Source organism: Rhodococcus sp. 14-2496-1d, assembly GCF_002259365.1.
Classification (GTDB): Bacteria; Actinomycetota; Actinomycetes; order Mycobacteriales; family Mycobacteriaceae; genus Rhodococcoides.
Window position 1 is genome coordinate 57,672 of record NZ_NPFV01000012.1, and the last position, 55,600, is coordinate 113,271.

A 55,600-nucleotide genomic window follows, 5' to 3' on the forward strand; every position below is an offset into this window, starting at 1 on the left:
CCACCGTGATCGACGGCGACTTCACCCGACTCGCCGGCACTGTCAAACGCCTGGGAATCGTTGCCCCACAGATGGGTTCGGATGCCGAAGTCGGTGCGATCCTACAGTCGGTCTTCGCTCCGATGCTCTCGGCAACCCTCGCGCACTTCAGCCTGGCGGACTTCATTCGAGCGCTGGTCGGCATGGGCAAGCAGTACAAGACGTCGAGCCCGGAGGAGTTGATCCTGGTGGCCAAGCAGCTCGGCTACTTCGAGCGGTACGCAATCGAACTCGCGCCCGACTGGGCTCTGGGAACCGATCCGTTCGTGTTCAAGAACGTCTTCCCTGCGGAGATCGCAGCCCTGGCCGAGGCAAGAGGCGTCGAGCTGCCGGAGTGAACCGGCAGCCCGACCGCGACTCAGCGCGTGAAATCGAGCACCACTTTGCCTGCGGCAGTGCGGTTCTCCAGTGACGCGATAGCGGCGGCAGCGTCGGCGGCCGGGAACACCGACGGCTCGGGTGCGCTGAGCGATCCATCGGCGAGCAGCGGTTCGATCTCGGCCCACTGCGTGGCGAGGTAGCCCGGGCGCGTCATCCACCATGCACCCCAACCGACTCCGACGACGTCGACGTTGTTGAGCAGCAATCGGTTGACCTTGACCGTGGGGATCTCGCCACCGGTGAAGCCCAGCACCAAGATTCGGCCCGACGGTGCGAGCGAGCGAATGCTGTCGGTGAACCGGTCACCGCCGACCGGGTCGACGACGACGTCGACGCCACGGCCGCCGGTCAGTTCCTTGACCGCGTCCTTCCACCCGTCGACGAGCACCACGTCGGTGGCTCCGGCGGAACGGGCGATGTCGGCCTTGGCCTGCGAGCTCACGACGGCGATGACGCGAGATGCCCCGAGTACCGGAGCCATTCGCAGTGCGGAGGTTCCGATTCCCCCTGCTGCGCCGTGCACCAGGACCGTCTCGCCCGCAGCCAGACGGCCGCGTTCACGAAGCGCGAAGTGCACCGTCAGGTCGTTGAACAACAATCCTGCCCCCGCGGACAGGGACACCGACTCGGGTAGCGCGAAGACGGTGTCGGGTGAGACCACGGCGACCTCCGCCATACCGTCGCTCAGTCCCGTCAGCGCCGCGACGCGATCCCCGGCCGAGAAGCCGGACTCCGGTGGTGCCGACCGAACGATGCCGGCGATCTCGCTGCCGGGGACGAACGGCAACTCGGGCTTGTACTGGTAGAGGCCGCGGGTGAGCAACGCGTCGGGAAAGGCGACGCCGGCGGCATGAACCTCGATGACCACCGATCCGTCGCGCGCGGCAGGCTCGTCGACGTCCACCACGGTCACCGAATCGGGTCCGTCGAGGCTGGAGATCTGTACCGCACGCATGAGTTGTCCTCTCGGTCGGGATCGTTCCCTGCACGCCACCGTACAAAACAGCGAGTCCGACCGACGCTACCGGCATGTACTACGTGCTGGCCGAATGGGTCGTTCCGCAGGCTCCACTCCTGCTGTGCTCCAATCGAGGGATGAACACCACTCCCCTCACCGTCGTTCGGCCCGATGGTGATGCCCGCGGCGGCGTCATCGTCATCCAGGAGGCCTTCGGGGTCACCGACCACATCGTCGACGTCTGCAATCGCGTCGCGGCCGCAGGGTGGGTCGCGGTCGCTCCGCACCTGTTCCACCGGCAGGACGGCGTCACCGTGCTCGACTACTCGGACATGGATTCTGCCATGGCGGCCATCGGAGAACTCGAGGCGGACGAGGTGGACGCCGACGTGGACGCAGCGGCGACCGCACTGGCCGAACTCGGCTTCGAGCCCTCGTCCATCGCGATCGTCGGCTTCTGCATGGGTGGCAGTGTGGCGTTCCAGACCGCTGTTCGACGCCCCCTCGGTGCGGCCGCGACGTTCTACGGCGGCGGAATCACGCAGGGCCGCTTCGGCTATCCCGCGATGACCTCGGTGGGCGACGCACTCCAGACGCCGTGGCACGGGTTCTTCGGGGATCTGGACGAGGGCATCCCGTTCCAGGATGTGGAGACGCTGCGCGAGATCACCGCGACGGCACCGGTGGCCACCGAGATCACTCGCTACGCCCATGGCAAGCACGGATTCCACTGCGACGACCGCCCTGCCGTGTTCGACGCCGACGCCGCCGCCGATGCCTGGGGCAAGACTCTCGCGTGGTTCGACGCCCATGTCGCACGCTGAGCCGCCACGCTCCGACGCCGAACTTCTCGACGAGACCGAACGGATCGTCGCCTTCTGGACCGAGCTGTCCCTGCCCGGCCTCTTCGACGTCCACACGCACTTCATGCCGAAGAACGTGATGGACAAGGTGTGGAGCTATTTCGACAGTGCCGGTCCACTGACCGGCAGCGTCTGGCCCATCTCCTACCGGTTCGCCGAAGAACAACGGCTGGAGGTCATTCGGGGGTTCGGAGTACGGCGGTTCACGTCGATGATCTACCCACACAAGCCGTCGATGGCGGCCTGGCTCAACTCGTGGAGTGCCGACTTCGCGGCCCGGACCCCCGACTGCCTGCAGACCGCCACCTTCTATCCCGAGGACGGGGCCACCGAGTACGTCGAGCAGGCGTTGACGAACGGTGCTCGAATCTTCAAGTCGCACATCCAGGTCGGCAACTACTCACCGAACGACCCCTTGCTCGACGGCGTCTGGGGTGCCATCTCGGACGCGCAGGTACCCGTGGTGATCCACTGCGGTTCGGGCCCGGCACCGGGCACCCATACCGGACCGGAACCCATTGCCGCACTGCTGCAGCGGTTCCCGACGCTTCCGCTGATCATCGCGCACATGGGCATGCCGGAGTACAGCGACTTCCTCGATCTGGCCGATCGCTACCGGAACGTGCGGCTGGACACCACGATGGCGTTCACCGACTTCTCCGAGGCGGGCGCACCGTTCCCCGAACACGAGCGGCCACGGCTGCTCGAACTGCAGGATCGCATTCTGTTCGGCAGCGACTTCCCCAACATCCCGTACCCGTATCTGCATGCGCTGCAGGCCGTGAGCCGACTCGATCTCGGTGACGACTGGGTGCGTTCGGTCTGTTGGGGAAACGGCGCTGCACTGTTCGGCTAGAGAGGTCCTCTAGACCCAGAACTCGGCGATGCGTTCTGCGATGGCATTGCCCTGCGCTCGTCCGGCCACGGCTGCAGCCGATCGAACTGCGATGTCGGTGGCATCGGGGCCGATGGCGGCCGACGAATCGGCGTCGGGGGCAACGACCTCCACCTTCGAGCCACCCTTGATCAGCCGCTCTCGTTCGACGTCGAAGGGGTCGTGCTCCAGATCGAGGGCACCGACCCTGAACACCAGCACCTTCTCGAAACCGACTGCCAGATCGGCATTCTCGCTCGCCCGGATACCGCCGTCGACATAGCGGTGATCGCCTATGGTCACCGGCGGCCACATTCCCGGGATAGCGCAGCTCGCGGCCACGGCGTCGATCAGCTGGACGCCCGAGCCACGATCGAGTACCCGATGCCGACCGGTCACGGCATCGACGGTGACGATCCGTAGATCGCGATTGGGCCACGTGTGCGACGGCAGCCGGCGTTCGATGATCGCCCTGCGCTCGCGCTCGGAGATCGTCGAGGCCGCCAGAGCTTCGGTGCCGATACGCCGACGCGTGTCGATCGCACTGCCGTCCGAGTTCTGGGCCGCCCGAGCCAGCATGGCGACCAGCTCGTCGATCGTCGCCTCGGCATGCGGTTCGTGGTCCTGCTTGGCCTCGTCCGCCTGACGCTCGAACAGCTCGGCCAACGTGGCTCCGCTCGAGATCTGGGCTGCGACAGAGGACCCCGCCGAGGTCCCCAGCAGCATCTCGGCGTCGCTGACGTCTGCTCCCGATTCGGCCAATCCCAGTAGGACACCCGTCTGCCACGCAATACCTGCGACTCCGCCGCCGCCCAATACGAGTGCTCGCCTGGTCATGGTCGTACCCCCTTCTTCGAAAGATCCGTCAGGAACTTACAGCGCCGGTGTGTACACGGGGACGTAGCCAAGCGATGAGGTCGTCGAGTACGCGCTCCTTCTCCGGTTCGTTGAACACTTCGTGGAACAGTCCGTCGTACTTCTTCAGGGTCAGGTCGTCGGATCCGGCCCGCTCGGCGATCAGTTCACTGCCCGAGACATCGGCCAATCGGTCTGCAGTTCCGTGCTGCAACAGCACGGGAATCCTCAGCGCAGGCAGTCGCGTCGGAAAGGTCTCACCGACGCCCAGCATGGCTGCGGCCAGGCCGGCCGAAACCGCGCCGTGGTAGCCCAGCGGATCGGCGACGTAGGCATCGACCACGTCGCGATCGCGCGAGACGAGAGCTGGGTCGAGCTTCAGCACGGGAACTGCCGGTACGAAACGTCCGAGGACCTTACCCACGGCCACCAGGGCTTTCGGCTGACCGACACTGGGGGCCACCGCGGGCCCGGACAGCATCAGGCCGTCGAGGTCGTCTTGGTGGTCGAGGGCGTACGACAGTGCGATGGCGCCACCCATGCTGTGGCCGAGCAGGAAGGTGCGCTGATTCGGATGCTCGGCGGCGGCGATGCCGAACAGTGTGTGCAGGTCGTCGGTGAAGTCGGACCACTTCTCCAGCGACACCCGTTTGCCGCCGGATCGTCCGTGGCCGCGGTGGTCGGGTGCATAGACGACGAGCCCGAGGGAGCCGAGTCGTTCGATGACGTGCCGGTACCGGCCGGCGTGCTCGGCCAAGCCGTGAGCCAGCACCACGATCCCGGTCGACGTGGTCTCCGGTGTCCAGACGTCGTAGACGATTCGGGTTCCGTGAACGCCGACGAACGACGACTCGACATGCTTCATTCGGTCACCGTACAAGGGCGGCGGGGCCTTCGACGGCTCATCGGCGAACCCACAAATTTTTGCTTGGGTAACTATCATCGTGGAACGGGCGATGTAGTTGTGACACGCCACTACCGATCAGTCCTCGCACCCCGGGGCACGGCACCGACCAGGAGTGAAGAATCAAGAATGCGTGACGAGTCCGCCACGAGCACGTCGCCGCGGTGGCGCGACCCCAAACGCTACCTGTGGCCGCTGGGGTTGATCATTCCTCTGAGCCCGTTCCTGGCCTGGGGGCTGGTATCACTCCTCGGCCCCGGGGCGTTCTGGACCCTCGGCCTGATGATCATGGGTGTCGCCCTACCGCTGGTGGACAGGTTCGCCGGGGTGGATCGCAGCAATCCCCCGGACGAGGCGATCGCCGCGCTGGAGAACGATCCGTACTACCGCTGGTGCGTTTACCTGTTCCTGCCGCTGCAGTACGCGGGGCTCGTCGCGGCCTGTTATCTGTGGGCGCACGGGCCATTGGGAGTTCCCGAGCGAATCGGCCTCGCGATCACCGTCGGAATCGTCGGTGGAGTGGGCATCAACGCCGCGCACGAACTGGGTCACAAGCGGGCGCGCCTCGAACGTTGGCTCTCGAAGGTGACGTTGGCACAGACCCTGTACGGACACTTCTACGTCGAACACAACCACGGACACCATCTGCGTGTAGCGACCCCGGAGGACCCGGCATCGGCGAAGTTCGGCGAGTCGTTCTGGAAGTTTCTGCCGCGCACCATCGTCCACGGCCTGCGCTCGGCCTGGACGCTGGAATCCCGACGCCTCGCCCGGCAGGGCCTGTCACGGTGGTCGTACCGAAACAATCTTTTCAACGCTGGGGCGATGAGCGTCGCCCTGTTCGCCGTACTGATCGCCGTCTTCGGCACCGTGGTCGTTCCGTACCTGCTGATTCAGGCCGCGATCGCCATCGTGCTGTACGAGGCAGCGAACTACCTCGAGCACTACGGATTGCTGCGACAGAAACGGCCGAGCGGCCGCTACGGAAAGCCGACCCACCGGGACAGCTGGAACAGTGACCACCTGTGGAGCAACCTGTTCCTCTACCACCTGCAACGGCACAGCGACCATCATGCGAATCCGGTGCGCCGATACCAGTCGTTGCGCACCGTCGACGAATCCCCGCAGCTACCGGCCGGCTACGCGGTGATGATCTTCTGTGCGCTGGTTCCGCCGCTGTGGCGCACGGTGATGGATCAGCGTCTGGTCGACTTCTACGACGGTGACGCAGACCTCGTCAACGTCGATCGGTCCGACGCGAGGGCAGTGCGGAAGCTCGAGCAGCTGTGTGTCGAGCGCGCCGAGGCGCACTGACAGCTCACACCGCTGCAGGTTCGTCGGTCTGCGCGCGCAGGTAGCGGCCGAAGTGCGGCACCGTGAAGGCGATGGTTCCTCGTTCGGCCGAGTAGATCAGGCCCTTCTTGATCAGTCCGTCCCGCGCAGGCGACAGTGACGCCGGCTTGCGCCCCAGCTCGGTCGCCACGGCCGAGGTCGGTACCGAGCTGTCGTCCACCGACAGTTCGGCCATCGCACGCATGTATTCGCGCTCGGCCGGCGTTGCCCGTTCGTAGCGAGAACCGAAGAATCCGACGGCCAGTTCCTCCTCCGCCGTCGGGGCGGCGACGCGCACGTCCTCGACGGTGATCGGGGTGTCGGCCGCGAGGTCCCACGTCGCCTTGCCGTACGCCTGGACGAAGTACGGGTAGCCGTCGGCGGCCGCGTACAGCGCATCCAGAGCGTCCGGAGTGAATTCGACGTCCTCCCGGTCGGCCGGGGCGATCAGGGCCAGATCGGCCGCCGCTCGTTCGAGTCGGCCGATCCGGTGGTAGCTGAACAGGCGCTCGGAGTAGCTCTTGGACGCCGAGAGCACCGCGGGCAAGTGCGGCAGCCCGGCCCCGACGATGATCAGCGGCGCGGTGTCCTGGCTGAGCTCGTGGCAGGCCGCACACAGCGCGGAGATATCGGCGGGTCCCAGATCCTGCATCTCGTCGATGAAGATGGCGATGCCCACGCCCACGTCGCCGGCCAGCGCGGAGGCGTCGAGCAGCAGTTCCACGAGGTCGATCTCGATGTCGCCGGAGTCGGCGCGGCCGGTCTTGGCCGGGACGTCGATGCCGGGTTGCCAGCGTTCCCGCATGCCCTTGTCCGCGGTGGCGCGCAGTGCGAAGGCCTTGAGCACGCCGAGGAACTCGTCGACGCGTTCGGGATCGCGGTGAGAGGCCGCAATCCCACGAACCGCCATGTGCAGCGCCGACGACAGCGGTCGACGCAATTCCTGGTCGGGGCGAGCCTCGATCTTGCCGGTGCCCCATCCGCGGGCGATCGCGGCGGAGCGGAGTTGGTTGAGCAGCACCGTCTTCCCGACGCCTCGCAGCCCGGTGAGTACGACGCTGCGTTCGGGTCGGCCGCGGGTGATGCGTTCGAGCACGACGTCGAAGGCGTCGAGCTGCTTTTTTCGGCCTGCGAGCTCGGGTGGGCGCTGGCCGGCGCCGGGAGCGTAAGGGTTACGCACGGGGTCCATGGGGCCAAAGTTACAACGAATCGTGCGATATATGCGGACATCTAGCTCGTGTCCTAGAGATCTGTATTCGCTCGATACTTGCGCGGCAGTCCAGGTCGCGGCTAAGTTCGTCGCTGTGAAGCGCATTCTCGTAGTACGCCGCCGTAGCGGGGTCTGATTCGGACCGACCCCTCGCTGCGGGTCGTCGTGCTATCTCGGTCCTCCCTTCACATCCGGAAGACCACTCCCATGAATGCACTTGCTTCTTCTATCGCCACAGACCCTTTCCACGGCCGTTTCGGCTGCGCTCTACCGCGCACGATGCGGGACCAGATCGCCGAGTCCACCTGGCACTCCATGACGTGGACGGCCTTCACCGACCGCTTCTCGCCCACCACCGGGCCTCTTCGGCTCGGATCGTGGACCGGGACGAAATCCACCGGTTGCAAGATCGAGTTCGACGCCACCTTCGGCATCGGCGACACGATCATCGCCTGTGCCGCAACGACATACGGTCCAATCGAGGCGTTGACGTCGATGCTCCACGACGCCGGATTCCGGATCGAGATCCTCTCGTTCCACCAGCAGATCATCGGCGACGAGACGGCAACCTTCATCCTCGCCGAGCACGACGGTCGTCGCGAATGGTCGATGGGCATGGCTGCCGACGCCGACCTGTCGTCGATCAGGGCTGTCCTCGCCGGGGCGAACATCCTGCATCGGTAGCGCTTTCTTCCCCTGTCTAGCGCTCGTGCAAGACAGGGGAAGATCTCGCTAGGGCATCTCGATCGTCTCGGCTCGGTGGACTTCGGCCAGTGCACGGCGCAGGTAGGTCTCGGCGCGACCGCGACGCACCGCGAGTAGGTCCGCGACCACCAACAATGCGTGTGCAGGCCTGGGCTTCGTACGTGATTGCTGTTCGACGTCGGCGACGCCCAAGGCTCCGGTGAGCACCTCGACGAATCCCGCGATGTCCAGGTTCGGCAGCCAGTCCGCGCCGCGCACGGTCCGGCCCAGTACCTCCTGGACGTTCTCGCCGGTCAATCCATCGCTATGTACCTCTTCGAGCAACGTGCGTACCATTTCGGCATGCACGTGCCCGGCCTGCGCCGAGTCCGAGCGGCCCAGTAGTTCGACGGCGTCGTCGAACGCGATCGGATCCCGCGCCGCAACGGCGGCGAGGGCATCGTTCGTGGCATCGGCGATTCTTCGGACCTCGACGGGCCATTCGGCAGGCCAGGCGATGGGGACGCGACTCGGGGGAGTCGACGCCGGGGCAGGGGGAATCGACACGGGGGAGGAGTCGGTCATCACAGCAGTCTCTCACTCGACTCCGACACGGTTCCTTTTACCTGTAACTGGTGTTTATACTAAAGCGCGCACTGTGGCATCGGCCACACATGCGGATGTGGAGGAAGTGGCTCGATGAACGAACGGAACACCGTCGCCTCGGATCCCGGCGAAGTGATGCTGCAGGCCAGGAACGTGAAGTTCGACTGGACCGATCTGCCGATGCACTGGGTGCCGGGTGACCCGTACACCACGCACGTCCTCAACGTGCTGCACCTGTTGCTGCCTGCCGGTGAGCACTGGTTCGTCGACACGTTCAAAGAGGCCCTGCCGTACATCGACGACGAGAAGCTGCGCGACGACGTCATCGGCTTCATCGGCCAGGAGGCCGTGCACGCCGAGGCCCACACCGGCGTACTCGTTCACCTCGAGGCCAAGGGGCTCGACCCCAAGCCTTTCACCGATCAGATGGAATGGACCTTCGGCAAGGTACTCGGAGCCGATTCGGTGACGAGTCTGCGGGCGAAGAACAACCTGGTCGAGCGCTTGGCCCTGATCGCAGCCATCGAACACGTGACGGCGTTCCTCGGCGACTGGGTGCTCAACGCGGACGGTCTCGACCGCGCGGGCATCCACCCCACCATGCTCGATCTGCTGCGCTGGCACGGTGCCGAAGAAGTCGAGCACCGCTCGGTCGCCTACGACACGCTCCGATACTTCGACAAGCGCGAGGTCCGTCGCCTCCGAACCTTCGTGCTGGTCGTGCCGTTGATGGCGTACATCTGGATGCGCGGGATCATCTTCCTGATGAAGAACGACCCGGAGCTGCAGTCCGCCCCGAGATCCGTGCGCAAGCCTCGGTCGGCTCTGTGGCGGAAGTCGGTCAGACGCGGCACCCTGCCCGCGTTGACGCACGTCGGTCGCAGCATGTCGCGCTACCTCAGGAAGTCGTACCACCCCAGCCAGGAGGGCTCGACAGCGCAGGCCGTCCGATACCTCGCGTCCTCGCCGGCCGCGCAGGCTGCGGCGAGGTGAAGCTCACCTCGCGTCGCGTCCCGCGGCTGCTTCCCAAGGATGCGCCGCCCGATCTGCGCGGACGGGCACATCCCGATCGGTCGATGCAGCTTCTCGGCACGTTTCTCAACGGATACATGCGTGCGGCTGCCGGTGCGGAGTACGACGAGGCCGTCGCCGGCCACAATCCCGATTCCGCGTTGACGTTGGTCGTCACCGAACGCGAGATCGTCGCCGAGGACAACGATGTCGCGGCCATCACGCTCGCCTCGCCGACGGGGGATCAGCTGCCGATCTGGCATCCGGGCTGCCATCTCGATCTGCACCTGCCCTCCGGCCGCCGCCGCCAGTATTCGTTGTGCGGCAACCCGGCCGATCGCAGCTCCTACCGAATCGCGGTACGTCGAATCCCCACCGGCGCAGGTGGATCCATCGAGATGCACGGGCTCGAGCCGGGCACCGAGGTGACCGTCCGCGGTCCCCGCAACGGATTCCCGTTCGTCGGTGAGGGCAGCGCCCTGTTCGTCGCAGGCGGCATCGGCATCACTCCCATCATCGCGATGGTCCGAGCGGCACGGATTCTCGGCATGGACTGGCAGTTCGTGTACTGCGGTCGATCTCGCGACACGATGCCGTTCCTCGACGAGATCGAGAGCTGGGAGTCGGACCGCGTGTTCGTGCGCACCGACGACGTCTACGGTTACCCCACCGAGGGCGAACTACTCCAGCGTGCACCCGCAGGAGGTGCCGTCTACTGCTGTGGCCCCACCCCCATGCTCGACGCCGTGCGCCGCGATTTTCGCCAGTGCCCGGCCACGGCACTGCATTTCGAGCGTTTCGGCCCGCCGCCCATTCTCGACGGCACTCCGTTCGAGGTGCAGCTGATCAGCACCGGTGCCGTGCTCGACGTCGCGGCCGACGCGTCGGTGCTGACCGCGGTCAAGGAACAGAAACCGAACATCGCATACTCGTGCCAGCAGGGCTTCTGCGGTACCTGCAAGGTTCGGGTGCTCTCGGGTGAGCCCGAACATCTCGAATCTCGGCTCACTCCCGAAGAACAACGTGATCACATGCTCATCTGCGTCTCCCGGGCACGCAGCGGGCGTCTCGTAATCGATCTATAGAACGGAAAACACTGTTGAGCAGCAACGCAGTTCGGACGACGGTCGTCAACGAGGGGATCCGCCTGGCGGTGTTCGAGAGCGGCAACCCCGACGGTGATCCCATCGTCCTCGTCCACGGGTGGCCCGATACCCACGATTTGTGGAGCCACATCGTGCCCCAGCTGGAGGACCGCTTTCGGGTGATCAGCTACGACTCCCGCGGAGCAGGCGAGAGCACGGTTCCCACCGAGCAGTCCGCCTACAAGCTGGCGCGTCTGGCCTCGGATTTCTACGCTGTCGCCGACGCCGTCAGCCCCGACGCCCCGGTACACGTGCTCGCCCACGACTGGGGTGCCGTGGAGGTATGGGAAGCCGCGGCCCAGCCGCGCGCGAAGGACCGAATCCGCTCGTACACATCCATTTCCGGCCCGAACCTCGATCACCTCGGCAAGTGGTCGCAGTCGCGATTGCGCACACCCACTCTCACCGGTATCAAGCAGGTGCTCGCCCAGGTACGCGCGTCGTGGTACACCGTCACCTTCCACATCCCCCTCCTCGCCAAGCTGCGGATCAAACGGCAGTTCGCCAAGGGATGGCCCGCGTTTCTCGAAGAGTTCTCGGGCGTCGATCCCTCCCTCGTCACCCAGAACCCCACGCTGTGGTCCGACGCCACCAACGGCACCAATCTGTACCGCGCGAATATTCTTCCCATTCTGGGCAATCCACGCGACCGACACATCGACATCCCGGTCCACCTCATCGTCAACACCGAGGACGTCGCCGTGCGGCCGTATCACTACGACGACACCGGCAAGTGGGTGAAAGACCTGACCCGCAACGACATTCCGGCCGGACACTGGTCGCCGATCTCCCATGCCGACGACATCGCGAGGTTGACGCGAGAATTCATCGACTCGCTGGACGCGCGAGCCGGTCAGGGGACCAATATCAGTTTGTGACGGGTGAGTGGGGCTCGCTTCCACGCGCTCGCCACCTCGGCCAGCGGGACGTTCTCGTACTCCACGGTGATCTTGCCTGCCACGGCCCACTCGGTGAGGGTTCGGTAGGCCTGCGCCGTGGCATCGGGCCCGTAGTGCAGCGGCATGAAGCCGACGACGGTCGCCCCGAGCGATCGAAGGAGCTGCGCTGGTAGGGCGACCTCCGCACCGGCTCGGTCGCCGACCTGAACCAGACGAACGAGCCGATTTCCTGCGCGCAGTGCGGCCAGAGCGACTGTGCCCCAGGTGTAGTCGACCACGACGTCCGCGCCGGAGGATGCGTGCCGAATGGCGGAAGACAGTTCGTCGACGCTCTTGTCGCCGACGGCCACCGTCGCTGTGGCACCGAGTTCCCGGGTGGCGTCGAGTGCGCTCTCGTCGCGCCCTACCACGGTGATCGATCCGGCCCCGAGCAGCGTGGCGGCCTGCACGGCCAATCGTCCGACGACCCCGGTGCCACCGAGAATCACCACGCTCTCCCCGTCCTTCATCCGGCCGCCGTGGGTCAGCGGCATCAGCGCTGCCAGTCCGGCGTTGCCGAGCGTCGCGGCGGTCGAGAAATCCAGCCCATCGGGTAGTTCCACGAGCGACGCCGTCGGTACCAGCGCCTGCTGGGCCATCGAACCGTAGGGCGGGACCGGCGGGCAGAAATAGACTCGGCGGCCGTCCTGCGTGGTGCCCGTGCCTTCGATACCGCTCACGGTCGGCAGTGACTGCGGGCTGAGGTAGTGGGTGCCCGCGGCGATGACGATATCGACGGCGTTGAGAGTTGCCGCCGCCACGTCGATCACCTCCATGCCGGGTGCCGGTTCCGGGTTGGCGTGGTCGGCGTACGTGGGCACTCCGAATTCGGTCAGAACTGCGGCTTTCATCCGTCCCCCTGTGAAGCGAATCGATATTCACTGAATCGGAATTCAGTGTGTATCGTGACGGCAGAGGTGTCAACAGGGAGGGTGTGACGATGGCGGCCACGAGCCGGGCGCAGCAGGCCGAACAGACGCGCATCGAGCTGGAGAACGCCGCCCGCGTCGTGTTCGCCCGGTCCGGTTACCTCAACACCAAGATCGTCGACATCACCCGGCAAGCCGGCCGCGCAGCGGGGTCGTTCTACAACCATTACTCCGGCAAGGACGAACTACTGCTGGCGTTGGCCGAGCAAATCGGTGTGGATGCGGACATCATCGTCGCCACTCAGGATCCGACGGCCCGCGACCGCCCCACGATGCGGCCACACGTGGAAGTCTTCTGGCAGTTGATGACTCGACACCGCGTGGTGATCGATGCCCTCCGCGACGCCGCACTCGTCAATGCGGACTTCGCCGAGCGAGTGCACCGATTCACGCAGGTCCAGTTCGAGCCGTGGGTGAACCGCCTCGCGAATTTCGAGAAGGCGGGCGTCGAGCTACCGGCATCCCCGGCCACCACCGCGATGCTGATCGGCGGTGCGGCGGAGAACTTCGCCCGGCTGTGGCAGGGCTCGCCCGAGCAAGGACTCGACGCTCTGGTGGCGTTCGTCGATCGGGGCGTCTTCGGTCCGGCCGCTCGGTGAATCCACTCAGTGAGCCAGGTGCCCACGCAGCGTCGACGCGGTGTACTCCGATCGAAAGAGACTGCGCTGCTGCAATATAGGGACCACCTGATCGACGAAGTCGACGAGCGAGTCCGGGTAGCGAGGGCACATCAGATTGAACCCGTCGGCACCGCGACCGATCCACGACTGCATCTCGTCGGCGACCGACTCCGGTGTACCGATCATCGTGGCGTGTCCACCACCCGCCGCGAGGGTGCCGAGCAGTTCCCGCACGGTGGGGACATCCTTCTCGATGATCCGCAGAATCGTCTCGTAGCGCCCCTGCGGTCCGGTGAACTCCGCTGCCGGTGGCAGCGTCGGTACCGGAGCATCGAGTTCCCAAGCAGCGCAGTCCTGCCCGGTGAATGTCGACAGCATCGCCAACGACTGCTCGGTGGGGAGCAGCCGATCCAGTTCGGCTTTCTTGCGGCGGGCTTCGTCCATGGTCGAGCCGATATAGGTCACCAGACCCGGCATGATTCCCACCGTCGCGCTGTCGCGACCCGCATGGCGGATTCGCGTCTTCACGTCCTCGTAATAGCGTTGCGCTGCCACGAGATCGTAGGCGACGGCGTAGATCGCCTCGGCATACTTGGCCGCCAGTTCGCGGCCCGGTCCCGACGCTCCGGCCTGAAACAGGACCGGACGACCCTGCGGCGACCGCGGTACCGTCAACGGACCGTCGACCCGAAAGTGCTTGCCGTCGTGATCGATCGAGTGCACCTTGGCCGGATCGGCGTAGTTGCCACACCGATCGAGTGTCAACGCGTCGGCATCCCACGAATCCCACAGCGCCAGAGCCGTATCGACGAATTCCTCGGCGCGCGCGTAGCGCTCCTCACGAGCCGGAATTGCGTCCATTCCGTGATTGCGCGCCTCGGCGTCGAACATGGAGGTGACCACGTTCCAACCGGCCCGGCCGCCGCTGATGTGATCGAGCGACGCCAGCATGCGTGCCGCATGGAACGGGGTGTAGAACGTCGACGACACGGTGGTGACGAGCCCGATGCGCGTGGTGGCCCTGGCCATGGCCGACAGCGCGGTGATCGGCTCGAGGAACCAGGTGCCGGCCCCGGCGGGATCGCGAACCGAATGTCCGTCGGCGAAGAACACGGCGTCGAACTTTCCCCGTTCGGCGAGTTGCGCGAGTTCCTCGTAGTACGAGATGTCGCCCAGGTCCTCCACCCGCGAATCGGGGTGCCGCCACGCCGCACTGTGGTGCCCGCAACCGTAGAGAAAAGCGTTGAGGTGCATGTCAGTCCTTGACCAGGCCGCCGTCGACGACGAGGTTCTGACCGGTGACCGACCGCGCCCACGGCGAGGCGAAGAACAACAGTGCGTCGGCGAATTCCTCGGGGGTGGTGACGCGTTGCAGCGGAGTCGACGCAGCGATGAAGTCGAACACCTCGGCCGGAGTGGCCGCGCTGGCGTCGGTGGTGCGCAGCAGTCCACCCGAGACCATGTTGACGGTGATGTTGTCCGCGCCCAGATCGGCGGCAAGAGTGCGGGTCAGCGAGAGCAGCGCTGCCTTGGACGCCGTGTAGTCGTGGTACGGCACCACCGGATTCTGGAACAAGTTGGTGCCCACGTTGACGATTCGGCCGAACCCGGTCTCGCGCATACCCGGCAGTGCAGCCTGGGTGGTGAGCAACGCCGCGCGGACGCTGCCGCGCAGTTGCGCGTCGAAACGCTCCCAGGTGATGGTGTCGGCCTTGGGGCGGGCATCGCCGTCGAAGGAGAAATCGGCCAGAGCATTGTTGACGACGGTGGTGATCGGGGTGCCGAAGCGCTCACGTGCAGTGCCGAACAGCGCCGCGACGGCCGACTCGTCGGTGACGTCACCCTGCACTGCGATCGCGTTCTCGCCGAGCCGGTCTGCCAGCGCCTCGGCGGCATCTTTGCTGTTGCGGTAATCGATCACCACCCGTGCACCCTGACCGGCGAACGCCGCGGCGATCGCTGCCCCCAGTCCGCGTCCACCGCCGGTGATCAACACTGTCTGCTCGTCGAATTTCATGCGCCTCGCCTCTCGTTCGAGGTCGGGACCGTCACGAGGGGACAGGAATACCGAACGTCACGACATTCCCTTCGCTGGTCCTAACCAGATCAGGTTCGACGGGTGTGTTCTCAGCCCCTGGGGGCACCCCGTGTCGCGCTCGACTGTACCCACCGGTCTCGGCAGGACGCTGCATTGCCGTCGATACGGCTCTCTAGCTCAGTTGATAGATACCCGAATACGACGATGACAAGCTACTGTGCCGCCATGGCCGAACGCGTCTACCTGGAGTATCGCCTCGACGAGAACGTCATCTTCGTTCTCGACCACCGCACCGTCGAGGTGTTCGACGCCGCCGTGAGGATCGCATCGGGCGGGCGCTGTCGGTGGCATGTGGATCAGCTCGGCGTGGACGCGAAGCCGACCCGGGACGGCACCAAGATCGTCCTCGGTCTGCGAACATCCGACGGCAGCATCGGCTACTCGGGCGACCGAATGAAGTTCACTGTCACCGACGAGAAGTTGCCGCACCTGCTGGCATTCTTCGACCGCGCGAAAGCGGCCAGGGCCCTCAACCGATGACCGCCCAGCCGTGCGGCGGAACGTTCACCCGCCCGTCGTTCAGGCCCGCTTCCCCGGCCAGCACCTCCCTGCCCTCGACCGCGTAGTCGATCGCGTCGTCGCCGAGATTCAGTGCCACGGTGATCGACTCGCCGTCCGCAGAAGCTCGGTAAACGAGTGCGGTGTTGGTGAGCTCGAGAGTTTCGGTGCGGGCGGAGTACAACCACGGGCTTCGGCGTCGTAACCCGATCAGCTCCTGGTGAATTCGGAACACGGGCCAGCCGTACGGGGCCAGATCGTCCGGGGATTCGGGGTACTCCGGACGCACGTCGTCATCGCCGCCGACGCGGTCTTCCTTGATGCCGCGGAACGCTTGCTCGTCGCCGTAGTAGATCATCGGCATACCGCCCACGGTGAACAGAACCACCAACGCGTGCAGCAGATGTCGCTCGTCCTCGATGACGCTCGCGATGCGATTGACGTCGTGGTTTCCGACGAATGTGGCGGGTACGAAGGCGTCGAGCCAGCCGTTGTGCCGCTCCAGTGCGTGCGAGAGCTCGAAGAAGTTCCTCTCGCTCAGACCGCTCCATATCGCCTTCCACAGCTCGTACTGGGTGACCGAATCCAGCGTGGAGGCCGAGACGATTCGGTCGTAGTCACCGTGAATCACCTCGCCCAAAAAGTATGCGTCCGGGTGCTTTTCGCGAACCTTCGGCAGTACCGCCGCCCAGAAGCGCGGCGACACCGCATAGGCCGCGTCGAGTCGCCAGGCGTCGACGCCGCGTTCGAGCCAGTGCGAGAGCACGTCCACGACGTACTGCTGCACGTGTGGGCTCTCGTGGTTCAGCGCAACCAGTTCGTCGTGCCCCTCGAAGTTGCGATGCGTCGGCTCGTCGCCGGACCAATCCAGATAGAACCACCCGGCGGCCTCGGAGTCCGGTCCCTCGGCCAGGGCCTGACGGAACTTCGGAAAGCTCTGTGCCACATGGTTGAAGACGCCGTCGAACATGATCTTCAGGCCGCGTGAGTGCGCTGCGGCGATCAGTGAGTCGATGTCCTCGTCGGTGCCGAGCCTGCCGTCGACGTGGTGGTAGTCGACCGTGTCGTAGCCGTGCTTCTCGGATTCGAAGATCGGACCGAGGGCGATGCCCGACGCGCCGAGCTCGAGTGCGTAGTCGAGCCACTTCTCGATTCTGTTCAGCCGGTGCAGCTCCGCTTGGGACTCCCCGTCCCAGCCGTGCACCGGTGCGCCGGTGAATCCGAGTGGGTACAGATGCCACCAGATGGCGTGCTTCGTCCACTCCATCAGGACTCCACGATCGAGTCGCGGCCGAGCTCGCCCGCACCGGTGTGGCCGGACAGGCTGGTCACCAGATCGAATTCGGCCAGCAGGCAACGCAATACGTGCGCCACGCCCTCCTGTCCACCGAGTGCGAGTCCGTAGAGGAACGGTCGGCCGAGCAGTACCGCATCGGCCCCGAGCGCGAGGGCCTTGGCCATGTCGGCTCCGGTGCGCACGCCCGAGTCGAACAACACTGTCAGTTGCTCGCCCACGGCGTCGACGATCGAGGGCAATGCGTCCAGTGATGCTCTGGCCCCGTCGATCTGACGACCACCGTGATTGGAGACGACGATGCCGTCGACGCCGTGCGCTGCGGCTTCTCGCGCGTCACCGACGGTGCAGATTCCCTTGAGCACGATCGGACCGTCCCAGTGCTCCCGCAGGAACGAGAGGTTCTTCCACGACAGCCCGGGGTTGGGGAACATCTGCGCCCAATGCATCGCGGCGGCAACGGGGTTCTCCTCGACGGGCTGGGCCAGCCCGGCCTGGAACGCCGGATCGCTGAGGTAGTTCTCGATGCCGAGGTTGGCCAGGAAGGGAAGATACCCTCGGTCGAGATCGGCGGGCCGCCAACCCAACAGGGTCGTGTCGAGGGTCAGCACCAATGTGGTGAACCCGGAATCCTTCGCGCGCTGCAGAAAGCTCAGCAGTACCGATTCGTCCGTCGGCCAGTACAGCTGATACCAGCGGGGAGCGTCGCCACCCGCCTCGGCGATCTGCTCGAACGAATGCGATGCCTGCGTCGAATGTATGTACGGCACACCGAGTTCCGCAGCTGCGCGGACGGTGGCGAGCTCGCCATCGGGGTGGGCGAGGGTCTGGATTCCCACCGGTGCGATCAGCAACGGAGCGGGCATGTCGGTGCCGAGCACGGTGCACGCGTGGTTGCGGGCCGCTGAGCTCCGCAGCATCCGCGGCGTGATGGCCCACCTGTCGAACGCCGCCCGGTTCGCACGAGCCGTCGAGCCACTGCCCGCACTGGCGACGATGTAGCCGAGAGCCTCGGGCGAGAGCTTCTCGGCAGCCTGATCCTCTAACCGCGCCAGGTTGGTGGTGATCGACGGTGTCTGTTGCGCGAACATCCCGGCGGCGTAGATGCCGAGTTGGTGATCGCTGAAGTTGCTGGGCCTGGCCTCGGTCATCGTTCGACCCTACCGGGGCACCGTCGAGGCTCGGGCGAGAAACGAGTCCAGCAGAGCCGAGCACCGCAACCGAGCCGCAGGTTCGGCGTCGGCGATGGCTCGGCGAATCTCGTGCACGTCCACCTCGTGTTCGACGCCGTCGCGGTCCCATGCGGCCGCCCACGCGTCGTACGTGTCGAGGTCGATTTCGGGGTGGAACTGCAGTCCGAGGTGCGGTCCGTGTACGAACGCCTGTTGTGCGGCCCCGTTGCGGGCGATCACCGTCGCCTCCGGGGGAGCGACGAAGGTGTCTCCGTGAAACTCCATCCACGGGCCGACGGCGACGAGCTCGGGATCGGACGACTCGACGTCGACGAAACCGTACTCGGGATGCTCGGACTTGCGCACGCTGCCGCCGAGCACCCGAGCGAGCAACTGACCGCCGAAGCAGACACCCAGGATCGGGACCTGCGCGTCGACGGCCTGCCGTACGTATGCGATTTCCGGCGCGAGCCAGGTCAGCGTGTCGTCGTACGCAGCGTCGGGCGAGCCCATGACCACCAGCAACTGCGCCTCGGACAGCGACGGCGGCGCGGTGTCGGGACTGTGATCGAAGGAGTGCACGTCCAACTGGAAACCCCTGCTGCGCAATTCGGCGTCGAGGGTGCCGATGTCGCGTCGCGCGAGAGCCGGGTCCCGGTCGTGGACGAGTACTACGGCGCGCGGGTCGTTCGTGTATGTCACAGGGCTCCTTTACGGTGTTCGTGCACACCGTACGACAGACTGGATCCGATGCCACCTCGTAGACGCACAGCCCGATCCACCACTGCCCGCACCGTCAAGGCTGGGCAGAGCAGCGCTGCGCGAAAGTTCGCGGCCGCGAAGAACGGTGAGCCGGCACCGAAGAAGGCCGCTGCTCCGAAAAAAGCCGCACCACGCAAGCGGGCCGCTCCGCGCAAGACCTCGCCGCGCAAGACTGCTGCCCCCGATCTGCGGGTACCCGATCCCGGTGAGCGCGTCTGGGTGCTGGACGTGCCGTTCGAGGATCGGTCGGCGGCAGGCGCTGCCGGAGCGCGCTGGTATCCGGGCCCTCGGGTGTTCGCGTACTACGGCACCGAGTTGCCGGAGTATCTGCAGCCGTACGAGTCGATGCCGTACAGCCTGCAGCGGTGGCTCGAGGACGACGCGAACGAGAATTGGCGTGACGAAGCTGTGCGAGAGCGGGCGATGCAGCCTCGCGACACCCAACTCGAGTCCGTCGGGCGCCATCTCGCCGCCCTCGAGGCCGGTTTCCCGTACTTCGCGCAGATGGATTCGACGGGTCTGGGCAAGACGCTCGCGGTGTGCGAGGCCGTCCGGCAGATGTCGGCGGCCGAGATCGGCACGGTGCTGGTGGTCGCACCCAAGGGCGCGCTGCCGGGGTGGCGTCGCACCATCGCAGACAGCGAGGCAGACATCGAGCCGTCCGAGCGCAAGCGTTGGCTGCTGATCACCTACCAATCGACGAAGAAGCTCCTGTCGGTTCCGCCGGAGACCGATCTGGGCAAACGCAAACGGACACAGAACAAACGGACCATCTCGCTCGGTGAATTGCGGTTCGACATGGACGTGGTGATCGCCGACGAGTCGCATGCGCTGATGAACATCGAATCCCAACAGTCGCAGATTCTCTGGCGGTATCAGGAGGCGGCCCGTTCGGTGGTGTGGATGTCTGCCACGCCCGGCTATCAGCCGCTGCACTTCGCTTACATGGCTCGGGCGGTGGAGCGCAGTCGCGGCGTCGAGATCCTGGGCGACGAGGAGTACCTCGGGTACGCGGTGACGATGAAGTGGGCCGAGTTCCTCATCGAATCCGGGTTCGCCGTGAAGGCGGGCAAGGCGACGACGGGGTTGACGACGTGGCGCTGGGAGCCCGAGGACGCCGCCCGCCGCGCACGTGACATCGCGGCCGTACATGGCTGGCTGTCGGGAGGCACTGTGCCGTGGTCGATTTCGCGTCCCTCGCCACCGACGCCCCGCGAACCGCTCGGGCAGGAACTCACTGCCGCCCAGAAGCGGCTGTACAACTCGGCATGGGTGGACTATCGCAAGGAAGTCGGGCTGCCGATCTGGAAGGCCGTGGGCGGAAAGCGCGTGCTGCAGAAGAACCCGAGTACTCGCGCGGCCACGCTGCGGTTTCGCCAGAAGTGCTCGTACTTGCGCATTCCCGCGTCCGCAGACCAGGTACGGACGTGGGTCAAGGCAGGCAATCAGGTGTTCGTCTCGATGTTCTACCGCGAGTCGGTCGCCGCGCTCGCGCAGACTCTGCGGGACGAGGGTCTCGATGTCGCCGTGGTCGACGGCTCCATGAGCAGCCCCGAGCAGGAGGCATCGATCAGACGTTTCCAGACCGGGGCGGCGTCGGTCATCGTGTCGACCACCACCAGTGCAATCAATCTGCACACCAACGAGTTACTGCTGCCCGAGGGGACGGTCTCGACCCTGGCCCCGCGCGTGACGCTGATTCACGACCCGAGGTGGACACCGATCGACATTCGCCAGATCGAGGGGCGTGCGAACCGAATCGACAAGGACCACAACCACACGACCTCGACCTGTTACTACGGTTACGCCGAGGGCACGGTCGAAGAAGAGATGGTTCTCACCGGCATCGAGCGCATAGCAGACCTGGGATCGATCGTGGGGCAGGCGGATCTGATCGACCCGGAGGCCTTCCTCGCGGCGAAAGTCGACGCCGGAAAATAACGGCAATCGTGATCGATCCTCCACCTGACGCGGGTGCGTTCGGTCCCATCGGCATTCGTCGGTAGCGGGCTCACAGATGCACCAGGAGTAGTCATGATCGTTCTCGGAATCATCCTCGCACTCATCGGTTATTTCGCCGGCATATCAATTCTGACGACTATCGGCATCATCCTCGTGGTCGTCGGCGCGGTTCTGACGCTGCTCGGTTCGATGGGGCGCGCAGTCGGTGGCCGCAAGACGTGGTTTTGACCCACACGTTAGAACACACGTTCGATTTCTGTTAGTCTGAGCGTGCCCCCGGAGTTGGCGATGCGGCCAGCGGAGCCACTTCGGGCGGTCCAGAGCGGACTGTACGGATTCTCGAAGGCGGTCGCACGCAATGGCAGTCGAACCCGAGCCTGCGGCCGGCTCGCTCTATCGCGTCGGGGATCGATGGGCCGAGAGAGCACCGAAGCGTTGTGGCAACGGTCATCGGCTCGTCGCAGGGTCGGTTCTCGTCGGTTCGCGGGCATGTTCGTGTGAACTCGGACATCACCGGACGCATCAGTGCCAGTCCTGTGGCGTCGTGAGATTCACCCCCGAACTGGGCCCGTCGTGCAGTGATGCAAGCTTCGATTCGCGCGCCGCGCGCGCCCGACCTGCCGTCGTGGACAATCGTGTTCATGAACGAGGTCATGAAGAACAGTGAAACCGCGGTCGACCTGGGTCGACTCAGGCACGATTTCACGCGATTCATGATGAGCTACAAGTTCGGGATCGACGAGCTGATCACCAAGATCAACATCCTCAAGCAGGAATTCACCCACATTCACCGCTACAGCCCCATCGAACACGTCTCGTCGAGGTTGAAGACGCCCGAGAGCATCATCGACAAGGCGCAGCGCAAGAAGTGCTCGCTCAATCTCGACGCGATCCGCGAGAACATCTTCGACGTCGCGGGTGTGCGCATCACCTGCAGCTTCATCTCCGACACCTACCGCATTGCCGACATGCTCAGTAGCCAGAGCGATGTGCGCGTCGTCGAGACCAAGGACTACATCGCGAATCCGAAACCAAACGGCTACAAGAGTTTGCACCTGATCGTCGAGATTCCGGTGTTCATGTCCGACCGCGTCCAACCGGTGCTCGTCGAGCTGCAGATCCGAACCATCGCGATGGATTTCTGGGCAAGCTTGGAACACAAGATCTTCTACAAGTACCGCGGAGAAATTCCGCCCACTCTGCTGGCCGAACTGACCGAGGCCGCCGAGAGCGCGAACAAGCTCGACGAGAAGATGGAAAGACTGCACGACGAGGTGACGGAGCTCAACGGCGATGCCGAGAACTCCATCACCCTCGGTTCGATGCCACCGTTGGCATTGCCGCCGGAGTTGTTGCACATGCTGCTCACCGCGCAGGCCGACGCGATCGACCCGGACTGAGAACACGTTCGAAAACGTCGAACCCCGCTGCTCGACGGGTGAGCAGCGGGGTTCGTCCTGCGTGACCTATCCGATGTGCACCGGGGTGTCGCCGACGGGCAGGTCGTCCTTCTTCGCGCGGACGAGCACCAGCACGACCGGGCACACCAGCGCGACGAGGATCGCGGCGGTCCCGAAGGCCCAGGCGTAACCCGAGACCTCGGCTGCGAAGGCGTGGTCGATGGTGGCCAGCACGAAGTTTCGGATCGGCTCCGGCAACGCGGCCAGTACTTCGTCGCTGGGGATCTCCTGGCTCGCGAGAGCCTCGGCAGGAACTCCGGCAGGCGGAGTCGGTGCCGGGTTCTCGGCCAGGTACGTGGACTTGGACGAGGTGTACACCGTGGTGAACACCGCCGCGCCGAGTGCGCCGCCGACCTGCAGAGTGGCGTTGATCAGCGCGGATGCGGCACCTGCGTCGTGATCGGGCACTCCGATCAGCGCGACGTTCTGCATCGGCACCATCAGCAGACCGAGACCGAGGCCGAGCAGCACGACGCCCGGGAGGACGTGCGTCCAGTACGAGGTGTCGACACCGATCTGCGTGAGCAGCAGCAGGCCGATCGCGGAGACGACGGGACCGACGGTCATCAGCGGCTTGGGCCCGATCTTCGGCACCAGCGCGGAGGCGATTGCAGCGGTGATCAGGATTCCACCGGTCATCGGTAGCGACGCGACGCCGGCGATCACCGGGCTCATCTCGAGCACGATCTGGAAGTAGAACGTGAGGTACAACGTGCCGCCGAGCAATGCGGCACCGATGACGGCGGATCCGATGTACGCGGCACCGCGGTCCCGATCGAGCAGCACACTGAGCGGAAGCAACGGGTTGTCCGACTTCGACTCCACCACGACGAAGGCCGCGAGAAGAGCGAGGCCGAGGGCGATGAAGGAGATGGTCGGTACCGTCGCCCAGCCGTCTTCGGCTTCGGTGAAGCCGTAGACCAGCGATGCCAGCCCGAGTGCGACGAGGATCGCGCCCGGCAGGTCGTAGCGAGTGTCTCCGTGCGCCTTGCTTTCCTTGACCAACGGCACCGCGGCAGCGATGGCAACCACGGCGACCGGGATGTTGACGAGCAGGCACCAGCGCCAGTTCGCGTATTCGGTGAGCACTCCGCCGAGGAGCAGGCCGACGGCTGCGCCGCCACCGGCGATCGCTCCGAACACGCCGAATGCCTTGGCTCGTTCCTTGGTGTCGGTGAACGTGACCGTCAGGATGGCCAGTGCTGCCGGTGCGAGCAGTGCGGCGAAGACGCCCTGGCCGGCGCGCGCGATGAACAGCTGCCAGCCCTCCTGGGCGAGTCCGCCGATTGCGGAGGCAACTGCGAAGCCTGCCATGCCGACGATGAACGAGCGCTTGCGTCCCCAGTAGTCGGCGATGCGTCCGCCGAGCAGCAGAAGTGCGCCGAACGACAACGCGTAGGCGGTGATGACCCAGGCGCGGCTGCTGTCGCTGATACCCAGGTCCAGCTGAGCCTGCGGCAGCGCGATGTTGACGATGGTGCCGTCCAGCACGATCGTGAGCTGAGTGATGGCGACGATGCAGAGCACCAGCCATCGGCGCTCGTAGTTCGGGTTGAGATCCGGCGATTCTCGCTCGGAGAGCTGCGACATGTTTCTACCCCACTCGTACTCGTCGATTCTCGGGCACGAAAATGTCCCGATCGAAAAGGTAGGCGATGCCGTCCGAGGTGTCAAACGAACTAGTTGGTAGGCGGTATCGTGGCCGTCATGAAGCCTGACGCCAGCGCAACCCGCGCCCGCATCGTCGCCGCCGCTCGCGCAGAATTCTCCGAGCACGGACTGGCCGGAGCACGAGTGGATCGCATCGCCGTCTCCGCCAAGGCCAGCAAGGAACGCCTGTACGCCTATTTCGGCGACAAGCAAGCTCTGTTCCGAGCCGTGATGGAGGACGGATTCACCCGATTTCTCGAATCGGTTCCGTTCACCGCCGACGATCTGGGGCGATACGCCGCCCGCGAGTATCTACACTTCGCCGCGCACCCCGAGGAACACCGATTGCTGCTGTGGACGCAACTTCAGGGCGGCAAGGGCGCGGCAGGCGTGGAGAAGGTCCGATCGGTATTCGCCGAGCGACGAACGGCTGTGGCCGCGGCACAGAAGAAGGGGACGATCTCGGACGCGTTCACCGTCGACGACCTGTTCACCATGATCTTCGGCATCACCTCGTCGTGGATGACCGCGCCGGGTAACGACTGCGGAGCCGTCGACGACACCGAACACCAGCGTCGGGCGTCGATCATCGAGGGCTCGGTACGACGACTCTGCGCTCCGTAGCGTTGTCTATCGTTCTCTAGCTTTGGGTCGAGAGAGACGAATAGTGGGGTAGCGGGACCGGTTTCCCCGCAAATGCGCGCGCGTTTGTCAGACGCGCGCGATTTCGACACCGATCCTGTGGCAATTCCGAACGCGTCCGACGATTCCGCGCGCGTCTGCCGAGTTCACCGCCCCGCCAGAATTGCCGCCTCACGCTCGGCCGAGAGTCCGACGGGCGGCCGATCGTCCCTCATCGGCGTCCGTCCGTTCAGCGACTGCAACCACATCCACGTGTCGGCGATGGTCTCCTGAATCGGACGAGTCCGGAACCCCGCAGCGAATGCCTTCGAGACATCGGATGCATGCAACGAATCATGGTCGGCCCCCGGCGGAATCCAGATCGGGAGCTCCGTCCACGGCCGCACGCCTGCAGCGCTGAGTACGTCCGGCTCCACCCAGCACAGCCGAGCATCGGAGCGGGTGGCTTGGATGCAGGCCTGCAGAACGTCGTCGATCGTGGCATGACCTGGCCGGCTCACCACGTCGTACGCGCCCCCGAGACCCCGGACCGCTGCATCCAGACTCCAGGCAACGAGATCGCGGGCATCGACATATTGCAGTGCCAGGTCGGCGGGACCGGGCGCGAGCACATCGCCAGCGCGCTCGATTCTGTTCAGCCACCAGGGAAGTCGGCCGATATTTTCGTAGGGTCCCAGGATCAGCCCGGCGCGGACCAGCAGCGCTCGAGCGCCGAACGCTGCAGCAGCGGCCCGCTCACCGCCGAGTTTGCATCGCGCATAGTCCTCGCCAGGCCCGTGGACCGTCGGCCAGGTCTCGTTCGCTCCTGCCTCGGGCGCGTCGTACACGGATCGGCTCGAGACGTAGATGTAGCCATCGACTCGACCGACGAGCGTCGCCGACGACCGCTCGACGGCGCTCGGCTCCCATGACCAGGTGTCGAACACCATGTCGCAGTTACCTTCTCGAATCGCATTCAGCCCACCGGTCGCGCGTCTGTCTCCACGGAGTTGGTTGACCCGGGGATCCGACGGGGTCGTGCCGCGATTGAGTACCGTGACGTCCCACTGCAGATCGAGGGCGTGTTCGACGGCGCATCGCCCCACGAAGTCGCTTCCGCCGAGGACCAATAGCTTCATGTACCCAGTGTGCCGGTCATCCGGTCCGCGCTGCCGTCGACCAGCCTGATGGGATCGCTGCTGACAGCAGAGCAGCTCCAGCTTACACGGGGAGCGTGCTGTGTCCCGTCTCCTTGATGGTCAGCACCGTCGCAACACCGATGGCGCACACGCCCATCACCCAGTACGCCGGTGACATCGCGTTGCCGGTCGATTCGACCAACTGTGCGGCGACGTACGGCGCAGTTCCGCCTGCGGCGATCGTTCCGATGTTGAAGCCCAACGACACTCCGGTGTAGCGAACCGATCGCGGGAACAGTTCGGTGAACAGCGGGAACGCCGGAACCTGTACGACGCCATTGAGCACCATGTAGACGAAGTAGACGACGCCGACGATCAGAATGCTCGACGTGGCACCGAGAATCATGAAGACCGGTAGCGCGATGATCACGTAGGCCACATAGCCGAACAGCAGTACCGGTTTGCGGCCGAATCTGTCGGTCAGCATCCCGCTCAACGGAAAAGTGGCGCAGGCCAACGCAATTGCCACCGCCGACGTCCAGTACACCGAGTCCTTCGAGAACCCGAGGTCGTTGATCAGGTACACGCTGAAGTAGGTCAGTCCGATGTATCCGGATCCGTTCATCGCGATCGCGATGCCGACGACGCGGAGCACCGACCACGGTTGCTTCCTCACCACGTCACTCAACGGGCTCTTGGCTACCTCATTCTTGGCTGCCATTTCCTCGAACTCCGGGCTGTCCTCCAGCTTCAGCCGGACACGGAGACATACGAACGCCAGGGGCAGAGCAAGCAGGAACGGGATGCGCCATCCCCAGGACGACATTTGTTCGTCGGTCGTGATCAGAGCGACGACCCCGACGACGGCGGCAGCGACGGCGAAGCCGAGTGTCGATCCCACCGGCGTGAACGAACCGAAGAATCCACGACGGTTCGGCGGTGCCGATTCGGCGATGTAGGTTGCGGCACCGCCGATCTCACCGCCCGCCGAGAATCCCTGGGCGAGCCGGACGATGACCAGCAGAACCGGGGCCAGCACGCCGACGCTCGAGTGCGTCGGCAGCAGGCCGAGAATGCCGCAGGCGACGCCCATGCACACCACGGTGATGACGAGGGCGTGCCGACGACCCTTACGGTCTCCGAGTCTTCCGAAGAAGATTCCGCCGAGCGGACGGGCGACGTAGGCGACGCCGAAGACCGCCAAGGTCGCCAGTATCGATACGCCGGGGCTGGTGGATGGGAAGAACAGCGGTGCGATGACGACGGCGAGGAAGCCGTAGACCGCGAAGTCGTAATACTCGATGAGCGTGCCGACACCTCCGGCGAGCGCAGCTCGGCGCGCGGTCGTGGTGTCCGCCTTGGGCGGTGCGACTCCTGCGCGGGAGTGTTCGGTGTTCGTCATCGCGCTGATCCTTCTGTAAGTGGTTGCTTGCTTCGGTGTTCGGAGAGAAGCAGTTCGTACGACCCTCCTGCTTCGATGACGGCGACCGTGCGGGCATTCGGTGGATGACCGGTGATCGTGGTGCCGTCCGCCTTCGACACCTCGGCCCGACGCCAGTCGAGTCCGACTACGTCACCGACGGCCACCGCGTCCGATATTCCGGGGACGGTGATCAGGGGCATACCGTTGAAGGTCTCGCCGCGCCAGAATCCGGGCGAGAACGATTCCGCCACAACGGCACTGATGCCCAGGTTGCGCAACGCCACCATCGGCGGATAGTGCGGATGTCCGTAGCCGAAGTTCCGCCCACCGACGATGATGTCTCCGGGGCGAACTCGATCGACGAAATCCGGGTCGTACGCCGCCATGCAGACCGATCTGAGGTGATCGGGGTCGTAGGACTTGATGTTCGCGACACCCACCACCAGATCGATGTCGAAGTCGTCGCCGAATATCCACGCGACTGCGCCGTCGATGACGTCGGGCGGGGGCGGGTATGCGCTCATGACCCCACCTGCGCGATCGTACCGGCGAGGGCGCTGGCCGCGACGGTGAAGGGCGAACCCATGTAGATGTTGGCGTCGGAGCTACCCATTCGCCCTGAGATGTTCAGCACCCCGGTGGAAATGCAGTTCTCGCCGGCCGCGAGGGGCTTCTGGTATCCGAAGCAGAAGTCGCAGCTCGACACCGCGATATGCGCGCCCGCCGAACGCAGGATGTCCAGCAGCCCTTCGCTTTCGGCTTGATCGTGCACCTTCTGCGAGGTCGGCACCACGTTCAACTCGACCCCGGGTGCGACCGTCCGCCCGTCGAGCACCAGAGCCGCCGCGCGCAAGTCTTCGATGCGGCCGCTGGCACAGGACCCGATGAACGCCTTCGTGATCGGTATTCCGGCCAGATCGGCGGCGGTATGCGTGTTGGCGGCACGGGCCGAGCCGGGCTGCACCACCTGCGGAACGATGGTGGACAGGTCGATGGTGTGGCGGGCCGCGTAGGTGGCGCCCTCGTCGGGGAGCACGGGGCTGAACGCGTGCCGGGCGACGTCGTGGACGTAGGCGAGCGACAGCTCGTCGGGTTCGAAGATCGCCGAGACCGCTCCGGTGAACATCGCCATCCCGCACAGTCCCTGGCGGTGGTCGATCTTCATCGACCGCGCTCCGGACCCACCGAACTCCATGACCTGGTGGGCGCACCCGTCCGCACCGACCAGGTCGATGATCGTGTGGACGAGATCGCGACTGTCGACGCCGGGGCCGAACTCACCCACGAGGTCGAACCGGGTGGTGGCCGGGATGTCGACGTACAGCTGTCCTGTCACCCATGCCTCGATCAGATCGCGCCGGATGCCCCAACCGAGTGCACCGAAGGCACCGATTCCGCTGATGTGCCCGTCGAAGTGGACGAGGAAGTCTCCTGGCGTCGCGAGTCCGAGTTCGGCGGTGAGTTGATGACCGATGCCGCGACCCTCGTGCAGTTCGATGCCGTAGAACTCGCACCAATCTCGCGTGATCTGGTGCACCTCTTGTTCTTTGGCGTTCTTCTTGGTGAGCATGTGGTCGATGAAGACGACGTATCGCGCCGGGTCGTCGAGTTCGGTGATGCCGAAGTCCTCGCGCATCTGCCGGAACATCACGTCGGTGTAGCCCGGGAAGTCGTAGGCGATCATCCGTGCGGGTCGCACGGCATGATTCTCTCCGGCGTGCACCACATCGGCATCACAGGTTCGGCCGAGGATCTTCTCGACCATCGTCAGTGCGTCGGAACTCATACCGATCACACCTTCGAGTCGGCGGGAAGGTACTTGCGTTGCGCTGCTTCGACTTCCGGAAAACCGATGAGATCGACGAACTCGTGGTGCTGCAGCGCGTCGGCGCTCACCTCGGCCGGGGCTTCTCCGCCTGCGAGTCGGCGCAGAGCCTCACGAGCAGCTCCGGTGGCAGCCATCAGCACCTGGGTCGGCAGTAGAGCGAGTCGAACGCCGATCTGCTGCAACACCTCCGGGGTGAACTCGCGCTCGGTCCACGTCGACGCGGTCAATGTCGCCATCAGTGGGACACCGACGGCGTCGTGACAGCGAGCCCACTCGTCGGCGGTCTCGAAGGTCTTCGTGACCGGCATGATCATGTCGGCACCGGCGTCGACGTATGCCGTCGCGCGTCGGATCGCGTCGTCGCCACGCGCATCGGTGCGGGCAATCATCAGGACGTGGTCCGGCAGCGAATCCCGCACTGCTCTGACCTTTCCCGACGCTTCCTCGATGCTGATGAGGTCCACGGGCTCGCCCACGCAGATGGGGCACTTCTTGGGCGAGAGCTGATCTTCCATGAAGACGCCCTGCACACCTGCGACGGCGAATCGACCTGCGGTCCGCGCCGCGTTGACGGCGTTTCCGTAGCCGGTATCGATATCCGCGACCAACGGTAGGGACGACGCCTCGCCGATGGTGCGTACCGCCTGGAGGTTCTCGGTCATCGTGTACAGCTCGGCGTCGGGGAGTCCGAGTGCGGCCGACACGGCGAAGCCGGAGGCACACAGGGCCGAGAACCCGGCTTGTTCGGCCAGCTTTGCCGTCAGTCCGTCCCATACGCCCGGGGCGTACACCAGGCCCTGTTCGGTCAGATCTCTGAGTGTCGCGGTCATGAGCACCATCCATTTCGTAATGCGGAACGTATTCCGAATTTAGAGTGGCTCGGATCACAAGTCAACACCGGTCGGTGCACTCACCGGTTCCGATCGCTTCGTAGGATGGCGTCGACGCTTCAGCCGACCGGAAGGAACAACACGTGGACGTTCCCACCGAGTCCGATACCCACGCCGGCCGCGACATAGTCGGTGCCGTCGTCAAAGCCTGCACATTGCTCGATCACTTCGATACGACGCATCCGGTGTGGACGCTCAACGACCTGACGACTGCAAGTCGAATGAACAAGACGACCGTGCACAGACTGATGACCACGCTGATCCATGCCGGTTGGGTGGATCGAACGGCCGAAGGCTCGTATCGAATCGCCATGCCCGTGTTCGAGATCGGGTCGTCGGCACTGACCCAACTCGACATCCGCGGTGCCGCGCAACCATACCTGTCGGAGATTGCCGAAAAGTTCGGCGACACTGCATATCTCATGGTCCCAGCGGAAGAGGGAGCCGTCTGCATCGATCGTCACGAAGGAAGCAATCCCCTGGTGGTTGCGGGCATTTCGATCGGTTCGGTACTGCCGTATCACGCCACTGCAGGCCCGATGGCCATGCTGGCGTTCTCCACCCGGATACGCGACCGGTGGCTCGCCGATGACCTACCTGCGTTCACGGATCGAACACCGACCGCGCCGGAAGAGTTGCTCACCCGTCTCGAACTGATCCGGTCTCAGGGGTACGCACTGAGCAACTCGGATTACCTCACCGGTGTCGCGGCCGTCGGAGCACCGATCCTCGGACGAAACGGTGCGGTCGTTGCATCGATCAGCGTGGGCGGCCGAGCGGAGACCTTCGAGGGCGATGCCCTGCGAGAGAAGGTGGCGACGGTTCTGGCCTCCGCACAGAGCTTGTCCCGTGTGGCAGAAGCGCTACCTGTGCCAGGACGAGAACATTGAGTTATTCGTACATCTACCCGATCAGCTAGAGAGCCGAATACTCATCTACCGATTCGCTCGATCAGTCTCATGGCATCGAAGGGTGCGTGTCCCTTGATGTCGTTGTCGAAATACACGTGGACGTCTCGGCCCGTGGCCGTCCAGTCCGAGATCTTCGCAGCCCATCGGTCGAGAGCGTCATCGGTGTAGCCGCTGGCGTACAGCTCCTGGTCGCCGTGCAGGCGGGCGTACATGAAATCGGCCGTCGGAGTGTCGACGTACGGATACTTACCGGCAGTATCGGCGACGACGACCGCAATATCGTTCTCTCGCAACAACTCCACGGCTTCATCGGTGGCGAAACTCTGATGCCGAGCTTCCACGCAGTGCCGAAGCGGCCGAGACGATGGCGGAGGCAGCAACACTCGATCCTCGGCGAGTTTGTCGTCGCGAGAATGTGCCAGAGTGACTGCAGCAGACACTGTTCGGGGCAACACGGCAAAGAAGTCCGCCATCTTCCGCGCGTCGAATTCGAGGTTCGGTGGCAACTGCCACAAGAACGGTCCGAGCTTGTCGCCCAGCGTCAACACGCCGGTGGCGAAGAAGTTCGCGAGCGCTGCCTCGACCCCGACGAGCCGTTTGATATGGGTGACGTAGCGACCGCCTTTGATCGAGAACACGAAGTCGTCCGGGGTCTCGTCGTGCCATTTGGTGAAGCTCGACGGCTTCTGCATCGCATAGAAGGTGCCGTTGATCTCGATCGACGTCAGTTTCTCCGACGCGTACCCGAGCTCCTTGCGATGGGCCAAGCCCGCCGGATAGAAATCACCTCGCCACGGCGCGTACGTCCACCCGGAGATACCGATCAGAACTCGAGGTCGATGCGACGCGGACATGAGCAGACTGTAGACGGGCAGTTCCCAGACGTTCGGCGCAATCAGCTGCAACCAGCTGGCACCACCATCACCGTCGGACCATAATCGGTTCCTATGCGGTCGGGTGGACGAGCGGTGGTGCTGACGCTGGTCGCTGCCGGCGTGTGGCTCTTCGCGACGCCGCAACTCGATCCAGGGACCGCAGACTTCGTGGCCACGCCGGAGCCCATCGCGCCGGCTGCTCCCGTCGTCGAACCGCCGCCGCTGACGCTCGACGAGCTCTCGGCTCGGGTCGATCCCACCGTTGTCACACTGTCGGCATCGGCCGGCTTCACCGGGGTCGCGGGCACCGGCTTCGTCGTCGCGCCGGATGGAATCGTAGTCACCAACTTCCACGTCGTCGAGAACGCCACCGAGATCAGCGCAGTGCACATGGGCAACGGACTGATCTACGACGCCACCGTGCTGGGTTACGACAAGTCCCGTGACGTGGCGGTCGTGCAGTTGATCACCGCGGCCGACCTGCCGGTGGTCGAGCTTGCCCCGGACCCACTTCCCGAGGTGGGTGATGCGGTGACAGCCGTCGGGAATGCCTCGGGTGCAGGGGTATTGGTGCCTGCGCCGGGGGCGGTGACCGCCCTCGATCAGCAGGTGCGTACGCGCAGTTCGGTGGACGGGTCACGAAATACGTTGGAGCGGATGATTCGCGTCGATGCCGATGTGCGAGCGGGGGATTCGGGTGGGCCTCTGTTCGACGCCTGGGGCCGTGTGGTGGGCGTGAACACCGCCGGGTTGTCCGACGAGGCCCGCAACGGCACCGAATTCTCGCCCCCACAGGCACCCGAGGCGTATGCCGTCCCCATCGCCGAGGCGGTCTCGGTACTCGATCAGGTACTCGCCGGGCAATCGGGCGGCACGGTCCACGTAGGCCCCACACCGTATTTCGGTGTCTCGGTACGCGATGTGTCGGTCTTCGAGAACAGGCCGGCGATCGGAGCGGCCGTCGTCTCGGTGACCTCCGATTCCCCGGCCGAGTCCCTGGGGTTGTCCGCCGCGGACGTGATCGTGACGTTCGACGGCACGCAGATCGAATCCTCGTCGGACCTGTCGCAGGCACTCATCGGACGACGCCCGGGCGATTCCGCCGTCGTCGAATGGGTCGACGATGCGGGTGTGACCAGCTCCGGCACAGTCACTCTCGACGCCGGATTGCCGACGGCGTGAGGTCGTTCCGCAGGCTCCACTCCCGACGGCGTGAGGTCGTTCCGCAGGCTCCACTCCCGACAGCCTGAAGTCGTTCCGCAGGCTCCACTCCCGACGGCCCGAGTTCAGCCCTGCAGCACCGACAACACGTTGCCCGCCGGGTCGGTGAACCATGCGATGAGCGGGCCGCCGTGTCGAAAGATTCCTTTCTCGTCGGTGCCCATGTCCGGATACTGCTCGAACACAATCCCTTTGGCGATCAGTGTGTCGACCGCACTGTCCATGTCGGCAACCGGGAAGTTCAGAATCGTGTACCGAGCGGGCACGTGCCCGGGACGTGGATAGATCAGCACGATCGCCCCGGCGGCGAGGTGCAGCTCGAGCATGCCCATCTCGTTCTCGGTGACCGTCAGTCCGAGGGTCTCGCCGTAGAACGCGCGCGCCGCCTGTAGGTCGTCGACCGAGAACCCGGAGAACGGCTGCCTGGTCAGTTCCAAGATTGTCATCGTCGAATTATCGCGCTCTCACGCGTGCCAGGGGCCGATATCCGAGTAGCGTGGATCTCGTGACTATTCGCCTCGGTTACCAGATGCCCAACTTCAGCTACGACGGTTCGGTCGCAGAGCTCTTTCCCCAGGTCATCGCGCAGGCGCGTGAGGCCGAAGCGGCCGGGTTCGACACCGCATTCGTGATGGATCACTTCTACCAACTTCCCGGAATCGGCAAGCCCGACGAGCCGATGCTCGAGGCCTACTCCGCGCTGTCCGCCCTCGCGACGGCCACCGACACCATCCAGCTCTCCGCGCTGGTCACCGGAAACACCTATCGCAATCCCGCGATCCTGGCCAAGACCGTCACCACACTGGATGTCGTCAGTGGCGGTCGCGCGATCCTCGGTATCGGTGCCGGCTGGTACGAGCTCGAGCACCAGAGCTTCGGACTCGAGTTCGGCACCTTCACCGACCGTTTCGAGCGACTGGACGAAGCCCTGCAGATCATCGAGCCGATGCTTCGCGGCCAGCGCCCCACGTTCGACGGCCTCTGGTACCAGGTGGAGGACGCGATCAACGAGCCTCGCATCCGCGACGATCTGCCGATCATGCTCGGTGGCGGCGGCGAGAAGAAGACGTTCGGACTGGCCGCACAATTCGCCGACCATCTCAACATCATCTGCGACGCAAACGAATTGCCCCGCAAGATCGCTGCGGTCCAAGCGCGCTGCGAGGAGGTCGACCGCGATCCCAAGGATCTCGAAACGAGTTTCCTCGCGTTCGTCATCGTCGACGAGGACGGCGACAAGGCCAAGGAGCTGCAGCGCGAGTTCGTGCTGAAGCAGGGCCTCGACCTGACGAACCTGTCGGAGGAGGACGCGGCGAAGGCCACCGATCGCCACTTCTGCGGAACCCCCGACGACGTGGCCGAGCAGGTGCAGAAGCGCGTGCTCGATCACGGCATCGACGGCATCATCATCAACCTGATCACCAACGGACACCAGCCGGGAGCCGTCGAACTGGCAGGTAAGGCCCTGAAGCCGCTCGTCTAGATTTTTCTCCAGCGGTAGCCGCGGGGGCGCGTGCAGTGGCATAGTTCCCCCGTGGCTCAGCTGAGGATGAACGGGCACCGTGTCTTGGTCGCCGACCTGACCGGCGATTCCCTGCGCGCGATGTCGGGTTCCATGGTGGCGTACGAGGGCGACGTCACCTTCAAGAACGCAGGCATGGGCGGCGGCGGCGGATTTCGCGCCGCACTCAAACAGAAGGTGACCGGCGAGTCGCTGTCGCTGATGGACGTGTCGGGCAAGGGCACCGTCTACTTCGCCGTCGACGCTCAGGACATCACTCTCGTCGAGGTCCAAGGCGACAACCTCCACGTCGAATCCTCCCAGTTGCTCGCTCTCACAGGGCAACTGCGCACCGACGTCAAGTTCTCCGGCCTTCGCGGCGCATCGTCGGGGCAAGGTTTGTTCACCACCGTCGTCAGCGGATCGGGAACGGTGGCATTGCTGTCGAAGGGTGGGCCGATCATCGCCCTCGCCGTCGACCCCCAGTATCCCTTGGTCGTCGATCCCGACGCGTTCGTTGCCCACCGCGGCCAACTGAATCAGAGCTTCGTCACCGACGTCACGTGGCGCTCCGCCATCGGCGGCGGCAGCGGCGAGGCGTTCTCCCTCCGTTTCGACGGCCAGGGCGTCGTCTACATCCAACCCGAGGAGCGCTGACGTGCCGCTCGAACTCGTCAACAGCAAAGTCGTGAAATCCGTTCTGGCACCCAATCAGAGCGTGCTCGCGCGTCGTGGATCGATGCTCTACTACACCGGCGACGTACGGTTCGTTCCGCACTCGATGGGCGGTTCGGCCGGAGCCATGCCGGGCATGGGCGGCATGGCGGGGATGGCCGGCCGGATGATGGCAGGCGAGCACGTGGCGATGATGGCCGCCGAGGGTCAGGGTGAGGTCTTCTACGGCCACGCCGGGCTGTACATCGAGGTGATCCATCTCGACGGGTCCTCGATGCTCACCGTCGAAGCCGATCGACTTCTGGTGCACGACGGCTACCTTCAGAGTTCCATCGTGGCCCTGACCTCACAGGGCGGTGTTCGCGGAGCGGTGCGCGGCGCGATGACCGGGCAGGGTTTGTTCACGACCCAACTGACCGGTCAGGGCAGCGTCGCAGTTCTCTCGCACGGCGGCGCGACTCCGCTGCAGGTCGGACCGAATCACCCTCAGGTCGTGGTGGATCCGCAGGCGTACGTCTGCCACATCGGCAACATCAACGTCGACATCTCGGCGAACGTCGGGTGGCGAGACGCCGTCGGCAAGGGCAGCGGTGAGGCGATTCAGCTGAAGATGACCGGTATGGGCACCGTGTGGGTGCAGGCGTCCGAGCAGAAGTTCTGAGGAGCAATCTCATGGGTCTCGACATCCACACCCCGTACACGCTGCCGGTCAACGACAACGTCCCCGGCAACGACTACGCGTTCTGCGTCGAACTGGCAGGCCAGCCGTGGTTCACCTCGAAGGGCGCGATGATCGCCTACTACGGCAACGTTCGCTTCGAGCCGCTCGGGCAGACCTCCATGCCCGCCATCGTCGCGGCACGGTTCTCGTCTCCGCTGTACTCGAACGACTGGGTACTGGCGCAGGGCCAGGGCAAGCTCATCCTCGGCGACCGCGGATTCAACATCAACAGCTACGACCTCGACGACGGCAACCTCACCATCCGGGCGTCGAATCTCCTTGCGTTCGAGCCGACTCTGGATCTCAAGCAGTCCATCGTCCCGGGATTTCTCACTCTGCTCGGAACCGGCAAGTTCCTGGCCTCGTCCAACGGCACCGTCATGTTCGCCGAGCCGCCGCTGCGCATCGACCCGGAAGCGCTTGTGGGATGGGCTGATTGCCCGTCACCCTCGCATCACTTCGACGCCGACTGGATGCAGAACTTCCTCGGCGCGGCGCGTGGATTTCTCGGTGCCAACAGCGGCGAGGAGCGCCAGTTCGACTTCACCGGTGCCGGCACGGTGCTGATCCAATCGAGCGAGAAGGTTCTCGACGATTCACATCTGTTGCGGTACGTCGAGTCGCAGACGGTCTCGCTCGGCCAGAACTCCCTGAGATCTCTGCACAACTCGATCGGAGCACGACTACAGCAGGGCGGCGCGTAGTACCTCGACCACACCGGCAGGGTTGTCGGCCATCATGACGTGCCCGGCATCGGCGACTCGTACGACCTCGACTCCAGCGCTGATCAGTTCGGCCTCCCGACTCGGCGGGCCCGTGCGATCTCCGTACACGAATACCCTGGGGACAGTTGCCGACTCGAGCATGGACCGAATCGTCGGCTCCGGTCCCACACACAGCCCGACCGCAGTGCGGTGAAGGGCGACCGGATCGGCAACGCGCAGGGTGGACGCCCACTCCGGATCGGCGTCGGCGATCAGCTCGGCCACACCGGTGTCGACGAACTCGCTCTCCGACTGCCGGGCGATCTCCACGCTCGCGGTGCCGTCCCACGGCAGCAGATTGGGTTCGAGCACGATCAGTCGGCCCACCAGATCCGGCCTCCGGTACGCGAGCACGGTGGCGATCGATCCACCCAGGCTGTGGCCGACGAGGTCGACCGAGGTCAGATTCCGCTGATCGAGCAGGCCGGCAACGGCAGCGGCATGGTCGTCGAGCGAGTAGCCGATGTCGTGCGGACGGTCGCTGAATCCGAACCCGAGCAGATCCGGCAGCAACCGTTCCCTGCCCTCGAAAGCAATGTCCGCGGCGATCGCCCCGAACGCCGGGACGCCCGCCGAGCCGAGCCCGTGCAGGAACACCATGGCCGGATCGGTGCTGCCCGGCAAGGTGAACGTTCGGACGCTCGGCGGCTGTTCGGGAAAAACGCGCATACTGGAGTATCACCTGAGGAGGTACAGCCATGGCCAACCAAGGACCCTTCGGATTCGGATCCGACGACTTCGACAAGTTCGCCCGTGAGGCAACCGAGGGCCTGCGTGAGGTGGTCGGCTCGCTGTTCGCCTCCGGCACCGGGGCACCCAAAGCTCCGCCGGAGCCCGAAACCACAGGTCAGAAAGGTGACGGAGTCTGGGCGATCTACAGCGTCGACGACGCCGGCTCACCGCAGATCGATCAGCTCTACGCCACCGAACTCGATGCCCTCCGTGCACACAAGGACAACACCGACCCGCGTCGACGCGTCCGATTCCTGCCGTACGGCGTGAGCGTCAGCGTTCTCGAGGACTGAATCGGGTGCATCGGGCCGCGCTAGGCGCGGCTGGCTGCACCCGATTCACGCAGGCTCGACTCCAGCGAAGCCAACGACGCTTCGAGGAACTCGGCTGGTACCGCCGGCAGTCCACCGACATGGGCTCGGACGGCCTCCGGGGTGTCGGTCCAGTCGTAGGTGAGAGTCACCGTCGTTCCTTCGGCCACCGCCGCCAGGTCGTAGCGCCACCACCACCCGCCATGGTCGACGGACCCATCCTCCCTCCGCGCTCCCGGCAACCACGCGATGGTTCGATCCTGCACGTACGCGATCACCAGGTTGTGCACCACGTAGTGGCCACCCGCAATCTCGTGAAACATGTTGACCGCGAAGACTTGTCCCATTGCCGTGATGCGATCGGCATCCACCGCCGACCGCACCCAGTCGCCCGGTTCGGTGTCCTGATGTCGGTTGGGGTCGGTCAGCACGGCAAAGATCTCGGCGGGGCTCGCGGCCATCGTTCGGCTCACGACAAGACGCTCCCGGACCGCGTTCATGCGAGCACCTCGCGCAACGCCCTCGCGAATTCGGCGGGATTCTCACCCGTGAAGGCGGAGTGGTCGCCAGGAAGCACCGCCGCTTCGGTGCCGAGGAGTGCCGCGACGGCGTAGGCGGCGCGAGCAGCGATCTCCTCGTTCGATTCCGCACCGACCGCGATGACGACGCGGGTGTTCGCGGCCCTCACAGCGTCGACGTCGGGCACGAAACTCACGACCCCACCGCGCATGTTCGCCATCAGCGGGTCGGTACGGTGGCCGTCGTCCTCGGTGGGCAACCCGAACTCCGACGGATCGGGCGCAGGGCGCTCGAGGTACTGCGAATCCAGTTCTCCTCGGTGCATCACCAGTGCGATGAACTGGGCCATCGCCGGTCCGATGCCGGAGGCATCGTAGGTGGCGACGATCCTCGTACACACCGCGTGCAGTGCATCGTGGTCCGGAAGTGCTCCTCCCGCAGGCGGTTCGTGCGCTATCAACGTGCGCAGATCTCTCGGGTAGCGCGCGACCAGGGCAAGTGCGTTGACCGCCCCTCCGCTGGAGGCGAACATATCGACCGGCCCCACTCCCAGGTTCTGCAGAAGGACGTGGAGATCGTCGGCGTGCTGCGCCGGTGTCACCGCCGACGTGGGATCGTCCCGCGTGCTTCGACCGGTGTTGCGCGGGTCGTACGTCACCACCGTTCGATCCTGGAACTGCGCGGCGAGAGCGGCGAAGCCCCCGGCATCCATCGGCGACCCGATCAACACCAGTGGAACCGAACCGGCAGACAGGTCTCCATGAACGTCGTAGGTGACGGTTGCCCCGGGAACATCGATTGTGAATGTGTTCATGCAGAGACAGACCACTCCTGGGCCCGAATCTCATCGGTACCGATCGCCGACGCAAACCGCGATCCGGCAATGCGAGTCGTTCTCGAACGGAGGATTCGCAGGTTTCCCGTTTGCCTCTGCGGCTCTGCGCCCGAAAAGTGCCAAACGGTCTCTTTTGAGGCAGACTCTGATGCGAACGATGCCACTCGACGACGAGGATCCTTCATGCGAACGACATTGCGCACCTTGACCATTGCTACGGCCTGCGCAACCCTGGCCCTTGCTGCCCCTACGTCGGCCCTTGCCGCCGAACCCGGAGACATCACGTTCTCGTTCGCTGTCGACGGAACCAGCGTGACCAACACGATCACCAACACATCGGGCACGGTGATCGGTTGCGGAACATCCTTGGCTCCCGCCCCGAACGGCATACTGCCTCCGGTCGGCGAGGTGATCGGGAACGGTCAGTCGCTGTACACCAACGGGGACACTCAGCCGGGCACGACGGTTCAGACGATCGCCGATGTTCCGGCGGGCTCGTATGTCGCCCTCGCATCCTGTACGTCCACCGAGGGCGAGACCACAACCGCGTGGATCTCCGACTACCCCGGGCTCGACGAATTCTTGACTCCGCTCCCGTGGACCTCGTACAAGGTGCAACAGGAATCCACCGTGGTCACCGTCGAGACCGCCTCGTCGTTCCCCGGCAGCGGCAGCGCGTTCGACTGAGGTCAGCCGAGGAAGGCCTCTACCGCATCCGCGGCCTGGTCGACGCCTCCGTGTGATCGCACCTCCGCACTGATCTCGGCTGCGCGCGAGGTCAATTCGCGCGCGCCCGCGACAGCGCCTGCGAGGCTCGCGGAGGTCACCTTCTCGAATTCGAGGTGTACGCCGACGCCGAGTTCGGCGAGCATCGCCGCGTTGCCGAATTGATCGACCGCCTGCGGGACCGCCACGGTCGGTACGCCGAACCACAGGGCCTCGGTGCACCCACCCATCCCGGCGTGGGTGACGAACACCGTGGCCGAATCGAGCACGGCGAGCTGCGGAAGATGTTCGTGCAGTTCCACATTGGCAGGAATCTCGCCGAGCGCGGCCGGATCGACGCGTCGGCCGATGGAGATCACCACGTGCCAGTCGGTGTCGGCGAAGGTCTCGATACACAGTCGGTAGAAGTCGGGTCGCTCGTTGTAGCCCGTACCGAAGGAGATGTACAGGATCGGTCCTTCGGGCGCGGTCCAGCTGCGGTCGTTCAGGCGTACCGGATCGAGGCACGGTCCGACGAACTGCACCGAGTCGGCCACCCGATCCGCGTTGGGTTGCATCACTCGTGGAATCAGTGACAGGCAGTGCGTCGGATAGGTGATCCACTCCCAGGGATCGGCGTCGATGTCGTTGTCTCGCAACCACGATGCGTAGGTGTCGCGATACGCAACGCCCGTCGTCGACTCCCGAACAGAGGTCATCGCATCACCGAGATCCGCGACGTATCCGTCCCACGCCACGTAGGTCGGCGAGAGTTGTACGGCCGTCACGCCGTAACGCACGCCGAGTACGGGAGCGGTCATTCCGCCGATGTCGTAGAGGAACAGATCCGGCTGATCGTCGTCGTAGAACGCGGTGAGCACGGGATACGACGCAATGGCCTCGTCGAGGAAGACCTGCATCGCCGCCGCCGGATCGTCCGGCCACGAGCCCTCTCCGTCGGGAAGTATCGAGGAGAACGGCACCACCTCGACGCCCGCGGGTTCGACCACATGCCGCAGAGAGTCACCGACGGCATAGGTGACGCGATGCCCTCGCCGGACCAGCTCGGCAATCACGGCCAGCGATGGGTAGATGTGACTGGGGGCAGTCGTGCCGATCATGGCGATGTGCATGATTGCCACCGTAGAGCCCACTCGGGGCAGCGAGCTAGTGGATTTCGTTGGCGATCAGATCCAGCAGGCCGGGGAATCGATCGTTGAGCTCCTGGCGTCGCAGCGTCACCTTGCGACTGTTGCCGCGGTCGACCTGGAACACCAGACCCGCTTCGCGCAGCACGCGAAAGTGATGCGTCAGAGTCGATTTCGTGACGCCGAGCTCGAACGACATGCAGGTGCGCTCGGCACCGTCGTCGTCGCCGACGAGTTCGGTGACCACCTTCCGGCGCAGTGGATCCGCCAGTGCAGACATCACTGCACCGAGTTGCATCTCGTCGGGTTCGGGGTGCCCGTTCTCGTCCGCCATCGACGTCACCTTTCGCTAGGTACGACTTGCGTCGTACCTTCAAACCTGTTCTAGTACGAAAGTCATCGTACCTACGTCAGCGCAGGGGGATCCATGAGAGCGGTTCTGCCGGTCGTACTCGCGGCACAGTTCGTCGTACCGATGTCCATCTCGGGCACAGCCATCGCGATCCCGGTGATCGCTGCCGATCTCGGCTCCGACCCGACGCAGCTCCAGTGGGTCGTCAACGGCTTCAACGTCGCGTTCGCGCTGTTCACCGTCGTCTGGGGTGCGGTCTCGGATCGCATCGGACACCGCACGTCGTTTCGCATCGGCGTCGTGCTGACTGCCGTCGCCAGCCTGGTCAGCGCTCTGGCGTCCTCGCTGCTTCTGCTCGACGCCGCGAGGGTCCTCGCCGGCACGGGTGCCGCGGCTGTCCTGGTGGGCTCGACGTCGATTCTCTCGCTCCATTTCCAGGGGACCGAACGAGCAACCGCGTTCGCCCTGTTCGGCACCGTGAACGGACTGGGGCTGGCCCTCGGGCCGACCATTTCCGGACTGCTGATCGCCGTGCTCGATTGGCGAGGAGTGTTCGCAGCTCAGGCCCTCGTTCTGCTCGTCGCGGCCGTCGGGACGCTGGCTCTTCCTGCCGTGCGAAGCACATCCACACCATCGAAACTGCCGGATTTCGGCCTGCTGCGAAACCGCCGCTTCCTCGCGCTGTGCCTGGTCCCGGTCGCCGGAGCCATCGGATTCGTCACCCTGCTCACCTACTTGCCCACCGCGCTCGGTGCCGTCGCGTCCCTGACTCCCGGACGAGCCGGACTGTTCATGCTGGCGATGACGATTCCGGTGCTGATCGCCCCGCTGGCGGTCGCCAGGTCCATCGTCGTCTTCGAGGCCGTCACCCCCGACCGTGTGATCCTGACGAGCCTCGGCTTCCTGGTTCTCGGGAATCTCGGCATGTTGGCCCTGCAACCCGGCCTGTCGCTGGCCGCCGTCGTGGTCCCGATGATCGTGTTGGGGCTCGGTTTCGGGCTGCCGATCGGTCTGGTCGACGGCGAAGCGCTCGCGGCAGTTCCGCCGCACAGCAGCGGCACCGCAGCAGGAGTGCTCAATCTCTTCCGCATCGGTGGCGAGGCCGTGATGGTCGCCGGCTACGCCTGGCTGCTGGCGATCTTCGTCCGGGACCGAGTGCCCGACGACGCCGACGCCGAGGCAGCGGCGGCCGGCCGGCAAGGGTTCGCCGATGCCTACGCCCATGCCTTCACCGAAGTGATCGCCCTCGTCGTGGTGGCCGTTGCCGTCACGGCAGCACTGATCATCGCGCTTTCCCGGACGGGCAGATCCGACGTATCGTCGGCGAATGTCCTTTCTGCAGCCGGTGACCCTCACTGACGATCTCGTGACCCTCGAGCCGCTGAGCCACGATCACCTCGAAGGTCTGTGCGACGCCGCGCGCGACGGCGAGCTGTGGAACCTCTGGTACACCAGCGTCCCGAAGCCCGAGGAGATGGCGGCCGAGATCGACCGTCGACTCGGGCTGCTCGACGCGGGCACGATGCTTCCGTTCACACTGCGCCGCAACGACACCGGGCAGATCATCGGAGCGACGACATTCTGCAACGCCGACGCCACCAACCGTCGCGTCGAAATCGGATACACCTGGAATGCCCGCTCCGCGCACGGAACCGGCACCAATCCCGCGAGCAAACTGCTGCTGTTGACGCATGCGTTCGAGGAACTGGGATGCATCGCCGTCGAATTTCGTACCCACTGGATGAACCTGCAATCGCGGACGGCGATCGCGAAACTGGGTGCCAAGCAGGACGGGATTCTGCGCAATCATCAACGCATGTCCGACGGTTCGTTGCGTGACACCGTCGTGTTCTCGATCATCGAATCCGAATGGCCAACCGTCCGCAACGAACTCCGCAGGCGTACCGCACGGTAGGTTGACCCCATGCGTGTGGATGGGCGGGACATTCCCGTAGCGGGAAGCCTGCTTCAGCCGCTGGTGCGAAGAACCAGCGACATCATTCGGGTCGTGTCGGCCTCGGCTCTGCTGGGCGTGGTGATCGCCGGTTCGCTGATCACCAGAAATCAGTGGGATGCGCTCGAGCAATCGGTGTCGAACATCGTCGGTGTGCTCAGCCCCGACCAATCCAATGCGGTCTACATCGTCTACGGAGTCGCCATTCTCGCGCTTCCGTTCGGCGTCCTGATCGGACTGATCGCGGGCCGCAAATGGAAACTGCTCGCCGGCTACGCGGCCGCGGCGCTGCTGGCCGCGCTGGCGCTGTCGATCACCGGAACCGGGATCTCCACTCCCACCTGGGACCTCGACGTTCCCGAGCGGCTCGACACGTTCCTCGCGCAGTTCCTCGACGATTCGCGCTGGATCGCGATGTTGGCTGCGGCGCTGACGGTCTCCGGCCCCGGTCTCCCCGCGAAGTGGCGTCGGGCATGGTGGACGCTGTTGCTCGCGTTCGTACCGATCCACCTGGTCGTCTCCACCGTGGTTCCGGCTCGCTCGATGCTCGGACTCGCGGTCGGCTGGCTCGTCGGAGCCGTCATCGTGTTGCTCGTCGGCACACCGGCGCTGGAGGTTCCGCTCGACGCGGCGGTTCGTCTGTTCCACAGCCGCGGTGTCACCGTTCGCAGCTTCACTGTCGTCCGTCCGGCCGGCCCCGGCCCGTTGGTGTTGAACGCGCACACTCCCGACGCCGATGTGGTGGTCGAGTTGTACGGGCAGAATCAGCGCAGCGGCGGTGCCCTGCGCCAGTCCTGGCGGTGGATCACGCTGCGCGGCAGCGAGACTGCGCCCTTGCACGCGTCGATGCGTCGGGCAGTCGAGCATCGCGCCCTGATGGGTCTGGCCATCAAGGGGTTGGGAGCGGCAGGCAGTCACCCGTTGGCGGTGGCAGCGCTCGACAGAGGATGGACCCTGTACGCGCACAGTCTGCCCATCGGTGATCCGGTCGAGGCCGAGCACGACGACGCCACCCTGGGCGCTCTGTGGTCGGCCCTGAACACCCTGCACGAGAATCAGATCTCCCACGGCGACCTGCACCGTGGCGAGCTGAGGATCCACGACGGTAAGGCCCTCTTCTGCGGTTTCGGCCACGCCGAACTGGGTGCGTCGGATTCCCAGATGCAGTCCGACGTCGCGCAGTTGTTGCTCACCACGGCAGACCTGTTCGGCTCTCGGCGCGCCGTCGCCACCGCCGTCGACGTACTCGGCTTCGACACCGTGATCGCGGCCTCGGGTCGATTGACCAAGTCCGCCATCCCGCCTCGTATTCGCCAATCGGTGCTCGACGCCGACAAGACGATGAAGGCGGTTCGGCTCGAGGTCCTCGAACAGACCGGCACCGCCAAGATCGAGGCCGAACAGGTCACCCGATTCAGCCGCAACCAGATCATCTCGCTCGTGTTGTTGATCGGATTGGTCTACGTCGCATATCCGTTCATCAGTGCGGTTCCCGCGTTCGTCACCGAACTCGGTTCGGCCAACTGGTGGTGGGCTCTGCTCGGTCTGTCGGTGTCGGCACTGACGTACGTCGGTGCCGGAGCCGCGTTGTGGGCGTGCGCACTGGGCAAGGTCAGCTTCTGGAATCTGACGGTGATGCAGGTCGCCAACACGTTCGCGGCAACCACGACTCCCGCGGGTGTCGGCGGACTGGCCCTGAGTGTTCGGTTCCTGCAGAAGGGCGGGCTGGGTACGGTCCGCGCGACGGCTGCCGTGGCGTTGCAGCAGTCCGTCCAGGTGATCACGCACGTGAGCCTGCTGATCTTCTTCAGCGTCGTCGCAGGCACGTCGTCCGGGCTCTCGAACATGGTGCCGGGCAACACCGTGCTGTATCTCCTCGCGGGTGCGGCCTTCGGTGTCGTCGGTACGTTCATGTTCGTACCCAAGCTGCGCCGCTGGCTGAAAGTGGCCGTCCGACCGCAGATCAAAGAGGTCCTCGGTGAACTGGGCGAACTCGCCCGCGACCCCAAACGCTTCTCGATCATCATCCTCGGCTGCGCGGCGACGACGTTGGGTGCCGCGCTCGCCTTGTGGGCGAGCATCGAGGCCTTCGGCGGCGGCACCACGTTCGTCACGGTCACGGTCGTCACCATGATCGGCGGGACTCTGGCTTCCGCAGCGCCGACGCCGGGCGGTGTGGGTGCCGTGGAGGCAGCGCTCATCGGCGGTCTCGCGGCCTTCGGCGTTCCCGCCTCCATCGCCGTCCCGTCGGTCCTGCTCTATCGCGTCCTGACCTGCTGGTTGCCGGTGTTTCTCGGGTGGCCGACCTTGCGGTGGCTCACCAAGCGAGACATGGTCTGATTGGTCCGATTCGGGGTGCGTGAACACCGCGAGTGCTAGCGTTCATGCAGGTGGGGGGCCTTATTCGACGGAGGGCGTTGCGATTTCCGATCTGGGAGAGTTCATCCCCACCGCCGAGGAGCGTTGGGTTCGTCTTTTCATCAGCGGAATGACGCTGACGTTCGGACTGGCCGGGGTGCTGATGATCCCGGCGGGGCAGTTCTCCGGTTCGGCCTCGATCGCGGTTCTCCTCGCGTCGGCCACCACGGTGCCCGTGGCCATCGCCTGGTACCTCCGTCCCTGGACATCCCCACGCCTGGCCATGGCCTACATCCTGTACGCCGATGTCGGCATCGTCTCGGTTCTGTTCGCCTTTCGGACCCACTTCGACGCGATGCCGGGTTGCGCGATGTTCGCGATCGTCGCCGCCTTCATCGTCGTCGGAAGTTCCTACCGGATGATGATGCTGCACCTCGCCGTCGCGACCGTCACTCTGCTGACGCTCGGTGTCCTGGCCGTCGTCGATGGTGCCGATCCATGGTCGGCTGCGTCCCGCATCGTCACCATCGGTTCCCTGTACGCCGCCCCCTTCATGATCAAGGCCTACATCGGGCAGCTCCGACTCAAGGCCGCACGGGCGCTGCGCGACCCGTTGACCGGCCTGTGGAATCGCCGCGGTCTGCTGGACACCGTGGACACCCTCGGCGTCTCGCCTTCCGAGGCAGGCGACGCCGTGGGGGTGACGGTCCTCGACATCGACCGTTTCAAGCAGATCAACGACAGATTCGGGCACCCCTCGGGCGACGCCGTCCTGATCGAGGTCGCCCGACGCCTGTCCGAGGCCGTGGGCGATCGGTCGGCGGTCGCACGATTGGGCGGCGACGAGTTCGTGGTTGTCCGAGCCGGAACTCGCGAGGAGATCATCCAGTCGGACAACAGGATTCGAGCCGCCCTGGAGGAGACGTTCGACGGACCTCGGTTCACCACCAGCCTCGGATCCGCGGTCGAAGCACTCGATTCGGAGACCAGCATTCACGTCCTTGTCAGACGATTGATCGCACTGGCCGACATAGAGATGTACCGATTCAAGTCGCGAACCTCCGGGAACGCGGTGTCGTCCGATCGTCTTCCCGAAACGAACTCGCACGAGCAGACGCGGATCAGGATCGACGAACTCATCGCATCCGGCGGCCCCGATATCTTCTTTCAGCCCATCTGCGAGACCGTCACCGGATCCGTAGTCGGCTTCGAGGCGCTCTCGCGCTTTCCCTTCGGTGCCGGATCTCCGCTGTCGTGGTACCGCGACGCCACCGAGGCCGGCATCGGCCCCCGCCTCGAACGAGCCGCACTCGACAGGGCGCTCGACGCGATGCACGAGCTGCCGCCGGGATCGTTCGTCTCGCTCAACGCATCGGCCGACACCATCCGGACGACGAACCTGCTCGATCGACTACGTCCGCACCTGGCGTCGCGGACGTTCTATCTCGAGATCACCGAGCACGAGCGTGTCGACGACTACCTCGCGGTCACCCGAGCCATCGACACCCTCCGCGCTGCGGGAGTGCAGATTTCCATCGACGACGTCGGTGCCGGATTCGCCGGTCTACGTCACGTGATCGAACTGCGCCCGGACATCCTCAAAGTGGACTACGCGCTGGTCCACGGAATCGACCGTGATCCCCTGCGGCGAGCGGCCGCGGCCGCGATCATCGACTTGGCCCGGAAGATCGACGCCGCCGTCATCCTGGAAGGCGTCGAGACCGAAGGGGAACTGCAGGTGGCGAACGAACTCGGGGCCGAGATGGTCCAGGGCTTCCTCACCGGCCGACCGGAACCGGCGTCCGCGCACTCCCACCGACGAGTGGCGACGTGACCGAACCTTCCGGGATCAGATCGACGAATCGACGGTGAACTTGGTCAACGACGGCGCTGCGGCGAGCAGCGGCGGCAATTCGACGATCTTGCCCGGACCCGCGCGGAACTCGCGGTACTTCGCATCGGCCTCGACCGACTCCCACGTCTCGTAGGCAATCACGTGCGCCTCGTTCTCCTCGTCGACCCACACCTCGACTCCGAGGCAGCCCTCGAATGCGCGAGTATCGGCGAGTACCGTCCGCAACAACGAACGGGCCTCGGCGACGGACTCGGGCTTGAACGTCAGATCCAACAATGCAATGAGAGCCATGACCCCAGTCTATGCGTCGTTCCGCAGGCTCCGCTCCCGCCCACACTGGTCATCTGAGCCGAAGTGCCAAGTAGAACTCGATTCTATCCTCCAGTCGCGACAGATCACGACCGGTGAGTTCCTCGATGCGCTGGATGCGATATCGGACGGAATTGACGTGCATGTGCAGCTGTTCGGCGCAACGCGTCCAGGCACCGTTGGTGTCGAGGTACACCGACAGTGTCTCGACGAGATCGCTGTTGTGCAGGTCGTCGTAGTCCACCAGGGGAGTCAGCAGCCGCGAGGTGAACATGCGTCGCACGTCACCCGGAACGTTGGCGAGAAGTATTGTCAGCGTTGCCAATTCGTCGTGACCGACGACGCTGCAGTCCGAGCCACGGCGCTCGGCGAGCCGGCGGGCGTAGCGCGCTTCCTCTATCGCACTTCGGATGTCGGCGGGCGCGGTCGGTGCGCTGACACCGATCGAGGTGCCGCTACCGATCAGTCCCGGCGCCAGCGTGCGGACGGCTCGCCGAACGGAATCGGTTCGGTCGGTTCGCGCCTCCACCAACGCGATGGCCTCGCCGTCGACGATCCCGACCGTGATCTCCAACGGCGCCAGCACTTCTCGCAGCAACGGACGTAGCTCACCGAGCCGCAACGGCTCGCCGGATGTGGCCACAGCCACTGCAGCGTAGCGTGTTTCGGTATCGAGTCCGATGACGTCCATCTGGGCGAGGACGTCGGCGGGCGTCGCGCCCCCGATGATCGCGCGCACGAACTCCTGGGCCAGAATTCCCGACCCCGAGATACGGTCGTCGACGCGACCGCGCTCCACGGCCACGATCGACGCCAGCTGCCCGGCCAGAGACAGCCTCGGTGCATCCCATGTCTGCCAATCGCTTTCGAATGCCACGAACCAATCCACGACCCGCGGTGCGGACTCTCCATCGACGGCGAACACCGACACTCGCTGCTCTCGGCAGTACCGCGGCAGCCGCACCGATGTCATGAATTCCTGCGCCACGGCCTCGGTGTCCGGCGGGTTGTCGGATCCGGCGAGTACCCGTCCCGACGCAGTGACCACCCAGCAGTTCATGCCCAGATCGGAACTGACCATCTCCAGCAGCGGGCCCAGTCCGCCGCCCGGGCCTGCGCTCGCCACGAGGCGTCGATGCCGGTCGAGCACGAGACTCAGGTCCGATGCTCTCGCCGTCGACAGTTGTCGGACGACACTCTCGGTGACCGTGGCGAAAGCGATGTCGGCCGGAACACGAAAGAGCGGTAGCCCGTGCTCGAGGCAGGCGTCCACCAGATCGTCGGGTACCACGCCGTCGTCGGATGCCGCGAGCGCTGCGATGCCGGCCTTGGACACCGCCCGCACGAACGTCATCGAGTCCTCGGGGCCCGTCCGCCACATCAGACCGGTCAGCACCAGCTCGCCGCCGCTGAGATAGCGGCTCGGATCGAGCATGTCGGTGGTCACGACCCATCTGATCGTCGGATCGAAGTGCTCGGGGGTGACGATCGGCTGCAGTTCCAGATCGGGAAGATCAGCCAGATCACGCAGCCGCACGGTGAATCGACCTCCTCTTCGTAGGATCCTCCAAAACCTACACTGTGATCGGCGTCATACTTCGTCGTTCCTGTCTCTCGTTCGCATCGCACGCGGCGGCTGTACTGGGTGAACACGAAATATGGACAGCGAGCGGAGCACCGAACATGGATTTCCTGCGACCACAGACCTGGGGCGACGCGTTGGCCGCGAAGGCCGACGACGTCGACGTGGTGCCCATCCAGGGCGGCACCGACGTCATGGTCGAGATGAACTTCGATCTGCATCGTCCGGGGGGATTGCTGGACCTGAACCCGATCACCGAGCTGACCGATTGGGAGCAGCTTCCCGACGGCACTCTGCGGGTGGGAGCCGGTGTTCCGTACGTACGGATCATCGCCGAGCTGGGAGACAAGCTTCCCGGCATTGCCCAGGCGTCCCGCACGGTCGGCTCGCCGCAGATCCGCAACCGCGGCACCGTCGGCGGCAACCTCGGTGGCGCGTCCCCCGCCGGTGATCTGCACGCACCCCTGCTTGCGGCGGGCGCAACCGTCGAGGTCGAATCGGCCGAGCGCGGCGTGCGCATGATTCCCGCGACCGAGTTCTACCTCGGCGTCAAACGTAATTCCTGCCTGCCCGACGAACTCATTCGCGCCTTCCACGTGGCACCGGCAGCAGGGCCGCAGTACTTCTCGAAGATCGGCACCCGCAATGCCATGGTCATCGCCGTCTGCTCGTTCTCGATCGCACTGTTTCCACAGGAGGGTCGCGTCGGTACCGGTCTCGGCTCCGCTGCGCCGACGCCGCGCCGGGCTTACGATGCCGAGAACTACCTCGCGGCCGAACTCGAGTGGGACGGTGCTCTCGATCCTCGGGTGTCGGAGGAGTTCGGCCGATTGGTCAGTGCGGCAGCAAGTCCCATCGACGACGTACGTGGCACTGCCGACTACCGCAAGCACGCCCTGTCCGTGATGGCCCGGCGAACACTGGGTTGGGCATGGCGGGACCTCACAGCCGCACGGAAGGTGGCCTGAAACATGCGAGTCAATTGCACCATCAACGGTAAAGACATGGAAGCCGACGACGTCTGGGAGGGCGAAAGTCTGCTGTACCTGCTCCGCGAGCGCATGGGACTACCCGGGTCCAAGAACGCGTGCGAACAGGGCGAATGCGGTTCGTGCACCGTCTATCTCGACGGCATTCCGGCCTGCGCCTGCCTGGTGGCGGCCGGTCAGGTCGAGGGCCGCGAGATCCGTACCGTCGAGGGTCTCGCCGAGGGCGACAAGCTCGACCCGATGCAAGAGGCGTTCGTCGAGTGCGGAGCCGTTCAGTGCGGATTCTGCACCCCGGGACTGGTGGTCCAGGCGCACGACCTGATCGAGCGCGTTCCCAACCCGTCGGACGTCGAAATTCGCGAATCTCTCGCTGGAAACCTCTGCCGCTGCACCGGATACGAGAAGATCCTGGATGCAGTTCGGCTCGCTGCTACACGAAAGGCCGAAGCCGAATGACCACGGTGATCTCGGGTGCGTACATCGCACCCATCGTCGGGGACGAAATCCCCTCCGGATATCTCGTGGTCGAGGGCACCACGATCAGCGCCATCGGCTCGGGCCCCGCACCGGTGATCGCCGGGGCCGAGACGATCGACGCGACGGGTTGCCTCGTCACCCCCGGCCTGGTCAACACCCACCACCACCTGTACCAGTGGGCTTCCCAGGGCCTGGCCAAGGACAACACGCTCTTCGAATGGCTTGTCGCCCTGTACAAGCCGTGGTCGAAGATGGACGCCGAGGTGGTCGGAGGAGCCGCAGCCGCCGGTCTCGGATGGCTCGCCAAGTCGGGCTGCACCACCAGCACCGATCACCACTACATCTTCCCCAAGGGCCGAGGCGATCTGTTCGCCGCCGAGATCGATGCCGCACGACGCATCGGCGTCCGATTCCAGCCGTGCCGCGGCTCGATGGACCGAGGCGTGTCCGACGGCGGGTTGCCGCCGGACGAGGTGGTCGAATCGCTCGACGACATCCTCGCCGCGACGGCCGAGGCCATCGACACCTACCACGACGCGTCCTTCGGTTCGATGCTCCGCATCGCGGTCGCACCGTGCTCGCCGTTCTCCATCAGCAAAGAACTGCTCGTGGAGTCCGCGGGGCTTGCCCGCGCCAAAGGTGTTCGCCTGCATACGCATCTGGCCGAGACCCTCGACGAGGAAGAGCACTGCCTCGCTCAGATGAACTGCACCCCGGTCGAGTACATGGAGCAGGTCGGCTGGCTGGGTGACGACGTGTGGTTCGCCCACGCGGTACACCTGCACGATTCCGATATCGCGAAGATGGCGGCCACCGGTACCGGTACCGCTCATTGCCCGAGCTCGAACGCACGACTCGGCGCGGGCATCGCTCGTATTTCCGACCTGCTCGCCGCAGGCGCGCCCGTCGGCCTCGGCGTCGACGGCTCCGCATCGGCCGAAATGGTGCCGTTGGCCGGCGAAGTCCGTCAGGCGATGTACATGCAACGAGCCAAGTACGGGCCGACCGCACTGACGGCGCGTCAGGCACTCGAGATCGGAACACTGGGCGGAGCAACGGTACTGGGACGGCAGAGCGAGATCGGTTCGCTCGAGGTCGGCAAGCTGGCCGACATCGCGATCTGGCGCACGGACGGTTTCTACTCGGCCGTGGACGACCCCGTCGTCGCGTTCGCCTACGGACAGACACCACCGCTCGCGCGGTTGATGGTGGGCGGTCGCACGATCGTCGAGAACGATGTCCTGACCAGCGCACCGCAGGACGAAATAGGCCGCGCCGGAGCCGATGCGCACCGTCGCCTGATGAAACTCGCGGAGGACGTGCTGTGAGCGCCCCGACCACCACACCCCGGCAAGCTCCCGCCGACATCCCCGCACCGGGACGCGGTCGCGTCGGAGACAGCCCACTGCGACCCGACGGCACCCTGAAGGTCAAGGGCGAGTTCGCATATTCGTCGGACCTGTTCATCGACGGCATGCTCTGGGGCGCAACGCTTCGCAGCCCTCATCCCCGGGCGAAGATCGTCTCGGTCGACATCTCCCAGGCTCTGGCGACTCCCGGCGTCGAGGCCGTGCTCACCCACGACGACGTGCCGGGACGCAAATGCTTCGGACTCGACCACACGTGGGACCAGCCGGTGCTGGCCTTCGACGAGGTTCGGCACGAAGGCGAACCGATTGCCCTGATCGCGGCCGATCATCCCGAAACTGCCAGGCGTGCAATGGAAAAGATCGTCGTGGTCTACGACGTGCTCGAACCCCTGACCGATGCCCGACGCGCAGCCCTCGACCCGAACTACCCGAAGGTGCAGGAACGCGGCGGAGTTGCCCGCCATCAGCCGGTTCGCGTCGGCAACGTCGCAGCCGCTCGGGCGACCGCGGACGTGATCGTCAGCAGCGACTTCGCCGTCGGCATTCAAGATCAGGCGTTCCTGGGCCCCGAATCGGGACTGGCTGTTCCGGCCGAGGACGGCGGCGTCGACCTGTACGTGGCGACCCAGTGGATGCACAACGACCTCGCGCAGATCGGGCCCTGCCTCGGACTGCCCGAGGAGAAGATCCGGATGACGCTCGCCGGCGTCGGAGGAGCATTCGGTGGCCGCGAGGACCTGTCGATGCAGATCCACGCGGCGATGCTCGCCATGCACACCGGCAAGCCCGTCAAGATCGTCTACAACCGCTACGAATCGTTCTTCGGACACGTGCACCGCCACCCCGCGCAGCTGCACTACGAGTACGGTGCGACTCGCGACGGCAAGCTCGTGTTCGCCGATGTCGAGATCATCCTCGACGGCGGCGCGTACACCTCCGCCACCCTCAACGTGGTCGGCAACGCCGCCTCTCTGGGCGTCGGACCGTACGTCATCCCCAACATCGAGATCGACGCGTACGGGGTGTACACCAACAACCCGCCGTGCGGCGCTATGCGTGGATTCGGCGCAGTACAAGCATGTTTCGCGTACGAGTCGATGATGGACAAGCTCGGCGAGGCCTGCGGCATCGGTCCGGTGGCGATCCGGCAGATCAACGCCGTCAGCCAGGGATCGATCCTCGCGACCGGCCAGGTCATCGAAGCGCCCGCGCCGCTCGCCGAGATGCTCGCCCGAGCCGAGGCGATGGAACTGCCTGCTCCCGTGGACGCGTCGGACATCCGTAATTTGCCGGGTGGGGCATCGCAGACCACCCACGGCGAAGGCGTCGTACGCGGGATCGGTTACGGCGTCGGCATCAAGAACATCTGCTTCTCCGAGAACTACGACGACTACTCCACCGCGCGCGTTCGACTGGAGGTGATCGGTGGCGAGGCAACAGCATTGGTGCACACCGCCGCTGCCGAGGTCGGGCAGGGTCTGGTGACGTTGGAGGCGCAGATCGCACGCACCGAGCTCGGTGTCACCAAGGTCGTCATTCACCCCGCCGACACCAAGGTCGGCAACGCCGGATCGTCCTCTGCGTCACGGCAGTCGTACATGACCGGCGGGGCGGTCAAGACCGCCTGCGAGGCCGTGCGCGAGGCGGTGTTCGTCCTGACCGGCCTGTACCTGGGTCGCGCGGTGGCAGACCTGAGCCTCGACGGCGGCAAGATCGTCTCGGCCACCGACGGTGTGCTGGCGACGATCGAGGATGTGCTCGGCGACCGAGTCATCGAGCAGACCCGCGAATTCCACCATCGCCCCACCAGCGGAATGGATCCGGTCACCGGACAGGGCGCGAGCCACACCCAGCTCGCACTGTGTGTCCATCGCGCCGTGGTGGACGTCGACGTCGAACTCGGCCTGGTCAAGGTCGTCGAGATGGCGGCCGTGCAGGACGTCGGCAAGATTCTCAACCGCCTCTCGCTCGAGGGCCAGATCCACGGCGGCACAGCGCAGGGCCTCGGTCTGGCGGTGATGGAGGAAATAGTCGTCGTGGACGGTCTGGTGAAGAACCCGTCGTTCACCGACTACCTGATTCCGACCATTCTGGACATGCCGCCCATGAAGCTGGACATCCTCGAGAACCCGGATCCCCTGGCACCGTACGGTCTTCGCGGTGCGGGCGAGCCACCCACCCTCTCGTCGACGCCCGCAGTGGTCGCAGCCATCCGCAATGCCACCGGGCTCGCGTTGACCCGCGTGCCCGTTCGACCCGAACACATCATCAACAGCTGATCCGAGTTCCATCACCATTCGACGAAACCTTATCCGGCACAACCGCACCGACGCCAACTCCCCCGGCTCGTCGGCCCGGCCCCACGCTCGACGAGGTTGATCACGCCCTGGGAGGGCCGATCATGACCGACGTACGCACATCCAGCACTCGCCAGAGTGGACGAGGTCGATCCCAGATCGACAAGTTCTTCGACATCACCGGCCGCGGTTCGACGCTCTCACGCGAAGTTCGCGGTGGCGTCACCACATTCGTGGCCATGGCCTACCTGATCGTCCTCATTCCGCTGATCATCGGTGATGCCCGCGATGTCACCGGTGCCACGCTCGATCCGGCTCAGCTGTCGACCATGGTGGCATTGTCGGCCGGTCTGACGACCATCCTGATGGGGGTCGTCGGAAACGCGCCCCTCGCCATGGCGGCCGGCCTCGGGGTGACGCCCATCGTGGTGTTCCAGGCAGCCCCGTACATGACCTGGCCGCAGGCGATGGGACTGGTGGTTCTCGAGGGCGTCGTCATCGTGGTCTTCGCTCTCACCGGCGTGCGTCAACTCATCATGGATGCCATACCTCTGGTCCTCAAACAGGCGATCGGTGTCGGAATCGGCGCGTTCATCGCGCTCATCGGACTCGTCGACGCCGGGTTCGTCGGGCACCACGAGTCAGCAGCCACCGCGGTCACCCTCGGCACGTTCGGCAAGCTCGCCGGCTGGCCCGTGTTCGTCTTCTGTGTCGGCCTGATCTTGATGATCATGCTGTTCGTGCGGAAGGTGCCGGGTGCGATGCTCATCGGAATCTTCGTGGCCACCAATCTGGCGATCGTCCTGAACTCGGTGTTCGACATCGCACCGGAAGCCTGGGGACCGGTTGTTCCGAAGGTGCCCGATTCCATCGTCGCCACACCACAATTCGACCTGCTGTTCAACGTCGACCTGTTCGGCGGGTTCGCTCGGGCCGGAATCGTCACCGCGTCGGTCGTTCTGTTCACTCTCGTTCTCTCGGGCTTCTTCGACG

57 protein-coding genes and 1 riboswitch (2 of these 58 only partly in view) are annotated in these 55,600 nt (G+C 65.2%); of the genes, 31 read left to right on the plus strand and 26 right to left on the minus strand.

The features are described 5' to 3' along the window. Window positions 1–377, plus strand: the end of a protein-coding gene (locus CH296_RS08500; protein ID WP_094684499.1) for an AarF/ABC1/UbiB kinase family protein. It extends 979 nt beyond the left edge of the window; only the last 377 of its 1,356 coding nucleotides appear in the window; its start codon lies beyond the left edge, outside the window; its stop codon occupies window positions 375–377. A gap of 20 nt (window positions 378–397) precedes the next feature. Here the strand turns inward: CH296_RS08500 and CH296_RS08505 are convergent, their stop codons facing one another. Further along, window positions 398–1,375, minus strand: a complete 978-nt coding sequence (locus CH296_RS08505) for an NADPH:quinone oxidoreductase family protein (protein ID WP_032396807.1) — start codon at window positions 1,373–1,375, stop codon at window positions 398–400. Between the two features lie 140 nt (window positions 1,376–1,515). Here CH296_RS08505 and CH296_RS08510 point away from each other — a divergent pair, with 140 nt between their 5' ends. Both CH296_RS08510 and CH296_RS08515 read left to right on the plus strand, forming a co-directional pair. Beyond that, complete coding sequence (locus CH296_RS08510) at window positions 1,516–2,202, plus strand: dienelactone hydrolase family protein (protein WP_032397293.1); 687 nt, start codon at window positions 1,516–1,518, stop codon at window positions 2,200–2,202. Then, window positions 2,189–3,097 (plus strand): amidohydrolase family protein, encoded by a 909-nt coding sequence (locus tag CH296_RS08515; protein ID WP_094684500.1) that lies wholly within the window; start codon window positions 2,189–2,191, stop codon window positions 3,095–3,097. Before CH296_RS08510 ends, CH296_RS08515 begins: the two co-directional genes overlap by 14 nt. A gap of 9 nt (window positions 3,098–3,106) precedes the next feature. On the opposite strand, the gene CH296_RS08520 is transcribed toward CH296_RS08515, so the two are convergent. Together CH296_RS08520 and CH296_RS08525 are read right to left on the minus strand one after the other, a co-directional pair. Further along, window positions 3,107–3,952: a patatin-like phospholipase family protein gene (locus tag CH296_RS08520; RefSeq protein WP_032396808.1), complete on the minus strand. Its 846-nt coding sequence runs from the start codon at window positions 3,950–3,952 to the stop codon at window positions 3,107–3,109. A 28-nt stretch (window positions 3,953–3,980) separates the two neighbouring features. Beyond that, entirely contained in the window at window positions 3,981–4,835 is an 855-nt protein-coding gene (locus CH296_RS08525; protein ID WP_094629146.1) for an alpha/beta hydrolase, read from the minus strand. A 168-nt stretch (window positions 4,836–5,003) separates the two neighbouring features. Here CH296_RS08525 and CH296_RS08530 point away from each other — a divergent pair, with 168 nt between their 5' ends. Beyond that, window positions 5,004–6,188 (plus strand): alkane 1-monooxygenase, encoded by a 1,185-nt coding sequence (locus tag CH296_RS08530; RefSeq protein WP_094684501.1) that lies wholly within the window; start codon window positions 5,004–5,006, stop codon window positions 6,186–6,188. 4 nt (window positions 6,189–6,192) lie between these two features. Here CH296_RS08530 and CH296_RS08535 read toward each other — a convergent pair whose 3' ends face one another. Continuing rightward, the gene (locus CH296_RS08535; protein ID WP_094684502.1) at window positions 6,193–7,395 is read right to left on the minus strand and encodes an ATP-binding protein; all 1,203 of its coding nucleotides are present in this window, start codon (window positions 7,393–7,395) and stop codon (window positions 6,193–6,195) included. A gap of 228 nt (window positions 7,396–7,623) precedes the next feature. Between CH296_RS08535 and CH296_RS08540 the strand changes: the two genes are divergently transcribed. Beyond that, on the plus strand, window positions 7,624–8,100 hold the full coding sequence (locus tag CH296_RS08540) for a 2-isopropylmalate synthase (protein WP_094684503.1): 477 nt from the start codon (window positions 7,624–7,626) through the stop codon (window positions 8,098–8,100). Between the two features lie 48 nt (window positions 8,101–8,148). Here CH296_RS08540 and CH296_RS08545 read toward each other — a convergent pair whose 3' ends face one another. Continuing rightward, window positions 8,149–8,685, minus strand: a complete 537-nt coding sequence (locus CH296_RS08545; RefSeq protein ID WP_230596940.1) for a hypothetical protein — start codon at window positions 8,683–8,685, stop codon at window positions 8,149–8,151. A 114-nt stretch (window positions 8,686–8,799) separates the two neighbouring features. Here CH296_RS08545 and CH296_RS08550 point away from each other — a divergent pair, with 114 nt between their 5' ends. Genes CH296_RS08550 through CH296_RS08560 form a run of 3 tightly spaced genes read left to right on the plus strand, consistent with a single transcriptional unit; the run spans window position 8,800 to window position 11,740 of the window. Next, window positions 8,800–9,699, plus strand: coding sequence for a metal-dependent hydrolase (locus tag CH296_RS08550; RefSeq protein WP_032396813.1), 900 nt, complete (start codon window positions 8,800–8,802; stop codon window positions 9,697–9,699). Continuing rightward, window positions 9,696–10,802, plus strand: a complete 1,107-nt coding sequence (locus tag CH296_RS08555; RefSeq protein WP_094684504.1) for a PDR/VanB family oxidoreductase — start codon at window positions 9,696–9,698, stop codon at window positions 10,800–10,802. Before CH296_RS08550 ends, CH296_RS08555 begins: the two co-directional genes overlap by 4 nt. A gap of 14 nt (window positions 10,803–10,816) precedes the next feature. Beyond that, entirely contained in the window at window positions 10,817–11,740 is a 924-nt protein-coding gene (locus CH296_RS08560; protein WP_094684505.1) for an alpha/beta fold hydrolase, read from the plus strand. Here the strand turns inward: CH296_RS08560 and CH296_RS08565 are convergent. Next, window positions 11,716–12,651 (minus strand): zinc-binding dehydrogenase, encoded by a 936-nt coding sequence (locus tag CH296_RS08565; RefSeq protein WP_094684506.1) that lies wholly within the window; start codon window positions 12,649–12,651, stop codon window positions 11,716–11,718. The two genes, CH296_RS08560 and CH296_RS08565, sit on opposite strands and share 25 nt — an antisense overlap. An 89-nt stretch (window positions 12,652–12,740) precedes the next feature. On the opposite strand from CH296_RS08565, the gene CH296_RS08570 reads away from it, so the two are divergent. Then, window positions 12,741–13,328, plus strand: coding sequence for a TetR/AcrR family transcriptional regulator (locus CH296_RS08570; RefSeq protein WP_032396816.1), 588 nt, complete (start codon window positions 12,741–12,743; stop codon window positions 13,326–13,328). A 6-nt stretch (window positions 13,329–13,334) separates the two neighbouring features. On the opposite strand, the gene CH296_RS08575 is transcribed toward CH296_RS08570, so the two are convergent. Together CH296_RS08575 and CH296_RS08580 are read right to left on the minus strand one after the other, a co-directional pair. Beyond that, entirely contained in the window at window positions 13,335–14,603 is a 1,269-nt protein-coding gene (locus tag CH296_RS08575; protein ID WP_094684507.1) for an LLM class flavin-dependent oxidoreductase, read from the minus strand. 1 nt (window position 14,604) lies between these two features. After that, window positions 14,605–15,366: a 3-oxoacyl-ACP reductase gene (locus CH296_RS08580; protein WP_094684508.1), complete on the minus strand. Its 762-nt coding sequence runs from the start codon at window positions 15,364–15,366 to the stop codon at window positions 14,605–14,607. Window positions 15,367–15,414: 48 nt separating this feature from the next. Further along, a riboswitch (TPP riboswitch) is annotated at window positions 15,415–15,507 on the minus strand. 105 nt (window positions 15,508–15,612) lie between these two features. On the opposite strand from CH296_RS08580, the gene CH296_RS08585 reads away from it, so the two are divergent. Next, window positions 15,613–15,927, plus strand: coding sequence for a hypothetical protein (locus tag CH296_RS08585; protein WP_094684509.1), 315 nt, complete (start codon window positions 15,613–15,615; stop codon window positions 15,925–15,927). Here CH296_RS08585 and CH296_RS08590 read toward each other — a convergent pair. Genes CH296_RS08590 through CH296_RS08600 form a run of 3 tightly spaced genes read right to left on the minus strand, consistent with a single transcriptional unit; the run spans window position 15,917 to window position 19,113 of the window. Further along, window positions 15,917–17,212 carry an alpha-amylase family glycosyl hydrolase gene (locus CH296_RS08590; RefSeq protein ID WP_094684510.1) on the minus strand — a complete coding sequence of 432 codons (1,296 nt, stop codon included), beginning with the start codon at window positions 17,210–17,212 and terminating at the stop codon, window positions 15,917–15,919. The two genes, CH296_RS08585 and CH296_RS08590, sit on opposite strands and share 11 nt — an antisense overlap. After that, a complete protein-coding gene (locus CH296_RS08595) occupies window positions 17,212–18,390 on the minus strand; it encodes an alpha-hydroxy-acid oxidizing protein (RefSeq protein WP_094684511.1) in 1,179 nt (392 codons plus the stop codon). The genes CH296_RS08590 and CH296_RS08595 overlap by 1 nt, the downstream gene beginning before the upstream one ends. 9 nt (window positions 18,391–18,399) lie before the next feature. After that, window positions 18,400–19,113: a type 1 glutamine amidotransferase gene (locus tag CH296_RS08600; RefSeq protein WP_094684512.1), complete on the minus strand. Its 714-nt coding sequence runs from the start codon at window positions 19,111–19,113 to the stop codon at window positions 18,400–18,402. 48 nt (window positions 19,114–19,161) lie between these two features. On the opposite strand from CH296_RS08600, the gene CH296_RS08605 reads away from it, so the two are divergent. From CH296_RS08605 to CH296_RS08615, 3 genes are all read left to right on the plus strand, one after another. Further along, window positions 19,162–21,114 carry a DEAD/DEAH box helicase gene (locus CH296_RS08605; protein WP_254923866.1) on the plus strand — a complete coding sequence of 651 codons (1,953 nt, stop codon included), beginning with the start codon at window positions 19,162–19,164 and terminating at the stop codon, window positions 21,112–21,114. A gap of 93 nt (window positions 21,115–21,207) precedes the next feature. Next, window positions 21,208–21,363: a DUF6131 family protein gene (locus CH296_RS28880; RefSeq protein ID WP_094611554.1), complete on the plus strand. Its 156-nt coding sequence runs from the start codon at window positions 21,208–21,210 to the stop codon at window positions 21,361–21,363. Between the two features lie 413 nt (window positions 21,364–21,776). Beyond that, entirely contained in the window at window positions 21,777–22,535 is a 759-nt protein-coding gene (locus CH296_RS08615) for a GTP pyrophosphokinase family protein (RefSeq protein WP_052683845.1), read from the plus strand. Between the two features lie 66 nt (window positions 22,536–22,601). Here the strand turns inward: CH296_RS08615 and CH296_RS08620 are convergent, their stop codons facing one another. Beyond that, window positions 22,602–24,185 (minus strand): MFS transporter, encoded by a 1,584-nt coding sequence (locus tag CH296_RS08620; RefSeq protein WP_032396824.1) that lies wholly within the window; start codon window positions 24,183–24,185, stop codon window positions 22,602–22,604. A 117-nt stretch (window positions 24,186–24,302) separates the two neighbouring features. On the opposite strand from CH296_RS08620, the gene CH296_RS08625 reads away from it, so the two are divergent. Then, complete coding sequence (locus CH296_RS08625) at window positions 24,303–24,869, plus strand: TetR family transcriptional regulator (RefSeq protein WP_094684513.1); 567 nt, start codon at window positions 24,303–24,305, stop codon at window positions 24,867–24,869. 164 nt (window positions 24,870–25,033) lie between these two features. Here CH296_RS08625 and CH296_RS08630 read toward each other — a convergent pair whose 3' ends face one another. From CH296_RS08630 to CH296_RS08650, 5 genes are all read right to left on the minus strand, one after another. After that, on the minus strand, window positions 25,034–26,005 hold the full coding sequence (locus tag CH296_RS08630; RefSeq protein ID WP_094684514.1) for an NAD-dependent epimerase/dehydratase family protein: 972 nt from the start codon (window positions 26,003–26,005) through the stop codon (window positions 25,034–25,036). 82 nt (window positions 26,006–26,087) lie between these two features. Further along, on the minus strand, window positions 26,088–27,407 hold the full coding sequence (locus CH296_RS08635; RefSeq protein ID WP_032396826.1) for an MFS transporter: 1,320 nt from the start codon (window positions 27,405–27,407) through the stop codon (window positions 26,088–26,090). After that, window positions 27,404–27,952: a 3-isopropylmalate dehydratase gene (locus tag CH296_RS08640; protein ID WP_045197542.1), complete on the minus strand. Its 549-nt coding sequence runs from the start codon at window positions 27,950–27,952 to the stop codon at window positions 27,404–27,406. Before CH296_RS08640 ends, CH296_RS08635 begins: the two co-directional genes overlap by 4 nt. Next, on the minus strand, window positions 27,949–29,214 hold the full coding sequence (locus CH296_RS08645; RefSeq protein ID WP_373557275.1) for an aconitase family protein: 1,266 nt from the start codon (window positions 29,212–29,214) through the stop codon (window positions 27,949–27,951). Before CH296_RS08645 ends, CH296_RS08640 begins: the two co-directional genes overlap by 4 nt. A 5-nt stretch (window positions 29,215–29,219) precedes the next feature. After that, window positions 29,220–30,095 (minus strand): oxaloacetate decarboxylase, encoded by an 876-nt coding sequence (locus CH296_RS08650; RefSeq protein ID WP_032396828.1) that lies wholly within the window; start codon window positions 30,093–30,095, stop codon window positions 29,220–29,222. 134 nt (window positions 30,096–30,229) lie between these two features. Between CH296_RS08650 and CH296_RS08655 the strand changes: the two genes are divergently transcribed. Further along, window positions 30,230–31,036 (plus strand): IclR family transcriptional regulator, encoded by an 807-nt coding sequence (locus tag CH296_RS08655; protein WP_094684515.1) that lies wholly within the window; start codon window positions 30,230–30,232, stop codon window positions 31,034–31,036. 41 nt (window positions 31,037–31,077) lie between these two features. Here CH296_RS08655 and CH296_RS08660 read toward each other — a convergent pair whose 3' ends face one another. Further along, window positions 31,078–31,911: a DUF72 domain-containing protein gene (locus CH296_RS08660; protein WP_094684588.1), complete on the minus strand. Its 834-nt coding sequence runs from the start codon at window positions 31,909–31,911 to the stop codon at window positions 31,078–31,080. 93 nt (window positions 31,912–32,004) lie between these two features. On the opposite strand from CH296_RS08660, the gene CH296_RS08665 reads away from it, so the two are divergent. Continuing rightward, the gene (locus CH296_RS08665; RefSeq protein WP_045197549.1) at window positions 32,005–33,114 is read left to right on the plus strand and encodes a S1C family serine protease; all 1,110 of its coding nucleotides are present in this window, start codon (window positions 32,005–32,007) and stop codon (window positions 33,112–33,114) included. Window positions 33,115–33,218: 104 nt separating this feature from the next. On the opposite strand, the gene CH296_RS08670 is transcribed toward CH296_RS08665, so the two are convergent. Beyond that, a complete protein-coding gene (locus tag CH296_RS08670) occupies window positions 33,219–33,599 on the minus strand; it encodes a VOC family protein (RefSeq protein WP_094684516.1) in 381 nt (126 codons plus the stop codon). Window positions 33,600–33,658: 59 nt separating this feature from the next. Here CH296_RS08670 and CH296_RS08675 point away from each other — a divergent pair, with 59 nt between their 5' ends. The 4 genes from CH296_RS08675 (at window position 33,659) to CH296_RS08690 (ending at window position 36,754) form a co-directional block, all read left to right on the plus strand. Beyond that, window positions 33,659–34,636, plus strand: a complete 978-nt coding sequence (locus CH296_RS08675; RefSeq protein WP_032397300.1) for an LLM class F420-dependent oxidoreductase — start codon at window positions 33,659–33,661, stop codon at window positions 34,634–34,636. Between the two features lie 66 nt (window positions 34,637–34,702). Beyond that, window positions 34,703–35,311, plus strand: coding sequence for an AIM24 family protein (locus CH296_RS08680; protein WP_032396833.1), 609 nt, complete (start codon window positions 34,703–34,705; stop codon window positions 35,309–35,311). Window position 35,312: 1 nt separating this feature from the next. After that, window positions 35,313–35,990, plus strand: coding sequence for an AIM24 family protein (locus tag CH296_RS08685; RefSeq protein ID WP_032396834.1), 678 nt, complete (start codon window positions 35,313–35,315; stop codon window positions 35,988–35,990). A gap of 11 nt (window positions 35,991–36,001) precedes the next feature. Beyond that, window positions 36,002–36,754, plus strand: coding sequence for an AIM24 family protein (locus tag CH296_RS08690; RefSeq protein WP_045197553.1), 753 nt, complete (start codon window positions 36,002–36,004; stop codon window positions 36,752–36,754). Here the strand turns inward: CH296_RS08690 and CH296_RS08695 are convergent. Beyond that, on the minus strand, window positions 36,734–37,483 hold the full coding sequence (locus CH296_RS08695) for an alpha/beta fold hydrolase (RefSeq protein WP_094684517.1): 750 nt from the start codon (window positions 37,481–37,483) through the stop codon (window positions 36,734–36,736). The genes CH296_RS08690 and CH296_RS08695 overlap by 21 nt on opposite strands. Before the next feature lie 29 nt (window positions 37,484–37,512). Between CH296_RS08695 and CH296_RS08700 the strand changes: the two genes are divergently transcribed. After that, entirely contained in the window at window positions 37,513–37,839 is a 327-nt protein-coding gene (locus CH296_RS08700) for a hypothetical protein (RefSeq protein WP_032396836.1), read from the plus strand. A 20-nt stretch (window positions 37,840–37,859) separates the two neighbouring features. Here CH296_RS08700 and CH296_RS08705 read toward each other — a convergent pair whose 3' ends face one another. Both CH296_RS08705 and CH296_RS08710 read right to left on the minus strand, forming a co-directional pair. Further along, window positions 37,860–38,357, minus strand: coding sequence for an ATPase (locus CH296_RS08705; RefSeq protein WP_094684518.1), 498 nt, complete (start codon window positions 38,355–38,357; stop codon window positions 37,860–37,862). Beyond that, on the minus strand, window positions 38,354–39,190 hold the full coding sequence (locus CH296_RS08710; protein WP_094684519.1) for an alpha/beta fold hydrolase: 837 nt from the start codon (window positions 39,188–39,190) through the stop codon (window positions 38,354–38,356). Before CH296_RS08710 ends, CH296_RS08705 begins: the two co-directional genes overlap by 4 nt. A gap of 204 nt (window positions 39,191–39,394) precedes the next feature. Here CH296_RS08710 and CH296_RS08715 point away from each other — a divergent pair, with 204 nt between their 5' ends. Beyond that, the gene (locus CH296_RS08715) at window positions 39,395–39,898 is read left to right on the plus strand and encodes a hypothetical protein (RefSeq protein ID WP_032396839.1); all 504 of its coding nucleotides are present in this window, start codon (window positions 39,395–39,397) and stop codon (window positions 39,896–39,898) included. A 2-nt stretch (window positions 39,899–39,900) separates the two neighbouring features. Here CH296_RS08715 and CH296_RS08720 read toward each other — a convergent pair whose 3' ends face one another. After that, window positions 39,901–41,049, minus strand: a complete 1,149-nt coding sequence (locus CH296_RS08720; RefSeq protein WP_094684589.1) for a macrolide family glycosyltransferase — start codon at window positions 41,047–41,049, stop codon at window positions 39,901–39,903. Window positions 41,050–41,083: 34 nt separating this feature from the next. Beyond that, window positions 41,084–41,398 carry a helix-turn-helix transcriptional regulator gene (locus CH296_RS08725; protein WP_032396840.1) on the minus strand — a complete coding sequence of 105 codons (315 nt, stop codon included), beginning with the start codon at window positions 41,396–41,398 and terminating at the stop codon, window positions 41,084–41,086. 93 nt (window positions 41,399–41,491) lie between these two features. On the opposite strand from CH296_RS08725, the gene CH296_RS08730 reads away from it, so the two are divergent. From CH296_RS08730 to CH296_RS08745, 4 genes are all read left to right on the plus strand, one after another. Next, window positions 41,492–42,775: an MFS transporter gene (locus CH296_RS08730; protein WP_094684520.1), complete on the plus strand. Its 1,284-nt coding sequence runs from the start codon at window positions 41,492–41,494 to the stop codon at window positions 42,773–42,775. Beyond that, on the plus strand, window positions 42,744–43,331 hold the full coding sequence (locus CH296_RS08735) for a GNAT family N-acetyltransferase (protein ID WP_032397303.1): 588 nt from the start codon (window positions 42,744–42,746) through the stop codon (window positions 43,329–43,331). The genes CH296_RS08730 and CH296_RS08735 overlap by 32 nt, the downstream gene beginning before the upstream one ends. Window positions 43,332–43,340: 9 nt before the next feature. Further along, window positions 43,341–45,710: a lysylphosphatidylglycerol synthase transmembrane domain-containing protein gene (locus CH296_RS08740; protein WP_032396842.1), complete on the plus strand. Its 2,370-nt coding sequence runs from the start codon at window positions 43,341–43,343 to the stop codon at window positions 45,708–45,710. A gap of 148 nt (window positions 45,711–45,858) precedes the next feature. After that, window positions 45,859–47,562 carry an EAL domain-containing protein gene (locus tag CH296_RS08745; protein ID WP_032396843.1) on the plus strand — a complete coding sequence of 568 codons (1,704 nt, stop codon included), beginning with the start codon at window positions 45,859–45,861 and terminating at the stop codon, window positions 47,560–47,562. A gap of 15 nt (window positions 47,563–47,577) precedes the next feature. Here the strand turns inward: CH296_RS08745 and CH296_RS08750 are convergent, their stop codons facing one another. Beyond that, window positions 47,578–47,874: a putative quinol monooxygenase gene (locus tag CH296_RS08750; RefSeq protein ID WP_032396844.1), complete on the minus strand. Its 297-nt coding sequence runs from the start codon at window positions 47,872–47,874 to the stop codon at window positions 47,578–47,580. 49 nt (window positions 47,875–47,923) lie between these two features. Next, window positions 47,924–49,429: a PucR family transcriptional regulator gene (locus tag CH296_RS08755; protein ID WP_256980385.1), complete on the minus strand. Its 1,506-nt coding sequence runs from the start codon at window positions 49,427–49,429 to the stop codon at window positions 47,924–47,926. 146 nt (window positions 49,430–49,575) lie between these two features. On the opposite strand from CH296_RS08755, the gene CH296_RS08760 reads away from it, so the two are divergent. The 5 genes from CH296_RS08760 to CH296_RS08780 all read left to right on the plus strand — a co-directional run. Continuing rightward, window positions 49,576–50,442 (plus strand): xanthine dehydrogenase family protein subunit M, encoded by an 867-nt coding sequence (locus CH296_RS08760; protein ID WP_094684590.1) that lies wholly within the window; start codon window positions 49,576–49,578, stop codon window positions 50,440–50,442. Window positions 50,443–50,445: 3 nt separating this feature from the next. Continuing rightward, entirely contained in the window at window positions 50,446–50,919 is a 474-nt protein-coding gene (locus CH296_RS08765; protein WP_032396847.1) for a (2Fe-2S)-binding protein, read from the plus strand. After that, on the plus strand, window positions 50,916–52,268 hold the full coding sequence (locus tag CH296_RS08770; protein ID WP_176459198.1) for an 8-oxoguanine deaminase: 1,353 nt from the start codon (window positions 50,916–50,918) through the stop codon (window positions 52,266–52,268). The genes CH296_RS08765 and CH296_RS08770 overlap by 4 nt, the downstream gene beginning before the upstream one ends. Continuing rightward, window positions 52,265–54,589, plus strand: a complete 2,325-nt coding sequence (locus tag CH296_RS08775) for a xanthine dehydrogenase family protein molybdopterin-binding subunit (protein ID WP_256980386.1) — start codon at window positions 52,265–52,267, stop codon at window positions 54,587–54,589. Before CH296_RS08770 ends, CH296_RS08775 begins: the two co-directional genes overlap by 4 nt. Before the next feature lie 122 nt (window positions 54,590–54,711). Next, window positions 54,712–55,600: the 5' portion of an NCS2 family permease gene (locus CH296_RS08780; protein WP_094629120.1), read on the plus strand. The gene runs 554 nt beyond the window's last position; 889 of the gene's 1,443 nt are visible here — the first part of the coding sequence; its start codon is at window positions 54,712–54,714; the stop codon falls past the right edge of the window.

What these genes read in the sequence shown, in the direction of transcription:
- CH296_RS08690 (WP_045197553.1), top strand. Translation starts at nt 36,002, where the DNA reads ATGGGTCTCGACATCCACACCCCGTACACGCTGCCGGTCAACGACAAC.
- CH296_RS08670 (WP_094684516.1), bottom strand. Translation starts at nt 33,599, where the DNA reads ATGACAATCTTGGAACTGACCAGGCAGCCGTTCTCCGGGTTCTCGGTC.
- CH296_RS08680 (WP_032396833.1), top strand. Translation starts at nt 34,703, where the DNA reads ATGAACGGGCACCGTGTCTTGGTCGCCGACCTGACCGGCGATTCCCTG.
- CH296_RS08730 (WP_094684520.1), top strand. Translation starts at nt 41,492, where the DNA reads ATGAGAGCGGTTCTGCCGGTCGTACTCGCGGCACAGTTCGTCGTACCG.
- CH296_RS28880 (WP_094611554.1), top strand. Translation starts at nt 21,208, where the DNA reads ATGATCGTTCTCGGAATCATCCTCGCACTCATCGGTTATTTCGCCGGC.
- CH296_RS08630 (WP_094684514.1), bottom strand. Translation starts at nt 26,005, where the DNA reads ATGAAGCTATTGGTCCTCGGCGGAAGCGACTTCGTGGGGCGATGCGCC.
- CH296_RS08595 (WP_094684511.1), bottom strand. Translation starts at nt 18,390, where the DNA reads ATGACCGAGGCCAGGCCCAGCAACTTCAGCGATCACCAACTCGGCATC.
- CH296_RS08660 (WP_094684588.1), bottom strand. Translation starts at nt 31,911, where the DNA reads ATGTCCGCGTCGCATCGACCTCGAGTTCTGATCGGTATCTCCGGGTGG.
- CH296_RS08615 (WP_052683845.1), top strand. Translation starts at nt 21,777, where the DNA reads ATGAACGAGGTCATGAAGAACAGTGAAACCGCGGTCGACCTGGGTCGA.
- CH296_RS08715 (WP_032396839.1), top strand. Translation starts at nt 39,395, where the DNA reads ATGCGAACGACATTGCGCACCTTGACCATTGCTACGGCCTGCGCAACC.
- CH296_RS08565 (WP_094684506.1), bottom strand. Translation starts at nt 12,651, where the DNA reads ATGAAAGCCGCAGTTCTGACCGAATTCGGAGTGCCCACGTACGCCGAC.
- CH296_RS08645 (WP_373557275.1), bottom strand. Translation starts at nt 29,214, where the DNA reads ATGAGTTCCGACGCACTGACGATGGTCGAGAAGATCCTCGGCCGAACC.
- CH296_RS08505 (WP_032396807.1), bottom strand. Translation starts at nt 1,375, where the DNA reads ATGCGTGCGGTACAGATCTCCAGCCTCGACGGACCCGATTCGGTGACC.
- CH296_RS08745 (WP_032396843.1), top strand. Translation starts at nt 45,859, where the DNA reads ATGACGCTGACGTTCGGACTGGCCGGGGTGCTGATGATCCCGGCGGGG.
- CH296_RS08510 (WP_032397293.1), top strand. Translation starts at nt 1,516, where the DNA reads ATGAACACCACTCCCCTCACCGTCGTTCGGCCCGATGGTGATGCCCGC.
- CH296_RS08735 (WP_032397303.1), top strand. Translation starts at nt 42,744, where the DNA reads ATGTCCTTTCTGCAGCCGGTGACCCTCACTGACGATCTCGTGACCCTC.
- CH296_RS08740 (WP_032396842.1), top strand. Translation starts at nt 43,341, where the DNA reads ATGCGTGTGGATGGGCGGGACATTCCCGTAGCGGGAAGCCTGCTTCAG.
- CH296_RS08575 (WP_094684507.1), bottom strand. Translation starts at nt 14,603, where the DNA reads ATGCACCTCAACGCTTTTCTCTACGGTTGCGGGCACCACAGTGCGGCG.
- CH296_RS08705 (WP_094684518.1), bottom strand. Translation starts at nt 38,357, where the DNA reads ATGAACGCGGTCCGGGAGCGTCTTGTCGTGAGCCGAACGATGGCCGCG.
- CH296_RS08550 (WP_032396813.1), top strand. Translation starts at nt 8,800, where the DNA reads ATGAACGAACGGAACACCGTCGCCTCGGATCCCGGCGAAGTGATGCTG.
- CH296_RS08515 (WP_094684500.1), top strand. Translation starts at nt 2,189, where the DNA reads ATGTCGCACGCTGAGCCGCCACGCTCCGACGCCGAACTTCTCGACGAG.
- CH296_RS08580 (WP_094684508.1), bottom strand. Translation starts at nt 15,366, where the DNA reads ATGAAATTCGACGAGCAGACAGTGTTGATCACCGGCGGTGGACGCGGA.
- CH296_RS08720 (WP_094684589.1), bottom strand. Translation starts at nt 41,049, where the DNA reads ATGCACATCGCCATGATCGGCACGACTGCCCCCAGTCACATCTACCCA.
- CH296_RS08525 (WP_094629146.1), bottom strand. Translation starts at nt 4,835, where the DNA reads ATGAAGCATGTCGAGTCGTCGTTCGTCGGCGTTCACGGAACCCGAATC.
- CH296_RS08750 (WP_032396844.1), bottom strand. Translation starts at nt 47,874, where the DNA reads ATGGCTCTCATTGCATTGTTGGATCTGACGTTCAAGCCCGAGTCCGTC.
- CH296_RS08700 (WP_032396836.1), top strand. Translation starts at nt 37,513, where the DNA reads ATGGCCAACCAAGGACCCTTCGGATTCGGATCCGACGACTTCGACAAG.
- CH296_RS08605 (WP_254923866.1), top strand. Translation starts at nt 19,162, where the DNA reads ATGCCACCTCGTAGACGCACAGCCCGATCCACCACTGCCCGCACCGTC.
- CH296_RS08530 (WP_094684501.1), top strand. Translation starts at nt 5,004, where the DNA reads ATGCGTGACGAGTCCGCCACGAGCACGTCGCCGCGGTGGCGCGACCCC.
- CH296_RS08570 (WP_032396816.1), top strand. Translation starts at nt 12,741, where the DNA reads ATGGCGGCCACGAGCCGGGCGCAGCAGGCCGAACAGACGCGCATCGAG.
- CH296_RS08650 (WP_032396828.1), bottom strand. Translation starts at nt 30,095, where the DNA reads ATGGTGCTCATGACCGCGACACTCAGAGATCTGACCGAACAGGGCCTG.
- CH296_RS08520 (WP_032396808.1), bottom strand. Translation starts at nt 3,952, where the DNA reads ATGACCAGGCGAGCACTCGTATTGGGCGGCGGCGGAGTCGCAGGTATT.
- CH296_RS08590 (WP_094684510.1), bottom strand. Translation starts at nt 17,212, where the DNA reads ATGGAGTGGACGAAGCACGCCATCTGGTGGCATCTGTACCCACTCGGA.
- CH296_RS08540 (WP_094684503.1), top strand. Translation starts at nt 7,624, where the DNA reads ATGAATGCACTTGCTTCTTCTATCGCCACAGACCCTTTCCACGGCCGT.
- CH296_RS08710 (WP_094684519.1), bottom strand. Translation starts at nt 39,190, where the DNA reads ATGAACACATTCACAATCGATGTTCCCGGGGCAACCGTCACCTACGAC.
- CH296_RS08585 (WP_094684509.1), top strand. Translation starts at nt 15,613, where the DNA reads ATGGCCGAACGCGTCTACCTGGAGTATCGCCTCGACGAGAACGTCATC.
- CH296_RS08635 (WP_032396826.1), bottom strand. Translation starts at nt 27,407, where the DNA reads ATGACGAACACCGAACACTCCCGCGCAGGAGTCGCACCGCCCAAGGCG.
- CH296_RS08640 (WP_045197542.1), bottom strand. Translation starts at nt 27,952, where the DNA reads ATGAGCGCATACCCGCCCCCGCCCGACGTCATCGACGGCGCAGTCGCG.
- CH296_RS08770 (WP_176459198.1), top strand. Translation starts at nt 50,916, where the DNA reads ATGACCACGGTGATCTCGGGTGCGTACATCGCACCCATCGTCGGGGAC.
- CH296_RS08765 (WP_032396847.1), top strand. Translation starts at nt 50,446, where the DNA reads ATGCGAGTCAATTGCACCATCAACGGTAAAGACATGGAAGCCGACGAC.
- CH296_RS08760 (WP_094684590.1), top strand. Translation starts at nt 49,576, where the DNA reads ATGGATTTCCTGCGACCACAGACCTGGGGCGACGCGTTGGCCGCGAAG.
- CH296_RS08620 (WP_032396824.1), bottom strand. Translation starts at nt 24,185, where the DNA reads ATGTCGCAGCTCTCCGAGCGAGAATCGCCGGATCTCAACCCGAACTAC.
- CH296_RS08695 (WP_094684517.1), bottom strand. Translation starts at nt 37,483, where the DNA reads ATGCGCGTTTTTCCCGAACAGCCGCCGAGCGTCCGAACGTTCACCTTG.
- CH296_RS08665 (WP_045197549.1), top strand. Translation starts at nt 32,005, where the DNA reads ATGCGGTCGGGTGGACGAGCGGTGGTGCTGACGCTGGTCGCTGCCGGC.
- CH296_RS08545 (WP_230596940.1), bottom strand. Translation starts at nt 8,685, where the DNA reads ATGACCGACTCCTCCCCCGTGTCGATTCCCCCTGCCCCGGCGTCGACT.
- CH296_RS08535 (WP_094684502.1), bottom strand. Translation starts at nt 7,395, where the DNA reads ATGGACCCCGTGCGTAACCCTTACGCTCCCGGCGCCGGCCAGCGCCCA.
- CH296_RS08625 (WP_094684513.1), top strand. Translation starts at nt 24,303, where the DNA reads ATGAAGCCTGACGCCAGCGCAACCCGCGCCCGCATCGTCGCCGCCGCT.
- CH296_RS08725 (WP_032396840.1), bottom strand. Translation starts at nt 41,398, where the DNA reads ATGGCGGACGAGAACGGGCACCCCGAACCCGACGAGATGCAACTCGGT.